Raw genomic sequence first — 57,671 nt, forward strand, 5'->3', positions numbered from 1 at the left:
CCACAAGTATGGTCCTGAAAATATGTAGTTTATTAATTATAGACAATTTGTCCTGTGACATTTAGTTGAACTTTTAAATTTCAACATCACTATGTGTATCATTATTCCATGGCAATCATAAAAAATGCGTGCTATAAAGTTGAATCAATGTATTCTAACTCTATATAGCACGCGTCTATTTATTCTGAAATGCTTTATTTTTTTAATTTTCGAGACAGTTTAATTTTGGCTTTTGTAAGTTTTGGTTTAATATTCTCGATAATTTGATATAAAGGTGCATTTAACACATAGTCGAATTCACCAATTTTTTCACTTAAATATGTGCCCCAAACTTTTTTAAATGTCCATAAACCATAATGGTCTGAATCTTTATCAGGATTATTATCAGTTCCACCAAAGTCGTATGACGTTGCACCATGTTCTCTTGCATATTGCATCATAGCAAATTGCATATGGTGGTTTGGTAAGAAGTTACGATACTCATTTGATGAAGCCCCATATAAGTAGTAAGATTTTTTACCAGCAAACATTAATAAAGCACCTGATAAATAAATGCCTTCTGGATGCGTTGATTCTAAAGTAACCATTTCATCAATGAGTTCTTGAGTTTTGGCTATTTTATTATCAGCATCATTTATTTTATTAAGTGTCTTCTTATCCTGCTTTTTATCTGCAAGTTTTGCTTTTTCATCTTCTAGTTCATGCAATTCTTGTCTTAAATCTTCTAAAACAGGTTTAGGTTCTAACTTCACTAAAAACAACTCAGCATCCCCATCAGGGTGTAATGCATCATATATATTTTCAAAATAACTAATATCTCTAGTTAAAAAACCATCTCTTTCGCCTGTTATTTGCATTAAATTAGCAAATGTTTTCAAACCTTCTCTATTTGAACGTTCAACTGTAGTACCACGTTTTAAAGCTAATCTCACTTTTGAACGATTTCTACGTTCAAAACTTTGAATTAATGCTTCATCCGTTTTTTCTATTGGTGTAATCATAGTCATTCTTGGTTGAATATAATCTTTAGATAAGCCCTCTTTAAACCCTTTATGTTTAAACCCAAGCGCTCTTAAATTAGACAAAGCGTCTGCACCTTTATCTACTTCAACATCTGGATCAATTTTAATAGCATATGCTTTTTCTTCTTTGGCAATTTGCATTGCAGCTTCAAGTAAAGTTTCTAATGCCAACTTGTTACTATAATCTGTTACAAATCCTCTTGAAATATAGCACAGTGTATAAGGTAGTTTAGGTACTTTTTTAAATAGTAGTTGCGCTACCCCTACAATTTCATCGTCTTCTCCAACTGCGATACGTCTTGAGTACCATCCAGTTAATGTTTTAGTTTCTGCCCACTGCGTTAATTGTAATAAGTCACCTTGTGGGTGTGCTTTAACAAATGCATCATGTGCTTGATCTGTAATATTCATTTTTTCCATAAAAACTGATGTCTCCTTTATCAATTCAATACTTTGGTATTATACAATGCTTTTAGCAAACTTTCACATAGAATTCACTCATTTGATATACTATAATAAATTTAGAAATGAGGTGTAACTATGCGTAGTATTATTATTGGATTGTTTTTAATTATTAATTTAGTTTTCGTTATTCAAGCTTTTATTGAACCACTGACAATTTCATATTTAAGTCTAAGAATTATTTTAGCAGCATTAACTTTTGTCATATCTATTTACTTACTGTTATTGCGTACTAATAAGTTTTCAACTTATTTAACTATTTTAACACTTATTATTTCATTGATACACATATTCATTATCGCTCATAGTGCTTATATTTACATTTATTAATCTGCCTCAAATATATAACTTAACCCTCTTATAATTAAAGTATATGGAGAAGTCGTTTTACTATCTTTAATTGTTATTGATTTATATCCTGAGTTAGGACCATCACTTATTTTAAATATCAAATCATCATGTTTTAATTTAAGTATTGTGACTTTCTCATCTTCACTAACTATGTCCATATCAAACCAATGTTGCCATTTTTTCACAGTATGTGCGCGTTCGGTACTATGCAAATTAATGGATTTAATCATAAATTCTTTTTGGCGAAGTGCTTCTAATTTTTCATTCCTTTTTTGCTCGTTCTCATCCCACTGTATAAAGAACGGTGGCTTCACTCTATAGTCTGGATCTGCAATATATAATAATTTCCAGGATGTCTTATCACCTTTAATGTTTTCTCTGTGCATTTCAATCGGACCGATAACATCTATACCTTTTTCTTCTAAATCTTCCTTAAGTTGATTGATGTCAGCCGTACTTAAAGCTAATGTCTTCATTCCTTGACTATATTGGTCTTGCACAATTTTAGATGGGAATGATACACGCCCTTCATCCGATTTCACTATTTTTTGCAAAACTTCCGGTTTATAAACATCCAACAATTCTACGTAAGCATTTTCTAAATAAGCTAATCTATTAAATGTACCAAAACGCTCATGTTGTCCACCTTGGTTCAAAGTTAATAAATGACCTGGAAATTTAAAGTTCTCTAACTGATGAATATAATGGATAATATGATCTAATTTCAAATATTGCATTAATTTCTCTCCCCTAAGCTTCCTTTAGCTTCATCATAACAAATTGCATACGACTTTACTTCTCATAACACATCCATACAACTTTCTTTCATATTAAACTCACCAAATGTCGGCGCTTATTGTCACTTTTCCTCAACTATTTATACATTGACTCAATTACAAATGTGAGAAATGACAAATTTTCTGAAATTCCCACCAGCTTGCCCTCATTTCAATCACTATTTCTTCATTTATTATCAATGCATGATTTTTTATGTTCGCTTAAGTCTTTTTAACATCAAACAGGTTATAACTTGATTTTAAAAATAAAATACTATTGCTTTATCCTACAAAAAGGTTTACAATATTGTTTGTTGCTAAATAGGTTAGCCTAGCTAACTATTAAGGAGGATCTTATGGACTCACAAAGTATATTCAATCATCTAACAGCTATTTATAGACCCTACACTAAATTTTTCCAACCGGTATTTGAGGAATTTGATGTTTATCCCGCACAATGGTTGGTATTAAAAGATATTGCTCAAAACGCACCAACGACACTCGTTCAAATTTCAAAGCGTCGAGCAATTGAAAAACCAACTACAAGAAAGATTTTAAAAGTACTTTCTGATAAATCATTACTTACGATTGAACCTGGAGAAGATAAAAGAGAAAAATTATTATCTTTTTCTGAAAAAGGACAGCAACTTTATGGTGCAATCAATACACGTATATGTGATGTACAGGATAAAATTATTGAAAATACTGGTTTATCAGATGATGAACTTAACTATGCAATACAAGTCATTCAAAAGATCCATGAACAAATTATCAATATGGAGGAATAGTCAAATGAATCAATCCACTTCTCTGAAATCACCGATTTGGACAAAAAGTTTTAACATTAACTTTTTTACTAATTTTTTAATTAATCTATGTATGTATCTACTGATTGTTATTATTGCTAGTTATACAAAATCAGAGTACCACGCCTCAGATAGTGTTGCTGGACTAGTTACAGGGCTATTTATTATCGGCTCATTAATAGGTAGATTTACGACTGGTAAATATGTTAATAAAATTGGGCCTAAACGTATATTACTCATTGGTTTAGGCTTTTTATTAGTTACACAATTATTTTATTTTATAGAAGGTTCTTTAGCTTTCTTAATGGTAACTAGACTCGTTAATGGTATTGCTACAGGTATTACTACAACTGCTACAGGAACAATTGCAGCTTATGTCACACCAAATGACAGAAAGAGTGAAGGCATTAGCTTATTCTCCTTAAGTTTGGTCATAGGTGCAGCAATCGGACCATTCTTCGGTTTATTACTAATCAATAGCTTCCCTATTAAATTATTATTCACAATCTGCTTACTCTGTGGCATTATCAGCTTTATTATTTCTTTCTTTATTAAATTACAATTTGAAGTAGAAAGTAACACAGAGTCTAAAAAGCAAACGACTCAATCTAAAAAATTCAATATTAACAATTATATTGCAAAAGAGGCTGTACCCGTTGCAATTATCATGTTGATTTCCGGTTTAACCTATTCATCAATTCTTACATTTCTACAATTTTTTGCCCAAGAAATTAATCTTGTAACAATATCAAGTTACTTCTTTATATTCTATGCAATTGCTTCACTTATTACACGCCCAGTTGCTGGTCGATTAATGGATCAAAAAAACGAAAATGTAGTAGCTTATCCAGCATTCATATTCTTAATCATTACTTTCCTTACTTTAAGTATTACAAACAATGGTTGGTTACTCATAATTGCTGGTTTATGCTTAGGTGCTGGTTACGGCAATATTTCATCTTGTATGCAAGCCATTGCGATTAAAGTCTCACCGCCAGCTAAATATGGTATTGCGACTTCTACTTACTTTATTGGTCTTGATTTAGGTTTAGGATTTGGACCTTATGTATTAGGGTTCTTTACATCAACTGTGAGCTACGCACAACTTTATGCAATAATGGCAATCATCGTTTTAATCACAGCGATCATTTACTACTTTGTACACGGCAGAAAAGTTAAAAATTTAAGTTCATTTTAATTAAAAAATTAGAGTCTGAGACACCGCTTGATGTCTCAGACTCTTTTTAGTTCGACAGTAAATAACTATAAAGTATATTCCCCTACGATATTAAGTTAGTAGATTTTCTGGATCAGTTAAGGTAATCCACTCCTAGCCATTCCTTATCGAATATAAACCTACAGAACTTTTATGGATATTTGATTGTAATCCTATCTGATTGTTTTAATTTATGTATATCACACTATTGTGCTATTTGAATTTTTTCAATTTCATTGATAATGTCATCTAATAATTTACTCTGTATATCATTATAATAATAAAAAACTTGTCTTTCATCCGTTTCTGAACGCACTTTAGAAATGAGCTCTTTTTTATAAATTTTTCTAATAATAACGTCAATTTTACTCGTATCCCAAAGCATTTCAAAATGCAAGGCATCTCTTAACTCTTTACCGCTCATTTTCTTTGCTTCATACACTTTATACAATATGACAAATTCTTCTATTGATAAGCGATGTACAGATTTTAACCAATGCTTTAATTGACTTAATGCTCTTTCAGAATTTATAAAATATGATACTTTACTTTCCATAAAAAATGGCCTCCTTATTGACTACTCTCGTTGTGTTCTATGGCTTTATTTAATGAATAAGCTTCAAAAGTATTATATAACACTTTCTTCATTTAATCTATTATTTTTATTGAAACAGATAAATATTATCTTCAATTGAATATAATTTATATAATCTCAAATGAACATCTTAAAAAATTTGTATTACTCAATATCTTTAGACATAAATTAACAAATTTTATCTATTTTATATTTTGCGAAATTAAATATCATTAAAGGTTAAGCATCCTATCATTTTGACCTTGAAATTTATTAAAAGGCAATTAAAAATAGGCATCTTTCCATTTTCAATTCAGTCATCTACTGCCTAAATGAAAAAAATCTGAGACATCTATTTTGTCCCAGACTCATTTCATTTTTTATTATCCACCTATATAATTCATGTTTATTTTTTTACGTTTTCTATTTGCAACTGTTTGTTCAGTTCGTTCATCAGAATAGCGGTCATCTCTGATATTCCATAATGCTTTAAATTGTTCGAATAATTCATTATCAGTTGCGCCATTGCGCATAAATGACTTAACATTAAATCCATCTACAGTACTAAATAAACATCCATAAAACTTACCATCTGATGAAAGACGTGCACGTGTACAAGTAGAACAGAATGACTGAGAAACACTTGTTATCAAACCAAATTGTGCTTTATTATCTTTATGCTGATAATATTTTGCAACTTCACCATAATATTTCGGTGCCACTGGCTCAATATCAAAATTCTGCTCTATCATTTCAAGCATTTCGTCTTTTGACACAACTTTACTAAAGTCCCAACCATTATCATTACCAACGTCCATAAATTCAATAAATCGAATTTGTACATCTTTATCTTTAAAGTATTGCACCATAGGTACGATCTGGTCATCATTTACACCTTTTTGTACCACTACATTTACTTTCACTTGAAATCCTATAGCAACTGCATAATCAATTTGTTGTAAAATCGTAGAAGCCTTAATATTTCTATTGTTTATGGCTTGGAACACAGCATCGTCTATTGCATCTAGGCTGACATTGATACGTCTCAAGCCAGCATCGTATAATTTTTGACCGTGTTTTTTTAATAATAAACCATTTGTCGTTAAACCAATATCTTCTACACCTTCTAATTGATTTAACTGGTATATCAATTTATCTAAATCACGTCTTAGTAATGGTTCCCCACCTGTAATTCTTATTTTTTTCACACCTAATTGCGTGTATACCTGTGCAATACGTACCATTTCATCAAAGGTAAGCAACTCATCTTTAGGTAAGAATACAAAGTCATCACCAAATATTTCTTTCGGCATGCAATAATCACAACGGAAATTGCAACGATCTGTAACTGACAGTCTTAAATCACGAATCGGACGTCCAAGTTTATCAGTTATTTGCTCTACCATAACATTAGGTCCCCTTATCTATTTAATATATCTTGTTGTAAAGAGTCCAAATCTTGTTGATAATTAATATTTTTGTACCAATAATCTGGTGATTCAATTAAATTTACATCTAACCAATCACTTTTCACTTTATTATAAACACTTTTCAAACTATAATCGTTTGAATTTAATGCATCATCAATATATGGCAATGTGTGCGGACTATAAAAAGCAATAGTCGGTATGGGTCTGCCCTTTTCCTTAAACCCAGCGATATCTAATTGGTCTTCTATAAGGTGTTCTACCATGAATTGATATAGTTTACTCACAGCTTTTTGAGAAATCATAGGTGTATCAACCGACACAACAAAGAACAGTTCCTCACTTTCATAATGCTGAATGACTGACTGAATACCTGCCAAAGGACCTTTATCCTTATTTTGATCTTCATCAATAATAATATCAGAATGATCAAATTGAGATGCTAATGTCTCATTTGTACTGATAATAATTTGATTAAACATATTTGTACCCTCTAAAACGTCAATAATACGCTTATAAAATGGTTGCGCATTTATTTGAGCAAAAGCCTTTGGTTCGCCGAATCTTTCTGATTGTCCTCCGGCAAGTATAATTGCTTTCATGTCTTTTTACCCTCCGCTAACTGGTGGAATTAATGCCACTGTATCATCTTGATGTACGATGTCATCACTTTTGACGAATTCTTCATTTACTGCAATTTGAAATTGCTTATCCTTGATTTGAGGATAACGTTCAAATAAATCTTTAGTAAAATCATCTACCGTAATATCATAACTTAAATCAATTGTTTCAGTCTGTTTAGCTAAAATTTCTTTTAATTCTGCAAAGTATAGTATTTTCATAATTACTATTCCCCCTCAACTGCATCATTGTGATTCCCATGTTGATGCCCTTGCCATTGAGCGCCATCTTCCCATATTTCCTTTTTCCATATAGGCACGATTGCTTTGATTCGTTCAATAGCATATTCATTTGCGCGATATGCATCCTTTCGATGTGGCGAGGAAACACTGATAATTACAGCAATATCAGATATATTCAGTGGTCCAATTCTATGAACAATTGCTGTTTTTGTTCCAGGCCATTTCTGTGATATTTCGTCTCCAATTTGAGCGAGTTTCTTCTCAGCCATAGGAATATATGCTTCATATTCTAAGTATTCTGTTTTAACACCTTTCGTCCACTCTCTTACATGACCTGTAAAAACAACTACCGCGCCTTGATTTTCATCTAGGACATAATCTCTATATGGCTCAGTTTGTATCGGGTCACACTTCACTTCGAATTGCTTCATTTAATGCATTCCTTCTATTTTAAAATAATGAAATAGCCATTGATTATAAAGCGTCAATGCATCTGTATCGGCCAAATTCACATAGTATTTTACATTCGTTAGATGGCTTAGACTTTGACGTTCTTTCTCATCTTGATAAACAACTACTTTATCAAATGGTGCAGATTTAAAGCCTTCTACGAGTATCACGTTACAATCTATTGTAACAGATTCGCTGATGATTTCCTCAAGACTTTGATTTTCTTTTCTTGTTACCGACTGTTGATAAGACTTACCTTGTACAATACTTTGATCAGCACCTGCATTAAAATGTTTCATATGGTCAACTTGATCATTTTGTAATGTGATATCCGCTTCTTGATTAACTAATTGGTTAAATCCGTGATGTTTAACAGTTGCCACTGTTAACAAATGTGATTTTAAAAATTGGATTGTATGTGACATTAACGTCGTTTTTCCAGCGTTTTTATAACCCACAATTTGTAGAATCATATAAAACATGTCTTTTCGTATGCTTGTGATTCCGTCAATATGACGTTAACCGTATGTCCTTGACTATAACCTCTCGTTCCACCTGGAAGCATAATCATAGCATTACTATGGGCTATCGCAACTACAGCGCCTGATTTATTAAACCCTGATGGTACTACCGTCATTTCTTTTCCATTCAACGTCGCTGTGGCACGTATAAATCTTGTGAATGGGTTCGCCTTTTTAAAATCTTCCATTAATGTCGCTTGTATTACTTGAGGATATATTGCATTAGCACCCATCATATGAAGTGCTGCCGGTTTAACATATAACTCAAAACCAGTATAGCAAGCCGATGGATTCCCAGATAATCCAAATAGATAGGTTTCATTTGCAACTGCTACAGTCGTAACACTACCTGGTCGCATCGCTATTTTATTGAATAGTACTTCTGCGTTTAATGCTTCATATATTTGTGGCAGATAATCGAAATCACCCACCGACACGCCACCAGTCGTAATGACAATATCATGTTTAGCCATTGCTTCTTTTACGACTTGAATACTACTGTCCAAATCATCTTCTTGAATTTGATATGCAATAGCACTTAACCCTAATTTTTGCGATAAGGCTGTAATCATAGGACCATTTGAATTCCTAATTTTTCCTGGTTCTAAAGCATCATTCACATCCAATAACTCACTACCAGTAGCTATAACACCTACACTTGGCTTTTTATTTACTTTTACTTGTGTATAACCGTAAGTTGCTAATACAGCAATGGCACCGGAATTAATTAATTGCCCCTTTTCCAGTACGATATCTCCTATCTCTGTTTCCTCACCCTTTAAAGAAACATTTTCATTTGGCTCAAAGGTTTTTCTCAAAGTAAAACTATGTCCGTTTTCAACAGTTTGTTCTAACATAACCACTGCATCTGCACCTTCTGGTAGAGCAGCCCCTGTCATAATCCGAACCGCCTCGAAAGCGCCTACCGTTTTATCAGAAACAGATCCTGCTCCAATATGATCAATCACATTAAAGCTTACACGTTGTTCACCACTAGCACCTACCGTATCCTTACTGCGAATAGCAAAGCCATCATAGGGGGATTTATTAAACCGTGGAATTTCATATGTCGCAATGATATCTTCGGCTAAAATATGATGGATACTCTCATTTAATGGAACTTCTACTTGTTGCGTATAAATCGATTGATTGACTACACGTTCAATTGCTTCACTTACAGGAATTGGCGTTCTTTTTTCTACTGGCATTTTAAATCTACTCCTTACATAAATTAATTTCGTGATATACTAAGAAACGATTAGGAGGGATATTTTGTCTGAATTTACGCATATAAATCACCAAGGCAATGCTAAAATGGTAGATGTTTCAGAAAAAAACATTTCTAAACGTACTGCAATTGCACATTCAAGTATCACAGTTAACTCGGAAATTTATAAACAAATTGTCGAACATACAAATCAAAAAGGGAATGTTTTAAATACTGCTCAAATTGCGGGTATAATGGCCGCTAAAAATACTGCAGATATTATTCCTATGTGTCACCCATTACCACTAACTGGCATAGATGTAACATTTGATTGGCAAGAAAATGAACAATCATACACACTTAATATACAGACGATTGTCTCTACAACAGGTAAAACTGGCGTTGAAATGGAAGCACTAACCGCTGCTACTGCTGTTGCCCTTACCGTATATGATATGACAAAAGCATTAGATAAAAGTATGGTAATCGGTGAAACCTATCTGTTATCCAAATCAGGTGGGAAATCAGGCGACTATCAGCGCCAAGATAATTAAAGATAGTGACTCCTTGAATTACCCAAAGTAAACTGAAGTCATGACCATCATTTTTTAGCAGCAACTATATAAACTAAGCGCGAAGTGTCGCAATTCTGTTAAATAAATCAGAATTCAAGTTACACTTGGCGCTTTTATTATTTAGTTATTTCTTTCACTAGGTGATTTAATTCTGGTTTTATCAACTTGTTCAACGCTAATTTAACAGCGCCTGTTGAACCAGGAATACTAAATATCAACTTATCTCCAACTGCACCTGCAATCGCTCTTGATAAAAGTGCACGTGTTCCAACGTCTTCGGTATAACTCAAATATCTAAATAATTCACCAAAACCCTCAATTTCTTTTGTGATTAGTGCTGATACAGCTTCTATTGTAACGTCCCTCTGAGCAATCCCTGTACCACCAGTTGTAATAATGACATCTATATCTTCCTTTAACCATTCTCGTAATTGTTTTTGAATTAAGTCTTGTTCATCTTTAACAATTCGATAATGCTCACTAGCAATACTTACATTCAATTCTGAAAGTAGTGATTGAGCCAATTGCCCCCCCTTATCCGTTTCATAATCTCTTGTATCAGAAACGGTTAAAATAGCACATTTTATATCTTTGTCTAATTGCACATTTGTATGCACGATGCCCACCTCATTTATCCAAATAATTGATTTATTAATTTAATTGCTTCTTGTGGTTGCTTCATGCCATGTATCAGCATACGTCCACCTTTAAAACTGACGATACGATAACCTTTATATTGAAATTGAATGATATAAGGGTTACGTTTAAATGCGATTTTGTGTTGATTTAAAAATACACCTAGCATTTCCTGGGAAATATTAGGGTTTTCATATTGCACCGTATCTCTTCCACACAAACTAACATACTGACGTTTGGTTTCATTTAAATGGGGATATGTTGGATTTTGACCACAAGTTGGACAATTTGTTCTATATAATTTACTAAATCCAAAGCTAAAATGTGTACCTTCCCATAAATCACCATAAGTCAATTTAGTATCAGGCGTATGTTCTATCAATAGTTTCAATGCATCGCGTATTTGTAAACTTGTCGTCATCGTTACAGCGGGTTGTATAACACCTACCGTATCACACGTCATATTGATGGTTGGCAATTGTGGTACCATGCAATTAAAGCACGGTGTTGTGCCAGGTATAAATGCAGCTTCTATATAAGTACTTTGCACTACACCACCATAAATCCACGGTATATTCTGTTGATACGCATAGTCATTAATTAATTGCCGCGTTTCAAAATTATCTGTAGCATCTAAAATCAAAGAAATATTTGTAGCATGCGCTTCTAAAAATTGACGATCAACATGTGCGATATGACTGTGTATGACGACATCTTTACGAATTGCTAATAATTTTGTTTCTGCAGCAATGACCTTAGGCAATGCTGCATCTGCATCCGCTTCTGAAAATAATGTTTGCCTTTGAAGATTACTGTATTCAATATAATCTCTATCCACAATCGTAAGTTCACCTATGCCAGAGCGCACTAAACCCTCTGCAAGATGTGTACCTAAAGCACCCATACCAACAATAAGTACATGCTGTCTCTTAATTTTATCCTGTCCGTCTGATCCAATATGTTTAAATAACATTTGTCTTGAATATCGATCCTGTGTCACACGAATAACCCTCTCTTCACATCATTATTTCTATTATAAATCTTGGTCTCCAATGTAACAACGGTTTAAAATTAATATTGTTATAAAGTAGTGTTTCCCCTTATCTTTATTCAGCTCTAATACGTGTTTTTATTTTATCTTTCATTAATATAGACAAGTATTTTCAACATTCTGAACATATCCTATTATCTTAACTTCATGGTACAATGAATCAAATATTATTTTGAGGTGAATTCATGGCGCGATCAAAAAACTTTGAACAACTATTAGAAGAAGCGAAAGATATCGTAATTAACTCTATTGGAGAAACAATGGATCTTTACGGTGTCAATCGGAGCGTAGGTAATCTTTATGGCACGATGGTTTTCGAACAAAAAAGCATGACATTAGATGAAATGCGTTATGAGTTACAAATGAGTAAACCAAGTATGAGTGCCGGTGTTAAACGACTACAAGAATTTGATGGTGTAAAGCAACAATTTATTAGAGGTAGCAGAAAACAACACTTTACAGCAGAAAAAGATTTCTTTACGTTTTTCGGTAATTTTTTCTCGCAAAAATGGAATCGTGAAATCAAATTAAATTTAGAAGCCATTCAACGAGCAGAAAAATTACTCTTCCCTATTATTGATTCTGAAGATGCAGAACCAGAATGGATTGAAGATGCCAATAAAATGTTAGAACAAATTGAACATTCCAAAGTCTATTACGCTTGGCTATCTACACTTTCCGAAGCACTACATTCCGGAGAAATTTTTGATTATTTTCCTATTCCAAATCAAACTAGCGCTTCACAAAGCTGATCAATATTTAACTAAAAAAGTACCCTTCTCCATTTCACTTTGTTGTGTCGGCTTTGAAGGGTACTTTATTAATGGTTGTTGCCATATTTATTCTATTGTAATTTGTAAACCATCGTAAGCAATGGTAGTCAACAATCCTTCCTCTTTTAATTGCTGTTCTAATTGTTCAATGTGTGTTTCATTTAAGTTTTCCGTTGCTTCTATGTGTGTAAAGTAAGTGTGTGTTGCATTGATTTCACGCGCGATAGTCACACTTTCTTGAAAAGTAATTTCACCTAACGCTGCTAGCATACCATTTTCGTGAATTCGTTCTTCGGTAACTGGATTAACTTCATTACTACCAAATGGTAAAATCGCAACATCAACGTTCTTCAATTTTTCTATTGGGTGATAACCTTTAATTTCATCCGGGATAATTAAAATGCGTAATGTGGATGTCGTAATATAAAATCCAAATGCAATGTCTTCTGCTAGCTGAATCCACTCTATAGTCGTTTCACCTATCTTTATTTGACCATTGTTAGGAATAATCTCTTTTTCAATTACACCTAAATCGCCTAGATAGTTTAAATGATCCCAATGACCAAAATATTTTTTAAAATCATTTACATGTTGCTCTGTAAGGATTATTTTCGATTTTTTGGATTGTGGTACTTTATTTATAAAATCAAAATTTAATGTTTCCCAAATTCTTATACCCATCGTATGATCAGGATGCCAATGCGAATATATGCCATATTTTATATCATAAATTTCTGAACGGCGTAATTGATAAAATATATCCTCAGAAGTATCAATTAATAATTGGAGGTCATGTATATAAATAGCTGGTCCAGTTCTATGTATTGCTTGTGAATGTTGCGAATGGGACTTATAAAGTGACGGAAACCCACCTGCTGTTCCTAAAAATTCTATCTTCATATATACACCCCTTCTAAAATAAAATGATGCTTATTATCATTTAAATTGATCAAAAAATACATTCATATTATAGATATTTGTCTTATACTTTTAAAAAAACCTGTATAACTATTATCTATGTCATACAGGTTTTTAAGTATTGAAGTTTATATTTGGAAAATGATTTTAGCCAATAGTGATGATTTCATGCGCTAGTGAGGTGGCCTCATAATTTGAATGTGTAACAAATATAATAGGAATTTGCCACTTTTCAAATATACGTTGCACAAGTTGGATACTTTCATGCTTAGTCGAATCGTCTAGACTTGAAAATGGTTCATCTAACAGAATCAAGTCTGGCTTTGTACTCAGTGTTCTAGCTAAAGCCACGCGTTGTGCTTCTCCACCTGATAAACGCATAGGATATTGATCTTTTAGGTGATCAATATTTAGTTGTTTCATCAATTTATCAATATGATCAGAAGGTTGTGCCATGAAAGTAATATTTTGATAGACATTCATGTTAGGAAAAAGTTGGTAATCTTGGAAAAGATAGCCAATATTTCTTTTTTGAATTTTCTCATAAATCGCATGCGCTGAATCTGAAATAATACGTTTATTCAATTGTATAAATGCGCTGTCAGGTTGTCTTAAACCCGCTATCATATTCAATATTGTCGTCTTGCCAATACCGGATGGTCCTTTAATTGCATATATCTTTGGTTTATCATCATTAATTTGTATGCTTAATGGTGTTGCTTTAAGCTGATGTTTCAGATGTATATGTAACAATTAATCAACCTCCCGATAACGATCTTTATTTAACAAATTAATTGTACCTATAACAGTTATCGCAAATGCTACCAATACAATTACCCATAACCATGCTTGATTTTCCTTACCTTGTTCAACCAAGAAATAAATCTCTAAAGGTAATGTATTCGTCTTGTTTGGAATATAGCCAGCCACCATAAGCGTAGCGCCAAATTCACCGATTGCTCTCGCAAAGCTCATCATTACCCCAGATAAGATTGCCCGTTTAGATAGCGGTAGAATTAATTTAAAAAATATTTTACTTTCACTGGCTCCCATTGTCCTAGCTGTATTTAGCATCTTATGATCTATACTGCGGAAGCCTTGTACAGTATGTTGGTACATCAATGGAAAACTGACGATCACAGAGGCAATGACTGCACCAGTCAATGTAAACACTACGGGTAAGTGTAATACATTAGCAAAAAATGCCCCAATATAGCTTCTTGGTGAAAACACAATGAGCAAGATGAACCCCATCACAGTCGGCGGTAAAACAATAGGTAAGACTATGATACTTTCTAAGATTCTAGCAATGATACCACGACGTCTATATAACCATTTTGAAATGAGTACGCCAATTAAAGTTACTATGATAGTACTTATAACGGCTACTTTAAGTGATATCCAAAATGGTGTAATATCTGGCATTGCTAAATCCTCCTATGCATCAAATTGATATTTTTTCAAAATATCTTTGGCCTTATCTGTTTTTAAGAAATCTATCCATTCTTTCGCTAACTTTTTATCCGTTGTAGTAGCTGCTTTATAAGTAATTGGTTTTTTCAAATCGGCTGTATTGATTTCTTTCACTTTACTACTACCATTTTGTTGTGATTGATATAAATCTGTTTTATACACATAACCTAATTGTGCATTACCTTTTTCAACATAGTTTAATACTTGACGCACATCTTTGGCATAAACTAAATTTGGTTTCACTTTATCGAATAAATGATTATCTTTTAAATATTGCTCAGCATATTTACCTGCAGGTACTGATTTCGCTTCACCGATGGCTAGCTTATCATCGCCTTGTATATCAGCCACTGAATGATAGTTACTATCTTTTTCACCAATTAATACTAATTGATTTTTAGCATACTCATATGTATTTTGCGCTTTGTCTTTATCAACTAGCCCATCCACATCTTTCGTATTTGCAGACATAAATACATCTACTGGTGCACCTTTTTCTATTTGTTGTCTTAAAGCACCTGAACCACCATAATTAAAAGAAACGTCTACATCTTTATGATCTTTTTTAAAAGCTTTTTCTAAGTCCTTAGTGACATCCGTTAGACTTGCTGCTGCAGAAACATGCAATTCTTGCTTAGCTTTTTCATCGCTTTTCGTTTTACTATCATCCTTATTATCACCGTTTGAACATCCTGCTAACATAAGGCATAAAGCAATCAATGAAATAATTAAATATTTAAATCTAATTTTCAAAATAATCATCCTTTTTCATTTTATTATATGCTTGTAATCAAGAAAATAAAAGAGCGGAGTGAAGAAATCAATGAGTCCAGTTTGATTTCTTCACTCCGCCTTGAGATAAAAATATTTTCAGTTTATAACATGTCATAAAATATAGCGCGTTTTTAAACATAGCCTAATCAATTCGACATGCGCTGCTTTTATTATAAATGTTTGATAAAGCGTTTAAATGCTTGGCGTCCAGTATCGGTGTTTTTAAAAACACCTGCATCTTCTAACACACGTTTAAATTTATAACCGACTTCTTTATCAACGATGTCGTCAACATTTTGTTTATTGATATCATAAGTGCGCTTCATATTTTCAGCCCATTGCTGGTGTATACCTAAATCAAATTGGTTATCACCCACAAGATACGTTTTTACTTGTTGTAATTCCTCTTTTAAGCGCCCTGGTAATATCGCCGTACCCATCACTTCTATTAAACCGATGTTCTCTTTTTTAATATGTTGTACATCCTCATGTGGATGGAATATCCCATCTGGAAATGCTTCGGAAGTTTGATTATCTCTTAAAACAATATCTAATTCATATTGTGATTGTCTATAACGTGCAATCGGTGTTACAGTATGATGTCTTTCACCATCTTTACTAAATGCCCTTACATCTATCGTTTCATCTGAGTATTGATTCCACGTATTCATGACATATGTTGCTGCATTAATGAGTTCATCGCGATTTTCGCTTTTTAATCGAATCACACTCATTGGCCAATTCAACGTACTCGCTGTTACCGATGAAAATTGATTCATTGTAAACCGCTCTATTTCTGCCGCATTATCCATAGGAAATACATGTTTGCCGGCCTGATAATGATTATGTGATAAAATCGATCCACCAACTAATGGAATGTCTGCATTAGATCCAATAAAATAATGTGGAAATTGTTCAATAAACGCTAACAAATTAACAAATGTTTGTTTATTAATTTCCATAGGCACATGGTGTTCAGATAACACAATGCTATGCTCTGGAAAATAAGCATATGGTGAATATTGGAATCCCCACGACTTTCCGTCTAATTTCAATCGTATAATACGATGATTCGTACGAGCTGCTTGTGTAACCGAGCCTTGGTAGCCTTCATTTTCAATACATAGTGCACATTTAGGATAATGTTTAGCTGGTTCAGCTTTAGCTTTCGCAATTTGCTTTGCATCTTTTTCAGGTTTAGATAAATTGATTGTAATTTCAATATCACCGTATTCTGTTTCTACTTCATAATTAATATTATTAGCAATGGCATCTTCTTTTACATAATGATTCCGTTTAGTTATTTCATAAAAATAATTAGTAGCTGTTTCCGGTGATTTTTTATAGGCTTCTACAAAATTTCGATTAATAACTGAAGGTCGAGGTGTTATTAAATCTAATATTTGTGCTTCAACGATTTCTTTTTTATATAATGCATCTTCTAGGCAGTTTTCATTAACTGCTTGTTCAATCCAATACTGAGCAATCGCATTTGCAGTGGCATCTTGGTTTAGTGGTGATTCATTATCAACATCAATACCTATTGCATTTAAAATTCGGAGCAGTTGATTTTGAATATAAATGTTATCTTCTTGTTCATAATCACCAAATGCAATTGCCTGTGTGACAAATTGCTGTACTAATTGTTGATTTAATAACATGCCTTATACCTCCGTATCTTCTTGATAACCGTTTGGATGTTGATTATGCCAGCGCCAAGCTGAATCAATAATGTCATGTATATTATCATGTTTTGGTTTCCAACCAAGTATTGATTGTGCTTTATCACTTGATGCAACTAATTTACTAGGGTCTCCAGCTCTTCTAGGTCCAACCTTCGCTTCAATTGGTTTGTTTGTCACCTTTCGAGCCGCTTCTAATATCTCAAATACTGAGTACCCTTGACTACTTCCTAAATTAAATGCGCCAGATTCCCCACCATTTTGTAAATGTTGGTAAGCTAAAATATGTGCATCTATTAAGTCGACAACGTGAAGGTAGTCACGAATACATGAACCATCTTCCGTATCATAGTCATCACCAAATATCGTTAATGCTTCTCTTTGTCCCAATGCAACTTGTAATACAATTGGCACTAAATGCGTCTCTGGACGGTGGTCTTCACCTATAGTGCCCTCTTCTTTTGCACCCGCTACATTAAAGTAACGCAAGGCTGCATAATTAACACCGTAAGCATTGTGACTCCAATGCATCATTTTTTCCATCATTAACTTACTTTCACCATAAGGACTCGTCGGTGTTTTAGAATCTGCTTCAGTAATAGGCACTGTATCTGGTTCTCCATATACTGCTGCAGTTGAGGAAAAGATAATATGTTTTACTTGATGATCATACATGACTTCTAATAACACTTGTAAACCATTCACATTATTGTTGAAATACGCTAACGGCTTCTCAACAGATTCACCTACTAACGAATATGCACAGAAATGGAAGACACCTTCTATTGTTTCAGTTGTAAACACCTGATCTAAAAATGGCTTATCACGTATATCGCCTTCATAAAATCGTGCATCTTTATTTACAGCTGCACGATGACCTGTCCCTAAATTATCTACAACAACGACGTCGTAACCTCTACTTATTAATTGATCCACCGCATGACTACCAATATATCCAGCGCCACCTAATACTAAAACAGACATATTCAAAATCCTTTCTTTTAATCATTTTGTATTGCTTACAAAGCCTTAACGCCATCACTTATACCCACATGATAAAACGAAGGTGCATAACCAATTTTATCAATATATGCTTTTGATACTTCATCTTCTAACTTCTGTATACTATTTTTATCCACTAAAGCAATGGCACATCCTGCAAAACCAGCACCTGTCATTCTTGCGCCTAATACACCCTCTACTTGCTGAGCTGTTTCAGCTAAGGTATCTAATTCAATACCTGTAACTTCGTAGTCTTCTTTTAATGATTTGTGTGATGCATTGAGTAATTGCCCAAATTGTTCAAAGTTATTATCAGCCAATGCTTTATGTGCAAGCTTCGTTCTCTCATTTTCTGAAATCGCGTGTTTGGCACGTCTACATACGACCTCATCAGTAATAAGTGATTGGTACTTCTCAAATTGCGCTAAAGATAATTCACCTAAAGATGTGATTTCTAATTGCTGCTGTAATTGTGAGAGTGCGTTTTCACACTCAGATCTACGTTCATTATATTTACTTTCAGTTAGTGAACGTCTTTTATTTGTATTCATAATTGAGATGACATAATCTCCAAATTTAGCAGGTACATAGTCAAAATCAAGTGTAGCGGTGTCTAATAATATGGCATGCTCTGCTTTACCCATACCAATAATAAATTGGTCCATTATACCTGAATTCACACCCATAAATTTATTTTCAACGACTTGTCCTAATTTAATTAGTTGTAAGCGCTCTAAATGCAAATTAAATAATTGTTTAATTAGCCAGCCAGTTAGTAATTCAATAGAAGCTGATGACGATAAACTCGCACCATTCGGTATATTTCCTTCAACTAAAATATTGAATCCTTGATTGATATCATTAAATTCTTCTTTTAAATATTTAACGACACCCTTAGGGTAGTTTGCCCAATCGTGTTGCTCGTTAAATTCAAGTTCATCTAATGTAAAAGATACAATACCTGCATCTTCAAAATTATTTGAATATAATTGAATGATACGATCCGTTCTTTTAGATGCTAAACCATATGTCCCCAGTTCTATTGCAGCTGGAAATACATAACCACCGTTATAATCAGTATGTTCCCCAATTAGATTAATTCGTCCTGGTGCAAACGCCCTCACATCTGCTTTTACATCAAATAAAGATTCAAACTTTTTGTGCATTTCCTGTAACATAAGCTTGCCACTCCTTTTTCTAAACCATCTCACATACCTATCGGCCCTTTAGTAAACACAATTAAAGTTTACTTGTTTACTAAATGTTTTGTCAATAAAGTTAACTATACTTTAAATGTGTTTCTTGCTTTGAGTTGCGCTTCTACAACAACATGAATTGCGATTTGCCTTGTGTTATTGATACGTTCTTCTGCCATTCTGACAGCAGTTCTCCCAAATTCATCGACAGGAATATGCACGCTACTAATAGAAGGCACTGCATATTGAATCACTTCTAAATCATTAAAACTAATTAATTTCACTTCTTCAGGGATTGCTTTTTTATTTAGTTGCAATTGTTGTAAAATACCGATTGCAATCATATCGTTGCCAGCAATAAATACTTGAGGAAACGCATGATCACTTTCTAAATAAACTTTCACTGCATCCTCTCCCTGTGTTTTTCCCCATCCATTGAGTAACACTATTTCTTCGACGTCATGTTTTTCACACCATGATTGATATGCTTGGTATCTAACATCTGCTGCGTTAGTAGTTGTTATACCATTCAACTCTCGTATTGTATGGTGCCCACCAATATATGCAATTTTCGTTAGACCTTTATCTAAAATGCGATTAAGCAGTTCTGTCATTGCATCATCCAAATCAGAATACACAGCATCAATAGATTTAGGTGTATTTGGATTATTAATGACCACCATGTTAGCGTTGTGCGTTTTCAATTTGTTCAATGCATCTACAGAAAAATTCCCAATTACAATAATGGCGCCTGCATTTTCAATTTTGTTTAAATCGATATGATCTTGTTGCCCATCAATTCTAATTGTGCGCTTAAGGGATAAGTTTAATCTTTTAACTTCTGCTTCTATCGCTAATCGGATTTCTCTATAATATGGATCCGACATTTCTTTCTCTCGAGAAGCGTATGTAATAATTTGGATACGTTTATTTTTTCTAGTAACTTTTTCGTATTGTAACGCTTGTGCGATTTGATGTATGCGTGTCCGCGTTTCTTTAGCAACGGATAAAGTTGGATCATTGTTTAAAACACGTGAAACAGTACCTGGACTTACTTCAGCTTGACGTGCAATATCCCTAATACTTGCCATTCATGTATCACCTCTATTAGTATTGTTTACCTTAAGTTTACTTCTCACTTTATGTTAAATCAATTGTGACGTAACTAAATCTGATTAATCGTTAAAAGCAACTTATAAACAGAATCGTGTAATGATAATACCTTTATAAACCTAATCATTTTTTTACAACTAAAAATAAGCTAAAATAATAATAGAATATGAAATGAGGTGCTTGTATGCATGAAGATGTTTTGACAAATCAAACAATTGTACGCTTTGAAGATGGTAAACTGATAGAAAAAAAAGATCACTATGTTACTGAATTTCCATTAACTATTATGGTAAATGGTGAAGAATTTGCTACAGTTATTTGTAGTCCAAATCATATGGAAGAACTTACACTTGGTTTTTTAGCTTCTGAAGGTGCTATATTAAGAAGCGATGATTTAAAGTCTATTCAAATAGATGATAGTAAGGGGTTTGCGCACGTTGAGTTAACAAAATCCTTAGGAGAACGCTTCGAGTATTCTACTAAACGCATGATTGCATCCTGTTGTGGTAAAAGTAGAGAATTTTATTTTCAAAATGATGCAGCAGTAGCAAAGACGTCAATGTCAAATATTGAATTAAATCCTCAACAAGTACTGAATATGATGACACGTTTACAAAGCGCTAGTGAAGTATTCAAACAAACAGGTGGTTTACACAATGCAGCCATTAGTGATGGAGATACGTTTTTCGAACATCGTCAAGATATCGGACGCCACAACGCACTGGATAAACTTTATGGTTACTGTATCGAAAGACATATACCAGTACGTAATAAAGTACTTATATTTAGTGGTAGAATCTCTTCTGAAATATTAATTAAAGCCGCTAAAATCGGTGTGGGCGTTATTCTTTCTAAATCCGCGCCAACCACGCTAGCCATAACACTCGCACAAGATTTAAATATTACAGCCATTGGTTTTATTAGAGACGGAAATTTTAATATTTATAGTCATCCTGAACGCATAAAAATAGCGGAGACGTAATTAGTTGATAAATCAACAAACTACGTCTCCGCTTTACTACTATTATAATAGTATCGTTTGATATTATTTTAAATATGCTCTTTTAGTATTTGATAACAGTAGCTAATAAAGATATAACCTTGCTTTATATACATATCTTTCGCGCTATCCTCACCATCAGCTATCAATATTATCGTTTTGTCTTTCGCAATCTGTGCTACAAATGATTGCATCACACTGCCTATGCCTTGCCTTTGATATTCATCCAACACGCCAAATCCATCTATTTCCATCGCCGATGCGGACACAATTAAATCTAATATACCTACTGGGAGTTCACCCTTATATGCTAATATTCTCAATTTATTTTCTTGTGGAAATTGATTACGAATCATCTGTATACTTTCTTGTGCATATGCTAGCCCATAGGGTTCAGCAAACCTACGATAAATAGCTATATAATCTTCAAGTGTTTCATCGTTCACGATTGTAACATCTATTTCTGAGTTTATAGCTTGATGGATATGCTGAGGTTCGATAGCGTAAAGCTCCATAATCCCTAACTCAAATTCTAATGCTTTTATTTCATCCAACCATTGTTGATCTAGGTTCTCATTTTCAGGAAAAGTAAATGCAAGGTGGGAAGATCCTTGTTGTTTATGCATAAATTGTTGGTAAGCCATATCTAATTTCCAAGAATTAAGCGTAGGCATTCGCTTATATACCCATTTGTTTGTATCATATACTAATGGTTCCTCAGGTGTTAAATAAATGGTTTTACTATTATCATCTTGATAAACCGTGCCTTGTTGAAAAATATCATTCATAGAAATGACCAATTTATACACCTTCCCTCTATGTTTTTACTTCATTAATTGTTTGAATTGACTATGGTTTAACATTGTATTGCCTATTAAACTCGCAATAATCGCTTTTAATAAATCTCCAGGCATAAAGACGAATGAAAGCATTACTGACTTAGATATTGGTAAATGTGTTATCCACCCCATAATGATAGTGCCTACAATATCCAACAGTAATACACCGAACACAATTGTTGTACCTAATAATACAACAAAATTCATTTTATTAAAATATAAATCTCTCACTAAACCAATCAGGTATGTAATCACTGGATACATAAATAAAAAACCTGCTGAAGGTCCTGCAAATACACCAATACCGCCACGGCCGCCAGATAATAATGGTAGACCTGTTGCTACTAGTAATAGTAAAACAATGACACTTAAAGTACCATATTTACGTCCAAGAAGTATCGCTGCTAGAAATATACCTATATTTTGTAAAACAATGGGTACTGGCATTACCGGCAATGGTATCGCAGGCACAAAGCCTAGTACCGCTATCATTGCTGTCATCAATGCTGTATATACTAATCTTTTTGTTGTCATAGTTATTCCTCCTCGATGAAGAAATTATATCACGAATGTAAACTTTAAAAAATAAAAAGTTTACATTAGGTTGCGTTTTTTAGTATTTTTACCATTAAATCATCACAAGCATAAGACCACATAAACCCCTTTAATAAAATAAATATATTGCACCCATTTTATAACATGTTGATGTTTAATATCATATGATGAATGAAAAACTACATATCTATACCTTACCCTTAGCATATACATGCAGCGCCTTCCTCTTTGAAACTATAAAAAATAGCTATGAAAAAATCTATTGTAAAGATTTCTTCATAGCTAATCTTAGAATGTTTTAAAAATGAGTCTTTCTGTCCTAAAGTACTTATTATTTACTACATACAATCAAATTGATTTAGCGTACTGATAATTTAGTTTAATTGTTTAAAAGTTTTTCTTTTAAATCTTTTCTCATAAATTCTAATGTGTATGGATCATTGTACCAATATGTCTCAGCTTGAACTTTAATTACATGATCTTGTTGTACCGCTGGAATATTATTCCATAAGTCTGTTTTTTCATAAGCAGGTGTTGATTTACCTTCACTTGTTGAAACAATATAGTCGCCGGCATAATCAGCAATTTTTTCTTGTTTAACTTCTGCCCATCCTTCTTTTTTAACTAAATCATTTAGTTTATCAGGTATCTTCAGACCAAATGCTTGATATAATACTTCGCCACCACGACCCCAGTTAGGACCATAGCTATATAGTTTTTTATCAAATTCATCAAAGATTGAAACAGTAGCATCTTCGCCTATTTTATCTTTTATTTCTTGTCCATCTTTTTTAGTTTGTGATTTCCATTTATCTTCCCAAGATTTCACTTCATCTTCTTTACCTAATAATTTCCCTAATTCTCTTTGTTGATCTAAATACTTATGTTTACCATAGTCATACACAACTGTAGGTGCAATTTTTTGATATTTTTTAATATTTTTATCTGTTGAATAAACAACGATTAAATCAGGTTTTGTTTTTGCAACCTTTTCTACATCATTTTCCCCAATTTTTTCTACACCTTTAAATTTATCTTTAAGTAATTTGCTGTTATCGACTTGTTCATTTACTGCCACAATCTTACCACCAAGATATTTAATACCACCGGCATATGTAGGCGCCACAACAGCAATACGCTCTGGATTTTTAGGAATATCGATACTTTTTCCACTATCTAATTTATATGATTTTGTTTCTTCCTTTTTGTCGCTATTTGAGTCACTATCTGATTTATTACCACATGCGGCTAAAATAAGCATTAAAGCAAGTAACGGAAATAATAATTTTTTCATAATTCTCCTCCATTGAAAATGATTATCAGTACCAATTGATTATATAATGACTCTAGTAATTTTACAATAGTAAAAAGTCAAATTTTTAGCTTTTTAAGTTATTAAAAAAATGCATTCAGACACTATGTCTAAATGCATTTTAATTACAACTATTAAATGAAACTTTCTCAAGTCTTTATATTTTCTAAAATCTATCTAATACACTTTTAGCAATATTAGTATATGCCATATCTTCCATTGGTGGATTGTGTAAACCTGCTCTCATATCTCGATAATAACGTTGTAACGGACGTTCCATTTCAAGGCTCTTAGCACCGACAATACGCATGGCAATATCAATTACTTCGAGTCCTTGATTCATGACTAACACCTTACTTGCAGATGTTTCATTCCATATAGCTTTATCTGAATGGGTATTTGAATATAATGATGCTGTACTCCATAAAAAGTGACGCGCAGATAATAGCAAGGATTCCATTTTGCCAATATTTTGCTGAACGGTTGTTATATCTCCTATCGTACCTTCTATACTATTAGGGCTATAAGTTTTAGCAAAGTCAACAGCATAATCTCTTGCTGCTTGCGCAATGCCTAAATAAGTACTTGGGATATGTAGAATCCAACCGTTTGGTTTTTTACCACCAGCGCCTCTAATTTCTACAAAATTCTGTTCTGGTATTTGAACATCATTTAATATTAAATCATGACTTTCTGTAGCTCTCATTCCTACCATATTCCAATTATCTGCAATTTCTACGCCTGGTGTATCCTTTTCTATAAGATAAAATCCTACTTGCTCAATCGTTTCATCATATGCACTCACAATAAAATGCGTGAGCCCCTTACTCATAGAAGTGAATGTTTTAACACCATTTAATATATAGCCATTTTCATTTTTAATTGCATTCGTAGCAGGTCTACCACCTCGTGTTGGACTCCCTGTTTCCGCTTCACTTACAGCTCTATTAACCAGTGCACCGTTTATGATAGATTCCGCAAATTGATTTAACATGTCTTCGTCCCACATCTTTTGTTCATATAATTGACCCACAACACTCAAATGCCAGCCAATTGAAAGTGCCGTTGCACCATCAATAGAGCCTAAATAGGTTTGAATAATAACCATATCTTCAACTGAGGCACCTTCGCCACCGTATGCTTTAGGTAAAGTTAATAATGTATAACCTTCATTGACTAACCACTCAATATTTTCATATGGAAACCTAGAATGTTGATCATTATAGACTGCATGTGATCTAAATTTATCTTTCACTGTATTCAATTTTGCTATCCACTTTTCTTGAATATCTGTATGTATTAATGCAGAATCTTTCATTTTTTCCACCTCGTCCATTATATTTCTTTCTATATAAGTATAAGTTTAACACTCGATATGGCTTAAATAAAGGTTTCTACCCCAAATCCTTACTTTACCGATAAGATTTATTATGATAATTTATAATTATTGCTATATTGGGGGGACACATATGATTACAGTTAATCATCTTATACATAAATACAATGAGAATACGATACTGAATGACGTCAGTTTCTCACAGGATAAAGGTACAGTCACAGCTATTATCGGACCCAGTGGTTCTGGTAAAACAACACTCTTACGCACACTAAATGCACTTGCTTTAGCGAAATCAGGGACTATTACTATTGGGGATACAAGCTTTGATGCTTCTAAACATAATAAAAAAGATATATTCAAATTACGTCAAAAATCCGCAATGGTTTTTCAAAATTATAATCTTTTTAAAAATAAAACAATACTAGAAAATATTACTGTCGGTTTAAAATATGGGAAAAATTATAGCCATGCTGAAGCCAATGACATCGCACTGTCTTATTTAAATAGAATTGATTTATTAGAACAAAAAGATAAATATCCGAGTCAATTATCTGGTGGGCAAAGTCAACGTATCGGAATCATTCGTGCACTTGCCTTAAATCCTGATGTACTACTGCTTGATGAACCAACCTCAGCCTTGGATCCAGAATCTATACAAAGCGTACTCTCTCTAATCAAATCGATTGCCCAAGAAGGTATGACAATGGTCTTAGTTACTCACGAAATACAATTTGCAAAAGCAATCGCTGACCAAGTGCTATTTATTGATGATGGACACATTATTCATCGTGGTACACCACATGAAGTATTGGAAAACACTGAGTCAAAAAGAATCCAGCGTTTTTTAAATCATGTTGGCACGGAGCGTGATGTTTAATGCTACGACACAAAAAATATTTCTTCATGATGTTATGCGTTTTATGTTTCTTATTGTCTGCTTGTAATGCTACTCATAATGATGATACTTCATCACACAAAAAGGAAATTAAAGTCGCATTGTCAGCAGAAGTTAATCCACCCTACTTATACACTACGAAAAACAACGAATTTATTGGACTCGATATGGAATATATGAAATTACTTGAAAAAAAATTACCACAATATGATTTCAAATATGAAGTAGGCGAAGAAGAATCCAACTTAGTAGGCATTGGTGCTGGAAAGTTTGATATGGGAATTAACTGGTTCTTCAAAACACCTGAACGTGAAAAACAATTTCTATATCAAGATGAGCCATATAGTTATGCTTTACCTTTACTCGTTGTTAACCGTGATAACAACGACATACATCATTTAGATGATTTACCAGGAAAAAATATTACACCAATGGCTCCTAGTGGTGGCTTGTATTCTATCTTATCTGAATATAATAAAAATCATACAGATAAGATTCAAGTCAATACGATACAAGAACCTTCGAATGGCGATAATTTAAAAATGGTTAGTCAGCAACGTCGAGACGCCATGCTTTTGAATTGGAACACTTATAAAGCCATACAATCTCAAGTCAAAGAAGATGTGAAAATCGGTGGTATTGTTAAAAAAGAACCATTACACATCGTTTACAATAAAAAGCATCAACAATTACATGATGACATTGACCAGGCTACGATTGAATTGAAGAAAGAAGGCAAACTACAAGCGCTTTCAAAAAAATATTTTGATATTAATGTCTTTGAAGATTTAGATGATATTAATAAGAAAAAATCACAATTGGAGGTGCATCGCTAATGCAATCAGTAAATTGGTTGGATTTATTATATCAAGTCTTGCAACAGTTACCTTTGACATTATTGATGATTGTTTTATCGCTCATTTTTGCACTGATACTCGGTTTTATTTTAGCAACCATACGACTACAAAAAATTAAATTATTGTCACCTGTCGTCAAAGTCTATATTTCTTTTATTCGTAGCACACCTTTACTATTACAACTTTTCTTAGTTTATTTTGCTTTACCTCAGTTGTTGTTGTTTGTACATATTGATATCAATCATTTCAGTAGATTATTTTTTGTGATTTTAGCTTTCACATTACATACTGGTGCTTATTTATCTGAAATTATTCGCGCAGGTTACCAATCTGTAGACTACCGACAAATTGAAGCAGGTTTATCCATAGGTTTAACATACCCTAGAATATTAAAAGAGATCATCTTACCACAAGCGCTGCGCAACAGTATTCCAAATTTAACAACACAAATCATCGAACTTGTAAAAGATACTTCTTTGGCTTTTACTATCGGAATCATCGACATGATGGGACAAGTCAAATTAATTATTGGTAATAATTATGGTTTAGGTATGTTAGAAGTATATATTGTCATTTCTGTTGTTTATTGGCTCATCGCTTTAATTATCCAAGGCGTATTTACAATCATTGATAAACGTGCCCAAAAACCATACCAAATTTAAGGAGGACAGACCTATGTCATTTATTTTTTATACTATATTTGAAGTACTCAAAGGCGTGCCAAATACAATCATGATTTCACTTGTTGCCATTATCATCGGTCTGTTCATTGGATTAATTTTCGCAATGATTCGCTTAAAACGTATACCTGTATTATCTCAGTTCATTATAATATACAATTCTTTTTTCAGAAGTACACCGCTGATTGTTCAGTTATTCATTGTCTATTATGGCTTACCAGCCTTTATTTTATTCTTAAACGAACATTTGCAATGGCATATAAACCCTGATATTTTTTCTCCATTAATCATTGCATTTATTGTATTTTCATTACATGCTGTTGCCTACCTTTCAGAATCTATTAAAAGCGGATTGCAATCTGTCGATTATGAACAAATAGAAGCTGCACAATCTGTAGGGCTTACGAGATTTCATATATATAAAGAAATCGTGCTACCTCAAGCATTTGCTTATGCGTTACCTAATATTGAAAATCAATTCATCATGTTAATCAAAGGAACTTCCCTAGCGTTTGCAGTTCAAGTCACTGAAATTATGGCAGTCAGTCACATTATTGCCAATGAAGGATACCGTTTCATAACAGTCTACACTGTTGCTGCAATGTTTTATTGGTTATTAGCAATGATTTTAGAATATATATTTAATAAAATGGAAACAAGCTCATTACGTTATATGCAAACGAATGCGTCATAAAATTTTTATTCCAGAAGTTATATTAAAACGCGCCAGTTGAAATTCGAACATTCAACCGGCGCGTTTTTATTTTATAAGTATACATAACAAATGCTAGATTTTCGTCAATAATTATCTACTACTTGTTACAGATGAATGATTACTAGTTAAATAGGAAGAAACTAGATTTTTTTGTCCTTCAACAATAATTATAGAAGATCAATTTTTTATGAATCATGACAGACCCATAGGGCATCGTCTCATTTTTCTATAATAATTTCGTGATTTCAATCCCTGTTTTATTATGCTAAGCTTTCTGCACATTGTTTTTTTAATTTATAATATTGTTTAACTTTTTTGGGCATTGTACCATTTTGCAATTCGTACTTTGTAATAATTGGATAGTTTTTAAATACGAGTGACCCTAAATAACCACAAATTGCACTGCTTAACGCACACATCAATGCCACTGTAATCACAGTAAGTGCATTGTTAAACCCAAACATTACCATCAGTCCTGCAATTGGCGTAGCTGTTCCAGTTGCTTCATTCACCAAACCAAATGAAGCAATGATTACGCCTGATATTGCGCCACCAACAAAATTTGTAATATAAACAGGTACTGGGTTTGCAGTTACGATATCTGCTTGTGACAAAGGTTCAATTGCAACTGAAATGGTTGTTTTGCGATCACCAAACTTCATTCTTTTGAATAATACAAAATTCATGAATGACGAACCAAACACTGCTAATGCTCCGATAGCCATAGGTGTACCAGTTAATCCAAGTAAAGCAGTTAATGCCATTGAACTTAATGGTGCAGTAGCTACAACCGTGATAATACCACCTAATACCACACCCATTAGTATTGGACTCGAAGTTGTAGACTCTTTAATGATATTACCGATTTGCATTAAAGAAGCATCTACAACTGGCGTCATACCAGTTGCAATCAATCTTGTAATAGGTGCGATGACAATGATTGCCGTTATTAAATCAAGCCCATCAGGTAACTTTTCTTCCATCCATTTCATACCAAAACTTGCAATATAAGCCGCAACAAAACCTGGTAACAAGTCCATATTGCCACATGAAACTGCAATAACAAATGCATAAACAGGAGACACACCCATAGCTAGTGCTACTAACCCTGCTGCTGCAACACCACCAAGCCCACCTGCCGCTTCACCAAGTTGACCTAAAAAAGGTAACCCAATTAAATCACCGCCGACATATTTGTGAAATGCTTCAACTAAAAATGATGCAATGGCAGCATTTGCAAGTGCCCCCATCGCTTTACTACCATTTGGTGCTTTGCTTGTAAATAATGTAAATAAGCATAACACGATGCCCAAGAATATAATCCCTATAAGTAAATTCATAATAACACCTTTCCCGCTTTTATGTATGCGCTTTCATTAAACAAATATAAGTATACCACAGTTAATTTGTTTTCAAAAACATATTATAGTGAAATATATAACTAATAATATAAAATTGCATTTTCAGAATATTAGTCTTGTTATGGCTTACGCAAAATTTTTCATTTTATAGGGATTCTATCGTGATTATAATGAGCGTTGTAATGCTTCAATCATTTCATTAATGCTATTCCGTTGTTGCTCATTCACATAAACTACAACTGTTCTTTCGTCTATTTCACTTCTTTTTTTACTTAAGAAATTCATTTTTATTAATTTTTGCAATGCTTTCGTTAAATAATACGGTTGTAGTTCTGAGTGTTTTGCAATATCTTTTGCAGTAATTTCATTATCTTCACAATTATAAATATAATTTAAGATAAATATTTCTTCATAATTTAATTTATACTCTCGTTTACTGAACTTAAAAAATTTTTTCCCCTGTTGATACGTAGATATAAGCTCATTTAATGATTTAAATGTTTGTGAATTCATACAACCACTCCTTATGTTTTTTCATGATGTTAATATCTGTTTTAGTGATGCTTAACAATATTAATACATTAATTTTATCCCATTTTCTAAAACGAATTCAATATGACCAACTATGTGAAATATTAAAATTTCATACTATTTTTTTAATATTTACTTTTCATTTTCAAATTTTATTAAGCTATTCATTCTTTTTATTACTAAAAAAAGAATGTGTTATCCATTGTAAATATCAAATCTTCTAACTTACAAAATGCATAGTGTTTTTGTATGAAAAATTTTCAATAAAAAAGGGCTATTTACTTTTCGTTAAAAACGCAAATAGCCATTAGCATATAGATAAAAACAACAAATAAATTTGTAGTGAATTTGCCTATTTTTATATTTTTCTTTATATGCATGTGTCATCAATAAACGATCTAAAAAATTTTTCTGTAATACTCAATATGCTTAACTCAAATTATAATTTATTAGCGACATAGTAATGATGCGCTAAATGACTGAATCGCTTTTTAATTTATCAAGCATCCTATTTTTCATATCCTATCGACAGCAATTTAGATTGAATCCAGTGAGAAAAGCATTAGCCGAAGACTGTTGGCTAAGACCGTACCTTCGGAAAATGTGCATAAAAAAACTGCCAACAAGGTCAGAGACTTTGTTGGCAGTCTTAGGTTACTTATCTTTCATTAAAAAAGTAAATAACTTCTAGTATCTAAATATACCAATGTATGGTTACATCCTTCACTTTATAGTCAAAAATGAAGCAACTTATTTTTTCTTACAGTCAAATGTGTCTAAGAAGCTTAATGCTGCTAATCCAGTTAAATCTAAAGCATGTTTAGCGCCTGCTTTACCATGACCTGCTTCAAAGTGTTTATATGCTGCTACACCTAATACTGCGATTGTTAGCAATGAACCAAGACGTGATAATCTTTTACTTGCAAAACTTAATACAAAGAATACTGCACTTAACGCTTCAACAGCACCTGCTAATGGTACTGCATTTGCTGGTAAGTTGAATACTTCAACAAACGTATCTTTCATAGATTGGTCACCTTTTATTTTAGGTTTTGCCGCACCATATAATTCTTTAGCTAATTTTAAATTTGTTAAATAACGTAATATCATTACAAAATCTCCTTTTATTTGTTTTCAAAATATTTATCTACAATAGGTTTTACACGTTCAGCCAATAATTTAATCGTATTGATTGTTCTTTCATGAGGAATAGATCCCACTGGGGTATGCAACATAAAACGTGTAATGCCTAATGCTTCAACCGTTTCAATGATTTTATTTGCTACAGTTTCTGGACTGCCAACATACAATGCACCTTGTGATCCAGCCTCACGTTCAAAACTATTTTCATCATACATTGGCCAACCACGTTCTTTTGCCAATATATCATGACTTGCCTTTACTGATGGGAAGAATTCACGTTTAGCTTGTTCATCGGTTTCAGCAATATAACCCCATGAATGTGTTGCAATAGGTAAAGCTTTAATATCATGTCCATAAGATTCTGCTATAGATTTATACATATCTATATTTCTTTTGAACCTTTTTGGATCACCACCAATTATAGCATAAGTTATTGGTAAACCTAACGCTCCTGCTTTTAATGAAGATTCTGGTGTACCACCTGTTGCTATTGTAATTGGTAGGGGTCGATGTTCTGCCCTTGGATAAACACCTAGATTTTCTATAGACGGTCGGATTTGTCCTTCCCAATTAACAATTTCATTACGATTAATGTGCATTAATAAATCAATCTTCTCATTAAAGAGCTGTTCATAATCTTTCAAATTATAACCAAATAATGGAAAAGACTCTATAAATGAACCTCTACCTACCATTATTTCAGCACGTCCATTAGAAACTGCATCTAATGTAGAAAAACGTTCATATACACGTACTGGGTCATCTGATGACAATACAGTTACAGCACTACTCAGTTTAATATGATGTGTACTTGTTGCAGCAGCTGCTAACACAGTAACTGGATCTGATACAGCGTAATCTGGTCTATGATGCTCTCCTAAGCCATAAACATCAAGTCCATATTGATCAGCGGTTTCAACTTCTTCTATTATGTTACGAATTCTTTGCGCATTTGATATACCAGGTTGAGTACCTACTTCTGTGTGCAAATCTATATTATCTGCAAAAGAAGTTAAACCTAATTCTATTTTCATTCATTCACCTCTCAAACGAGTATAATTTTTATACTCAATATCATAATTTCTTCTCCATTAAGTGTCAATATCATTGCTCAAACAAAACTAAAACATTTATTTAGTTACAAATTACATTTAACTTAATATAATTAGTAAATCATAAAATGGTCGCAAAGTAATTTTTTGTTATTTTAAATATATAAATAGTCTCATATTTTCCCATTTGTAATTTTCTGTTATTTTACAGCTTTGTAATATAATAAAGTGCTATTTTACACTTTATTATACTAAAACATGATACCATCGGTCTTTAGTCCTATGTCACACCTCGACTTATTTGTTACATAAAGGGGTTAATTATTATAACTAAATTACAAAATGATAACAACGCACACAAATCACTTATTTTTTGGTAAAGTAATTCTTGTCGTTGAAACAGCGAATAAAAATTATAAAAATTGTCGTTTAGAGACTGGGATAAAATTAAAACTAAATTTTAAATTATTTACTATTCTTAGGAGGATATTTAACAATGAAAAAAATCGCTACAGCTACTATCGCTACTGCAGGAATCGCTACTTTTGCTTTTGCACAACATGATGCAGATGCAGCAGAAAACAACAATAGTGGGTACAACCCAAATGACCCAAGTTCATATAGCTATTCATATACTATAGATCAACAAGGTCAATACCACTACACTTGGCAAGGTAACTGGAACCCAAGCAACAGTGACCAAGGTCACACTAGCAACGGTTACAGCAATGCTAACTCAACTAACAATAATGCAACTCAATCATATACAACTAATAACCAAGGTACTGGTGGTAAAGGTGCAGTTTCTCACTCTACTTCAAACAGCAATGTTAAAGTAAGTACAACTAGCGCGCCATCAAATTCAAATGGTTCAAACTCAATTTCTAATACTTCAGGTTCTTCAAACAACTTATACACAGCTGGACAATGTACATATTATGTATATGACAAAGTTGGTGGTAAAATTGGTTCAACTTGGGGTAACGCTAACAACTGGGCAAGCGCAGCTGCTGCTTCAGGTTACACAGTAAACAACTCACCTGCTTCAGGTTCAGTCTTACAATCAACTGCTGGTGGATATGGCCACGTAGCATACGTTGAAAATGTAAACAGTGACGGTTCAATCAACGTTTCTGAAATGAACTATGGTCAAGGTGCTGGAGTTGTTACTTCACGTACAATCTCTGCAAGCGAAGCTTCAGGTTACAACTACATTCACTAATTTTAGTGTCATCAAAAAGACAATCCGTATGGATTGTCTTTTTTTGTTATCCATTAAACCTTGAACTTTGATTGTTTTTTATCTCAACCACATTCAACAGTACTTTTTTAATATAAAGTGAACAGAAATCAAATCTTCTAATAAAGATTTCGTAGTCCTACCTGCCCCTCAAGAATGACTAGGATTGAAAAAGAGTCTGAAACATCTATTTATGTCCCAGACTCTCGTTTTCATTATATTTTATTCAAGTCTTTATGTTGACGCAATTGCCATCATATTTATAATAAATTAAAACTATATTTTCTATAATCATCAATCTATATTAACTAAATTTGAAATTAGGATTTCTAAACTAGAAACTTAAATATATGGTCGCGTTAATAAATCGGTTCTATAATGTAATATCGCTACAATATACAGAACAAAACCGATTATAAAATAGATAATAGAAGGATATTTAAAATCTTTATCTACATTAGTAGGATTAACGATGCCCTTTGTATATAAGTAATATAGCTACAATGATTACTATGTACAATTCGGACTCATCTCATCCTTATTTATGTATAGCCTAATTATATATTTTTAAACCTCTTATTTAAGATTCATATAAATAATTGTTCATGTTTTATTAAAAGCTGTCTTTTTATACCCTTCATTAATTTTTAATTAAGTAACTTTATTTAAAAGTTATTACTTTCATACAACAAGTATCATATGGCTACTCATTTATAATAAAAAACAGCTCGATGACTCACAATATGACATCGAACTGCTTTAAATCATTGCATTTTAATTACCACACTCGTATTACATTATTCATTTGGCTGTGCTTTTTTAATTCCAATTCCACTAAATCCATAGAATATCGCAAATACGATACATAGATAACATGGTACTGTCCATATAAAGAATTGATCAACTGTAACACCTAATTGTTGGGTATAATAAATACCTGATGTTCCCCATGGAATTAAGGGTATAATCATTGTACCTGAGTCCTCTAATGTTCTAGATAAATTAGATCTATCAAGTCCCATTTTATTATACATTTCCATCATTAATACACCGACCATGATAATCACTACAGATGCTACACCTGCAGCAAGTACCATCATAAGTCCACCTAAAACAGTTGCAAGCACTAATTGGCCGACTGTATTAATATTTTTAGATATTTTTTGTAAAATGACATCTAAACAACCTGCCCTTTCGACAATACCAGCAAATGCATAACCACAAAATATGGTAACGATAATTTCGGTCATACTCATAATGCCGCCTTGCTCTATTAAACTCACTGCACTATTCGTTAAGTCCCCACTATTCACCGACACCATTTCTTTATTAAACCCATCAAATGTTGCTTTGAAACCGTCGACAATTTTAAATCCATTGTTAAAAGCACCAACAATGATGGCACTTAATGCTGAAATGAGCATGGCTGGTACAGTTGACATTTTCATCAGCAAACAAATAATGATTACAATTAATGGAATCCATACAAAGAAATTAATATTGTATATTTGTGCCAACTCTTTTAACAACGCGTTAACTTGAGCTGTGTTCGTATTACCTCCAAATTGTCTTCCAGCAAAGAACCATACGACAAGTCCTATAATAGAAGCTGGTACAGTTGTCCAAATCATGGCTCTTATATGAGAAAAGATATTTACTTTCGTAACTAAAGCTGCCAGATTGGTTGTATCAGATAAAGGCGACATTTTGTCACCGAATACTGCGCCAGCAATAATTGCACCAGCTGCCATACCGGGTGTGATATGTAATTGTGTTGCGATGGCCATCAATGCAATACCCGCAGTAGAGGCAGAACCCCATGCTGTCCCAGTCGCAACTGAAGTAACAGCGCAAATAATAAATGCTGAAACTAAAAAGTAGTTAGGATTTAAAAACTCTAGACCATAATAAATTAATGCCGGAACAGTGCCAGAATACATCCATGTACCAACAATAATACCCACTGCTAAGATAATGAATAATGCTGGCATTGCAGTAGATAAACGCTTCGTTATTCCTTCTTCTAAATCCTGCCATTTTAATCCTACTCTTCTAGCTATTAAAGCAGCATAAGCAGATGAAAGTATCAATAGTGCTTGTATCGGTATATCAAATACTACAAAACCTGTAATAACGATAATAATCATTACTAGTATCGTTGAAATTGATTCCAAAAATGTTGGTTGTCTTTTCATACGCAAGTCCCCTTTGTCAAATGATTCATTATTCAAACCCTAGTTTATCTTTACCTAATTCATCGATTGTTAGACCTTCTTCAAAAAAGTCACGCTCTAATATTGTTGATGCAAGCACAATGATCGCATCAATATTAGGTGTTGCAACGTCAATTTCACGCCCTAGGCTAGACCACAATACTAATCCAAATGCAATGTCTTCAGTTAAATAACGATTTTTCACATGATTTGGGCCTTTAATCTGTGAAAATACAGGACTCGTATTAAATAACCTATTCAATGGTTCGTCTTCATCTTGTCTTTCTAGATAACCTCTTTCAATACGTGCCTCTTTTGCAGTAGATAATTCAAAACCTAGCTTACGCCCTAAAGTTAGTCTTTCTAATTCAACTGCATGTAATAATCTAACCGTATGCTTCGTAATACCTTCTTCATATAAAGCAAAACTATCCGCATAATCGATGCGACCAACATTTAATAAAGTTGGTCCCGGATGTACCTCTGGGTTACCATTCTCTAAATTTGTTTTCCATAAACTTTCTTCTTTAACGATATTTGGATATAATTTTTCAATTTTATCGAAACACTCACTCAAATACTCTTTATCATAGGTTGAAAAATGTACTTTTCTAACATTTAGCGATAAAGCTACACGGGCTTCTTCAAAATTAACTCGCGTACCATAAGTTAATGTATTTACCTCTGCAAAATGAGGTAACACGTCTATATGCATATCTTCAAGTACATTCATAAATCGAATAGATCCCATAGAAGCTGCAATATTAAAGAAAATAAGTTGTTCTTTTTTAACAAAAGGTGCCATTGTTTGTGCATAGTGTTCAATGAATGAAGATGGAATCACAATTTGGATCACTTCAGCATCCTGAAGGACATATTCCATATCATCACTAATATCCGTAAATTCAACAAAGCTCTCTTCACCTTCATTATTAAAAGTGAATCCACCCTGTTCAAATGCTTTATCAAATTTATTGATTGATTGGTTTCTACAATATAGCTTAACTTCATGTCCCTTACTAATCATATCTAATGCAGCCGTCACTGCACCATTACCTGAACCCACGATAGCTATTTTCATAATTTACCTTCTTTCTTTTTATTTTTGAATACTGTCCATTTTAGTCATTACTTACAACTATAGCCTATAAGGAAATTTAATAAACACTGGTTTACAATTTAAATTTCCGGTTATAGTTAAATAAGGATGCGATAAATCACATTATCATATTTTAACAAGTATACACATTGCGTTACAGTCATATTTAAAATTAAATGAAAAACTCAAGCGATATACTATTATTTTTCAAAATTTGATATAGTTAATCTATCTATAAGTCTTAGGATAAAGGAGGTTTAACTAATATGGCAGAAACAGATTATAATCAACAAACTTATACAAATGTAAACCAAGAGCCTAATTCAGATGCGAGATTAATGGCAACATTAATTTATGTATTAAGTTTCTTTACTTCTTTAATCGCACCATTAATTATTTGGTTAATTAAACGCGAGGATTCACCGTTTGTCGATAGAGCAGGTAAAAATTATTTCAACTTCTTACTTTCATACGTTATTTGGTCAATAATTGGAACTATCACGATGTTGATATTAATAGGCTTTGTATTACTACCAATTATTGTAATACTGAACTTTATTTTTACAATTGTAGCTGCAGTAAAAGCGTATAATGGAGAAGATTATTTACCGCCACTATCTATAAGATTCTTTAAATAATCTAAACACAATTTTGTGATTCTTTATAGCTACTGTAATAATGATAGCTTTTTGAAATACAAAAAATTTGTAAAAACCTTATATTAACGCGTTTTATTTCGTATTACGACTTGATACGATTCTGTAACCTTACATCTCGTTTATTACAACGATATGTGAGGTTTTTTTAATTGTTTTACAAAAGCGTAACAATCCACACAAAGCTTGCTTCATCTGTTAGAGTATTACTTGTCGTTGAAAGCAAACCGCAAAATTAATCAACATTCAAATTCAACACAAATGAATTGAATCACATATAACTATTTATAATCTTTGGGAGGATTTTTTAATTATGAAAAAATTAGTAACAGCAACAACTTTAACAGCAGGTATTGGCGCAGCAATCGTAGGTTTAGATCACGGAAATGAAGCAGACGCAGCAGAACAAACACAACCAACTAACCAAAGCACAACACAATCTACTTCAGGTTCAAGTGCTAACTTATATACAGCTGGTCAATGTACTTGGTACGTATACGATAAAGTAGGCGGAAACATTGGTTCAACTTGGGGCAATGCGAACAACTGGGCTTCAGCAGCATCTTCAGCAGGTTACACTGTAAACAACTCACCTGAAGCTGGTTCAATTTTACAATCTACTGCTGGTGGTTATGGTCACGTAGCATACGTTGAAAATGTAAATAGCGACGGTTCTGTAGAAGTTTCAGAAATGAACTACAACGGTGGACCATTCTCAGTTAGTGAACGTACTATTTCTGCTGGTGAAGCAAGTTCTTACAACTATATCCACTTAAACTAAGTCTTTGAATGACTTTAAAATATAATATTGTAATGATGTAAGAGCCCGGGACATTTTGTTTTGGGCTCTTATTTTAGTATTGCGGATAAATGCGTCAATTCAAAAATTATATTTTTTCTAATAATATGATTGTAATACAATTCCGCTTTCACATCTTATAACATTGAACTCTATCCAAATATTTGAGAAAATATAATAGTTTAGTGATTATAAGGAGGCACATCAAATGCAGTGGTTCAAAGTGATCTTAGCCGGACTCATTGAAATTGTATGGGTGACTGGTTTAAATACTGCCGACTCATTACTTAGTTGGACAGGAACGTTTATTGTAATTATTATCAGTTTCTTTCTTGTTATATCTGCTTGTAAATACTTACCCGTTGGTACCGTATACGCTGTATTCGTTGGTATCGGTGCAGTAGGTACAGTACTTGTAGACATGATCTTTTTTGGTGATCCATTCGATTTAGTAAAAATCAGCTTAATTATCATATTAATTATTGGCATCATAGGGTTGAAATTAACTACAGAGGAGGCTGATGGCTAATGGCATGGATTATTTTATTAATCGCCGGACTATTAGAAGTTGTTGGCGTAGTTATATTAAATGAAATTTCACGCACCAAAAAGAAATGGCTTGTCATTCTATTAGCAGTTGCATTTATCTGTAGTTTCAGTACTTTGAAGCTTGCTATGAATGATATACCTATGGGCACCGCTTATGCTACTTGGAGCGGCATTGGTACTGGTGGCGGTACTTTGGTAGGGATGTTTTTATATAATGAGTCAAAAAACGCAAAAAGAATCTTCTTTATTGCTTTAATCATCCTATCTATTGTCGGTTTAAAAATCGTTAGTTAAATCTTTCAACAACCGTGGTATAGCACTATTCTCAGTCCTGTACAATTTGACAGTTTTTAACTATTTAGAGTGGTAAGTTAAGGTCTAATTATATTTTAGTCCTAACTGCCACTCTTTTTTATTTATTAAAATGTACTTTAACACCCCTATTATTAAGCGATTTTTTCTATTTAAAGTCGACTTTTTTATAATTCACAATATTATTATTTGTTTGCACAATAGAATTTTACTATACTTGAGTGTAAAGGAAGTGATTATACATGGTAAAAGTTTATATAGCAGGTCCAATACCTGAAGTGGGTCTTAACTTATTGAAAGACCAAGGCTTTGAGGTAGATATGTATGAAGGAACAGGTATCATTGATAAAGAAACACTTAAACAAGGTGTTAAAGATGCTGACGCATTAATTAGCTTGCTGTCTACTTCTGTAGACAAAGAAGTGATTGATGCAGCTAACAACCTAAAAATCATCACAAATTATGGTGCGGGTTTCAATAATGTTGATATTGATTATGCACGACAACAAAATATCGATGTTACCAATACACCTAAAGCATCTACCAATTCTACAGCCGAGTTAACTTTTGCACTTGTACTCGCAGTGGCAAGAAGAATTCCAGAAGGCGACAAGTTATGTCGAACAACTGGTTTTGATGGATGGGCGCCACTATTTTTCCGCGGTAGAGAAGTTTCTGGAAAAACAATTGGTATCATCGGTCTAGGTGAAATAGGTAGTGCTGTTGCTAGACGTGCCAAAGCTTTCGACATGAACATTTTATATACTGGACCACATCAAAAAGTTGATAAAGAACGAGAGATTGGTGCTAAATATGTTGATTTAGAAACATTATTAAAAAATGCAGACTTTGTTACAATTAATGCTGCTTACAATCCAAGTCTTCATCACCAAATTGACAAAGCGCAATTTGAAATGATGAAACCAACGAGTTACCTAATTAATGCTTCAAGAGGACCTATTGTTCACGAAAAAGCTTTAGTACAAGCATTGAAAGATAAAGAAATTGAAGGTGCCGCTTTAGATGTCTTCGAATTCGAACCGGAGATTAATGATGAACTTAAAACATTAGATAATGTCGTTATCACTCCGCACATAGGTAATGCTACATTTGAATCACGTGATATGATGTCTAAAATCGTAGCCAATGATACAATTAGTAAATTGAACAATGACCAACCTAAATTTATTGTGAACTAAAATACTTCAATCACAAAAAACCTCGAAACAACAGTCAAACTGTGTTTCGAGGTTTTATTTTTATTTGTTTTTCGATTTGTATATAAACTTAGTTTGCGCTGCAACAAGACGATTAGGCATGATTTTAGCTATGCTATTTCTTAATGAAATAACGATTTTATTGCTTCTTTGAGCTAATTTGCCAATTTTTCTAGATCGCTTAATGACTTTTTTGGTATGATCCACACGGATTTTATCGTATCTTTGTAATGCTGCTTCAAATGGATAAGCTTGTAAACAATTAGCTAGTACGATAGCATCTTCCATTGCTTGACCAGCGCCTTGTCCCATATTTGGCGTTGTTGCATGTGCCGCATCGCCTAATAAAATCACGCGCTGATAGACGAAAGTTTTTAGTGGTTGTAAATCATAAATATCATGTAATAGAATATCTGTTTCACTTTGTTTATCTAACACTTTTCTAACTTCATTTGGAAAATGATTAAATCTAGCTTGTAAATGTGGCTTACCATAGGATTGCATTGTCGCATCATTTTCTTTCGCATTGATTGAAATAAACCAATAAGCTTGATTATTTAATAACGGTACGACACCTACTCTACCTTTTGCAGACCAATACTCTTTTGCAACATTATCAGACTTAATATCTATATCTTCTACAAGACCTCTAAACACCGTATATCCTTGATACTGTGTTTTACTATTAGGTGCTACAGTATGTCTTATGTTCGAATGAAGTCCATCAGCACCAATACATAAATCAAATGCTTCTGCTTCTTGTGCTTCAAAATGCATCACAACTTTTAAAGCATTATTATCAACATGCGTAACATGGTGATTAGTATAAATAGCAGATTCAGAAACGTATGATTTAATTACATCAATTAAACTTTGACGCGTCATTGTTAAATTCACTGTGTTTTTCTTCAATTTTGCTTTACTTAACACATTATCTTTATCATCTAATATTTCCATAACATTGATAACTTGACCTATGTTTTTAATACCTTTTGCTAAATCATGTTTCCCAAGTTTGTCAATGACATTACCACCGATACCAATGCCTGCACCGACTTCTGTAATAGTGCTATTTTTTTCAAAAACTTTAACTTCGTGTCCTTGTTCACATAATAATGCTGCAGCTGTTAATCCACCGATTCCAGCACCCACTATAGCTATTTTCATCTTTTAATTCACTCCAAATTTCCCAATTTCTTCATTATTAATATGACTCTCTTTCAAATGTTTTGTTATATCTTCATTTATAGATAGTAGTCTTTATTAATATGATCTTTTTTTATACCTAGTTGATGATAATAATGTTTCATAAACGTAGCAATGTTCTCATCCCATTCAATATCACTTGCATATTGATGTTCTCCTGGTGACTTAGGATTCCAGCGCATTTGGTACAAGGAGAGTTGATTATTTTCAAAGTAGTTACCTCTCACAAAGCGCGCACCACCCATAATTGCCTTTTCAGGTGATGTCCATTTTTGTTTTTTTGCAAAACTGCTACCTGTATGAACTGCATTCTCATCAAAAGCACCAATGCCGTAAAAATTAAAATATGTTTTACCATCAACTTCTATGCCCTTAGCAAGCTCTGATTTGCCATTTCCTGTCTCAACAAGTGCGTGACTTACAAGGTACAGGACATTCACTTCATATTTATCTTGAGCATCTAAAAATGCTTGCCCTTTATTTTTTAAAATACCTTTATCTTTTAAAATACTATTGAGTTCTTCTTCAGACATGGACACTTTTTCAGAAATATCCATATGATTTAAGTTATCTTTGTCACTATTTACATCCATTGCTTTTTCTACATCTTTTTTAGACGCTTCAACAAATCGCCCATTTTTCTCTGTCATATTTAATGTACCAGCACCTACTTGTTTTTCAACAGCTTCATCAAAAGTATGTGTTTTTTCGTCATCAAATAAATGGGTTTCATTAACAATAAATAAGATTGCAAAAACAACTAATATTAAAATTATAATAAACATAGGTATTTTACGCTTTATGTTGTCATTCATTTCGTGAAAAACTCCTCATCTTGCACTTATTTTGTTAATGTAACATAAGCAAATATAATAGCAATTAAAACTATTACAAATGAAATATTGATTATAATTTTCATCGCTGTTCGCTCTCTAAATAATGTATTAAATATGGTTAAGCTTATTGCAAGAGACGCAACAAACATGGTTATTGCCATTGCTATATTTAAAGTGATCAAAAATACTATACCAATCACTAATAATACATTTGAAATAATAGCTAAGATTTTTACCATTTTCGGGCTGATAAGACTTCCACTCCTTGCTATAAATAATTGATTAAAATTAATACCGACATTAGAAATTGTATCACATTTAGCTTTGTTTCAATATGTCATTTTATAAAACACAAAAAAGGAACGTGCTAGAAACCAAAATGATTATTTGATCTCTTATGCACATTCCTCGTTATTGAACTTATGAATTGTAACGCTCATTAAATATCTAATGAATTATGCCTTACAAGGCCCATGGTTAATCTCTAGACATACCTCTTAACATATTTAACATATACGTTAAACTACGGTTCATTTCATCGTCTTTCAAGATACCCATCAATCCAGTAATTGACGTTTTTTGATTTGGATTTGCCTTATTAGCAACACTTAATCCTTTGTTTACTTTATTTAACATTGTTGTTAAATCATCCACATTTAAATCACCAAGTAAAAATACAAGTGATGCCATGTTTGAAATTAAACCAGTGTATTGCTCTTTATTTAATTCTACAGCGAATTTATTGGCAATCACACCTCTACTCTTAACCGCACCAGACATTGCATCTAATAGCTTAGCATCGTCTAGTGTACTAATGATATTGATTGCTTTTAAAATGCTATCCTTATTAGCAACAATTGCATCTGTCACTTCAGTTAAACTTTCTTCCTTGAGTTCTGCTTCTGATTTTTGCATGCGTTTAATCTGTGTGATTCTCTCAGCCATTATCTATCCACCTGACTTCCTGGGAAAGTATAATCTTCACGCTTCCATTTATCTTGAACACGAACACTATATTGCGGTTGACGTTGCTTATTAACACGGAAGTTCGTAGGATTCAATGGTGATTTACCTCTACGTGTCTTCACTTCCATGCGACAACTTGTACGTTTATATGATGGTGTATCTGTATCTTTATCAACATCACTATTAGTTAATAGATTAATCGCACCATGATCACCATGTGCCATTGCATTGTTATTTAACGGAATATAAATTTCTTTGCCTTTTACTCTATCTGTGACATGTGCTACAAGCTCAACTTCACCCGTTTCAGAAATCAATTTAATTTCTGCACCTTCATGGATACCTCTATCCTCTGCAAGCTCTGGTGAGACTTCAACGAAAGCATTAGGTACTTTATATTCAAGTCCAGGTACTTTATAAGTCATATTACCTTCATGGAAATGTTCTAATAATCTACCATTATTTACATGCAAATCATATTCTTCATTCACTTTAAAGAAATTATCAAATGTTAATGGATAGAAATTAGCTTTCTTATCTTCAAAATTAAACCCTTCAAGATAAAGTATTGGCTCATCCGTACCATCTTCAGCTACTGGCCATTGTAAACTATTGTATCCTTCTAATCTATCATAATTCACACCAGAATAAAGTGGTGTTAGACGTGCAATCTCGTCCATGATTTGACTTGGATGTGTATAATTCCAATCATATCCCATTGCCTTAGCAACTGCTTGTATAATTTGCCAATCTGGTTTTGAATCACCTTTTGGTTCTAGTGCTTGGAACAAACGTTGGATACGACGTTCCGTATTCGTAAAAGTACCTGTTTTTTCTAATGATGGGCTTGCTGGTAACACGACATCTGCATAAGTAGCAGTGAATGTAAAGAACTCATCTTGTACAACTAGGAAACCAACTTTCTCTAAAGCAGCTTGTACAAAGTTAATATTAGAATCAACAATACCCGTATCTTCACCATATAAATATAATGAATCAATTTCGCCATTGTGGATACCTTCCATCATTTGATGGTTATCTTTTCCTACTTGTTTTGGTAATGTTTCACCATATTCACGTTCGAATTTGGCTCTAATTTCATCATCAGTCACTTTTTGATAGCCAGGGAATTGGTCTGGCATGCTTCCCATATCACTACATCCTTGTACGTTATTATGTCCACGTAAAGGATACGCGCCTGAACCTGGTTTTCTGTAGTTACCTGTCGCTAATAACAAGTTAGAAATCGCAGTCGATGTATCACTACCGATATCTTGTTGTGTAACACCCATAGCCCATGCTATAGAGACAGATTTAGCATCTGCAACTTGATGTGCAAAATCAATTAACGCATCTTTAGAGATACCTGTTGTTTCTTCCGCAAATTCCATTGTGTATGGCACTAATGATTTGTAATATTCATCAAAATGATTTACCCATTCATTAATGAATGCTTTGTCATGTAAATCTTCATCGATAATATATTTTGTCACTGCTGATAACCATACTAAGTCTGTACCTGGTTTTGGTTGATAGAAATTATCAGCACGTTCCGCCATTTCATGCTTACGAATATCAAATACATTTAATGTATTATTATAAAGTTTATGACCACGTTTAATTCGTGACGCGATAACTGGATGTGCTTCAGCTGTATTTGTACCTATCAAGACAACCATATCAGCTATTTCAAGATCTTCAATTGAACCAGAGTCACCACCATGACCGACTGTTCTAAATAAACCTTTAGTAGCAGGCGCTTGGCAATAACGTGAACAGTTATCCACATTATTCGTACCAATGACTTGTCTAGCTAATTTTTGCATTAAATATGACTCTTCGTTCGTTGCTTTGGATGATGAAATAAATGCTAAACCATCTGAACCATGAGTTCCTTTTACTTTATTAAAGTTTTCAGCTACTACTGAGAGTGCTTCTTCCCATTCCACTTCTTCAAACTGACCATTTTTACGCACTAATGGCTTTGTTAAACGTTCATCAGAATCAACATAATCCCAACCAAATTTACCTTTAACACAAGAAGAGATTTTATTTGCTGGTGATTCATGTTGTGGTTGCACTTTTAATACTTCACGATTTTTTGTCCAAACATCGAAAGAACAACCTACACCGCAATATGTACATACAGTTTTAGTTTTTTCGATGCGTTCCTCACGCATTGCCGCTTCTGAATCTGAAACAGCAAATAATGGACCGTATCCTGGTTCTGCTTTTTTCGTTAAATCAATCATTGCCGCTAATGAACCAGGTTCTAGGTCAGTCATATAACCTGCATTACCTTCCATATTAACTTCCAACATCGCGTTACATGGACAAACTGTTGCACATTGTCCACATCCCACGCAAGAAGAATCATTTATAGAAGTATCGTTATCCCATATAACGCGCGGTTGTTGACGTTCCCAGTCAATTGTTAAAGTCTCATTTACTTGTACGTCTTGACATACTTCCACACAACGTCCACACAGGATACATTGATTTGGATCATAACGGTAGAATGGGCCATAATCTTTTTCGTATGGCTTCTCTTTATATTCATATGTTTGATGTTCAAGACCCCATTGGTCCATCGTATTATGAATTTCACAATCACCATTGTTGTAATCACACACCGTACAATAAAGCATATGTTTTTCTAAAATGCGATCTAACGCTTCTTTTTGGCTGGCTTGTACTTTGTCATTTTGCGTATTAACAATCATTGGTCTATCAATTGTGGTACTACAAGCACGTTCCATTTTACCGTCGATTTCTACAGTACAGGTATCACATGTTTGGATAGGACCTAATGATTCGTTGTAACATATTGAAGGCACAAATGTATCTTGTGATTTAATAAACTGTAGTAAATTGGTTCCAGGTTCAACAAGATAATCTTTGCCGTCTAACGAGACAATCAAATGTTCTTGCATAGTCTTCACCCCTATTATATATTTTCGCCCATGTATTTAACTTCATAAGATGTTTTGTAACATTACATCTAAAAGCCCCACACTTTTTAAAATAATGTTAATACTATTGTATAGGTATTTTTCTCAATTGTTAAGTTATTTCATTATATTCTTTATTTTTTTATTAAATAGCACAATGTTTAACAGCGCTATGCATCAGATTCTATTCAATCTACAATCTCATTGATTATTAAAATAGCTTTTTTGTACTCAATTAAAAACGCGTGAAAAACCAATCTAATTTTTAAATCAGATTTGATTTCTCACGCGCTATTCTTATATTAAATACCTAAATTATCTTTTACGTTTGTCTCAATTTCATTTAATGAATTTTCACTAGGTACAAAGTAATATAGTCCGTCATCTTGAATGCCACCTTGGCCTTCTAATTGATGTCTATTTACATTGTCATTTGCATCTTTATAATTACTTCTTACTTTATTTAATTCACCGACTGATAAATCTGTCTTCACATTATCTTCAACATGATTCATTAAAGAATTAAAATGCGTAATAGAACTCACACTTGTAAGTTTATTGGCAAGGCCTTGAATAACAAGTTGTTGACGTTCTTGACGTCCAAAATCGCCACCAGCTCCATCTTCTTTACGACTTCTGATAAACGCCATGGCTTCTTTACCATCCATTTTAGACCGTTCACCTTCAGTAAATTGATAACCGTCATAAGAGAAAGTTGCGTTACTTGTTACTGTAATACCACCAACAGTGTCAATCATATCTTGCATACCATCCATATCAATTGTTGCGTAATGGTCAGTCGGTACATTTAATAATTTTTCTAGAGACTTCACTGCCATGTCAGGCCCACCATATGCATATGCGTGGTTAATTTTTTCAGTTGTCCCTTTACCAACAATATCTGCTTGTGTATCTCTAGGTATACTAACGATTTCAGTTGTTTTCTTTTCTGGATTAACGGATAGTACCATAATCGTGTCACTACGTTGTCCACCGCCGTTAGCATTTCTTTCGGCATTAGAATCTACGCCAAATAATGCAATAGTAAATGGATCTCCATCATCCAAATTCACACTTTTATCTCTTAATGATGATTTATCTCTATCAAGAGGGTTATGGATAGATCCTCCAACAGAAAATATTTTATAGCCAAGATATATGACTGCAATTAATGCTAGCAGCACTAATATGCCTATAAACCACAAGAAAACTTTTGTCGGTAAGCCCATTTTTTTATTTTTTTCAGAACGATTCACTCTTATCATTCTCCATTTCTATGTCAATTTTCTACTCTATTTAATAATACATTATATAGTAATATAATAAATAAGACATAGTTCTTTAGACCTATTATTTATTTAATAAATAATAAAACTAAAACATTTTTTGTGATTTCCTAATTTTTATATCCATTACCTGAATTAAGTACATCTAACATATGTGTATGACAAGCTTTATTACTAATAATAAACGGACCTGCTGTTGAAAAATCTAACTTTGTATTATCCAATGTGGTCATTTTCAAGCCAAGTTCACTTGCAAATAAAAATTGTGCTGCTATGTCCCATGGCTTCGGATTCGTGTTGACATGTGCACCAAACTGACCTTTAATTACACGTATTGAATCTAGTCCACATGAGCCAATACAACGGTATCCAAATGATGCCTCGTTCAAATCTTGAATCGTTTCATCATTAATTACTAATGGATTATAAGAAATAATCGCATCTTTTAACTCGATATCTTCTGGCGATGATAATGGCTCGCCATTTACATAAGCTCCGAATCCTCTGACTGCTTTATAAAGTTTGCCATGTGGATAATCATAAATATATGACAGCATAGGCTCACCTTCTACAAAATACCCTAAGATAATACAATAATCTTCTTGTTGCTTAACTAAGTTGGTTGTACCATCGATTGGATCCATAATCCAAACATGACCTTCTTTAGCATTGATTTCACTATTAGACTTCTCTTCTGCAAATAACTGATGACTAGGATAATGTTCTTTTAAAAATGACTCGAACTTTTGTTGAATGGATTTATCTACATTGGTCACTAAATCAAACCTGTTTTTTTTAGTACTTGTAACCATATCATTGATTAACTTTGGAATAATGTCATCTAACGTATTAAACCAAGCATGAATTGAATCATCTATTTTAATAAGTTGTTCTTTTTCCATATGAGATACACCTCTTCATTTAAATAATATAAACCGAACCTATATACGCTATATAATTGTTTTATTTTATCACAGAATCCGCATTGAAATACATGTTATTTGGCTACGATTAAAATACAGTTAATCAAAATACCATTTATATACTCAATAATTACAAAATAAAACCGACTAGCGTCGCTAGCCGGTTAAATAGAAAGGAAAGTAAGTAATAAATATTGAAGATGTTTGATTAGTAACTCGAACAAATAGATATTAACAAAACTATATGTAATAGCCTACCCCTTTGCCATCTATTCGCTACCCCTTTGTTACTAGTTATATACTAACATAACCTCCTCATAAATGTAAGCGTTTTCTTTAAATTTCTCGAAAAAATTTTTCTAAATGTCATCATTGTCACTTTTGTGATATAATAAATGTAATATGTAATCATTTGGGAGGTAACTTTCTAATGAATAAACGCGAAAGACAAAATAAACTTGTTCTAGCTATTCAAGAGAATAGACAGATTACTGCTTCAGAATTAGCGACGGATTTAAATGTATCCAAAAGGACGATTTTAAGAGACATTCAAGATTTAGAAGATCAAGGTGTTAAGATTTTGGCAAAACATGGTAAGTTGGGTGGTTACCAATTGCAAGAAACACCAAATAGTTATGAAATTGAGCTAACTGAAAACCAATTATCTGCTTTATTCCTAGTTTTGAATGAAAGTCAATCTTATTCAACACTGCCTTATAAAGAAGAAATAAATGCAATTATTAAAAAATGCTTAAATTTACCTTATACAAAAATGAGACGTTATTTAAAAAAATTAGATCGTTATATTAAATTTGATCATAGTGAACATCTCAATTTACCCCCTATATTCTCAGAGGTACTCATCTACTGTACAGAAAGAAATGTGATGGCCGTGGAATATAATAATCGTACTGATATTGTAACTGAAAATGTTATTTTCATTGGATTACTTTGTGATGAAGGACTTTGGAAGGCTGTCATTTTTGAAATTGGACTTGGTAAAACAAATGAAATCCCCATTGTTGATATTCATGATATTTCGTATTCTTTTGGCAAAACAATCAAAACACAAGATATTACCGTCAATAATTATCAACAATTTTTAAATCCAACTGAGTCCTAATGTTCAGTTGGATTTTCTTTATCCATATATTTAATAAAATATAATTATCTATACCTCCACTACTCAGTTAATTCTGTACTCTACTTCTTCTAATTAACCTACTTTTAGACACTACTAAAAACTTCATCTATAATTCTGCCATTGCATTGTAAAATTTTAAAAACCCTTCGCTTATTTATTGTTTATTATGCCACAATTTAACGAAAGGATGATTCTATGTATCACCTAGAATTTCACAACTTAGAAAAACGTATAACCAAGTTACTCAATTTAATCGAGATATATAAATTTGCTTATGTTACCAATCATAAAAAGAAACTTCAATATAAACAGGATGTTCATGATTTTATAGAGCAAGAATATACTGAATTTAAACAAGATGCTTTGTATCAATTATCCCTTTTTCATTATAATTACTTTACTTTTTTAAGCAATCAAATGGAACAACCGCTCGACGAATTAACGATCGGCAATACCACGAAACATATCGAACTTATCCAACAACGTTTAATGCATATCCATCAAGTACTTTCCTATTATTTGTAATAAAATTTCATTTTAAATAAAAATAGAAATTCAAATTGTAATACTTTTTCATATGTTGTACAATGAAACCGATTACAGCATTAAAGGAGTGGTAAAAATGCATGGTTTTTCTATTTATCTTGGTCAATCCATCGATAAATCATATATAAGACGCATGGTTGAGTTAGGATACACGACTATTTTCACTTCAGTTCAAATTCCTGAAGACAATGAGAATACTAAATATCGCTATTTGGGAGAACTTTTAGACTATCTATCAAACGATCAGCTGACTTATATGATTGATATCAATCCTTCATTGCTGAATCAATCTTTCTATCAATTCTTGAAGCAATATCAGCAGGCGCATTTTATTATTCGCGTAGATCATAGTACTTCTATTGATATTGTCAATGAAATTATTGAAAATGGATTCCAATGTTGTCTCAATGCCAGTATTGTATCCGAACAATTGTTGCAACAGTTATATACTCAGTTAAATGATTTTAGTTATATATGCTATTGTCATAACTATTATCCTCGTCCAGATACTGGATTAACGACAGATTTTGTTAACGCTCAAAATAAATTAATTTTGAAATTTAATCCTAATGCCAATATCTATGGCTTTATAGTTGGAACTACAAAACGTGGCCCACTTTATAGAGGATTACCAACACTCGAATGCTCGAGATATATGCACCCCCTTAAAAGTGCTCAACTATTACTAGATCAATCAGTAAACCATATCATGGTTGGCGATACACAAATAACACAACGATACGCTCATAAACTCATATCACTTTTAACACAAAGACATTTCACTTTATCTATCACATTAAAAGACTTACAAGTTAAATCCATATTATCAAAACGACATAGCGTCCGTATCGATAACCCAGCAAATGTACTGCGCTCACAAGAAGCACGTCATTATTGTCAATCAGATATAAAACCTCAATTTAATCATATCCGAAAAACAGGCGCTATTACCGTAGACAACCAACTCAATGGTCGCTATCAAGGAGAACTGCAAATTATCAAGACAGATTTACACCCTCACGAACATATAAATGTTGTTGGTCAAATTATTGACGATGATATACCGCTCATTGATTGCTTACGTCCTAATGATACCTTTGAATTTATTATACAAACAAGGAGCTGAAATTTATGAATAATTCTATGACTGAAGCAAGAAATGAAGCAACCATGCATTTAGATGAAATGTCCATTATACAAGCCTTAGAAACTATGAATGCTGAAGATCAAAAAGTACCCCAACAAATTCATGATATATTACCAAAATTAGCAGAAGTAATTAAAGTTACAACGGAACAATTTAAACAAGGTGGTCGCATCATTTATATCGGGGCTGGAACCAGTGGTCGTTTAGGTGTCCTCGATGCAGCAGAATGTGTACCGACTTTTAATACTTCAACTAATGAAGTTATTGGACTCATAGCTGGTGGACAACGTGCAATGACAGTAGCAGTTGAAGGTGCAGAAGATAGTGAGTCGCTTGCGCGTGAAGACTTAAAACATATACATCTAAATGAAAAAGATGTTGTTATTGGTATTGCAGCTAGCGGCAGCACGCCCTATGTTATGGGCGGACTCAAATGTGCTACAGAGATTGGAGCACACACAGTCGCTATATCTTGTAACACAAACACCAAAATAAGTGACCTAGCACAATATCCAATCGAAGTGAATGTAGGACCAGAAGTATTAACTGGCTCAACAAGATTGAAATCTGGAACAGCGCAAAAGTTAATATTGAATATGATTTCCACAATTACAATGGTAGGTGTTGGTAAAGTTTACGATAACCTCATGGTAGATGTAAAAGCAACAAACCAAAAGTTAATAGATCGTTCCATACGGATTATTCAAGACATATGTGACATTTCATATAATCAAGCGCAATCACTTTATGAATCCGCTGATCAAAACTTAAAAGTAGCCGTCGTCATGCATCTCTGCGATATTAATAAATCTGAAGCCGTTACTCGACTTAACGATAATAATCATATCATTAAAAAAGCAATACAGAATTAATTCACCACGATATCACTAAGCAAATTTATTCAAGAATGATTACCTGTATTCAATATAAGAGGAGGTTATATTATGACAAAAGAGCAAATATTAGCAGAACATATCATTGACGCGGTTGGTGGCATCGATAATATGGATAATATCATTAATTGTATGACTCGCGTTAGAATTAAAGTACTCGATGAAGATAAAATTGATTACGAACAACTAAAATCAATTAAAGGTGTTATGGGCGTAGTTAAAGATGACCGTGTACAAGTCGTTGTAGGGCCAGGAACGGTTAATAAAGTGGCATCTCACATGTCCGAATTAAGCGGTGCCCCTTTAGGAGAAACAATCAAACATAAATCGAAAGACTACCGTGCAAATGCCGAAGCACAAGCCCAAGCAAATAAATCTGAATTCCAAAGTAAACAAAAACGTGGTAAATTCAATAAATTATTAAAGACCATAGCTAATATTTTCATACCTTTAATTCCTGCATTTATTGGTGCGGGTTTAATTGGCGGTATCGCCGCTGTATTAAGTAACTTATTAGCAGCAGGACAAATTTCTGGCGAGTGGGTAACTCAACTTGTTACGGTATTTAACGTTATCAAAGATGGTATGTTAGCCTACCTCGCTATCTTCACTGGCATCAATGCTGCAAAAGAATTTGGTGCTACACCTGGTTTAGGTGGCGTCATCGGTGGTACAACATTATTGACGGGATTAACAGACAAAAATATGATTACTAATATTTTTACTGGTGAACCCCTTCAACCTGGCCAAGGTGGTATTATTGGCGTAATCTTTGCAGTTTGGTTACTCAGTATTATAGAGAAACGTCTACATAAAATCGTCCCTAATTCAATCGACATTATTGTTACGCCTACAATCACTTTATTTATCATTGGTTTGTTAACAATCTTTATATTTATGCCTTTAGCTGGGTTCGTTTCTGACGGACTTGTTACTGTGATTAACGGCATCATCGATATTGGCGGCGTCTTTAGCGGCTTTATCATCGGTGCATTCTTCCTACCATTAGTTATGTTAGGATTACATCATATGTTTACGCCTATTCACATTGAAATGATTAATCAAACAGGTGCTACTTATTTACTTCCTATTGCAGCAATGGCAGGTGCTGGACAAGTTGGTGCAGCGCTTGCACTTTGGGTAAGATGTCGTAAAAATACAACCTTAAGAGACACACTGAAAGGTGCTTTGCCAGTAGGATTTTTAGGCATTGGAGAGCCATTAATTTATGGTGTGACATTACCACTAGGCAAGCCATTCATTACTGCTTGTATTGGTGGCGGTATTGGCGGTGCAGTCATAGGTGGTATTGGTCACATAGGCGCAACTGCAATTGGACCAAGTGGTATTTCTTTATTACCTTTGATTTCAGATCATATGTATTTAGGTTACATTGCAGGACTACTCGTAGCATATGCAGGTGGTTTCATATTCACCTATTTCTTTGGTACAACGAAAGCTATGCGAGAATCTGATACACTAGGTGATTAAAATGACCAACGTACTTTATAAAATTGATAGCAATTATAATCAATTAACTAAAAGCGAGAAAAAAATCGCTGACTTCATACTAATTACACCGCATAAAATGATAAATATGTCTGTCCAAGATTTATCAAATGAAATTGATACAAGTACTGCATCCATTGTTAGATTTAGTAAGAAAATAACTGGAAAAGGATTTCAAGAGCTTAAAATCGCTATATCTCGTTATTTACCTAATGATGCAATTAACAATAATCATCTAGAACTTGTAGATAATGAATCTGTAGATACACTTAAAAACAAAATGTTATCTCGTGTCACTGATACGATGAATTATGTATCTAATCATATTGATGACCAAATGATAGATCACATATGCGATACGATGAAGCGTGCACGTACAATCTTTCTATTTGGCTATGGTGCCTCTCTCGTGATAGTGACTGACCTTTTCCAAAAATTATCGCGCATAGGACTTAATGTTCGTCTACTTCAAGAGACGCATTTATTCATGTCGACGCTAGCTACCCATGATGAACGTGACTGTATTATTTTTGTTACGAATCAAGGTAGTCATAGCGAAATGCAATCCATGGCAAAAGTCGCTAAAGATTATACGATACCTATTATTACAATTTCTAGTTCAAATGATAATCCAGTTGCTAAAATATCAGATTACACCATTATTTATGGCCAAACAGATGAAAATGAATTGCGCATGGCTGCCACGACATCTCTATTCGCACAATTGTTTACTGTTGATATTTTATATTATCGCTATATTGCCTTAAATTACCAAAGTGCACTGGATTCAATTACACAATCTAAAATGGCTTTAGATAATTATCGTAAGCATTTATCTACCATTCGGTTTAAACACTAATTACTTTTTACAAAAAAAACACTTTCCCTAATGATCACATTGTATTGTGAACTTAGAGAAAGTGTTTTATTTGTTTTCTTAGTTATGAAATTGAATTAAGATGATTGATCATTTTTGAAAAAATCAAAGATGTTTTTGGCATTATCTGTATTATCAATGTTACCTTGGAATCGGTCACTACCTGGACCAAATGCATAAGTATTTACATCTTCACCAGTATGACCATACGTTGTCCATCCAGTATTAGACTTATCGTTAATTGGTTTTTGTACTGCATCTTGTAGTTTTTGTAATTGATCTTTATATTTTTCGTCATCTTCATCAAGATCTTTTAATTTTTTAGCTTCTTCATTAATTTTATCAATTTGACTTTGTTTTACATCAAATCCATAACCCTCTTTAATGACTTTCGCAGCGTCTTTACCACTAGCAATTTGCTTTGTCATATAAGAACCTGAATGTTTCATTGAGTGAATCGCATCTGGATTCCAAACGTAGTCTTTACCCTTAGCAATGGATAACCCACCTGTTGAATGGTCAGCAGTCGCAACGACTAGCGTATCTGGATTTGCTTTAGCGTATTGTGTTGCATAGTCAAATGCTTTTTCAAAACCTTGCATTTCAGACATTACGCCAGTAACATCATTAGGATGACCAGATTTATCAATTGAAGCACCCTCTACCATTAAGAAGAATCCTTTATCATTTTGTTTCAATTTATTAACAGCAGTATCTGTCATATCAACAAGTTTTGGATTTTGTTTTGGTGCATCAATTTGTAAAGGCATATCATTATCTGCAAATAAACCTAGTATTTGCTTGCTATTAGAGTTTTGCATTTGCGATTTATTCTTCACAATATCATAACCATCTTTTTTTAATTTATCTGTGAGGTTACCATTCTCTTTTCCGAAATATTCAGCACCGCCACCAAGTAGCACGTCCACTTTGTGTTGGCCATTTATTTTATCATTATAAAATTGTTGCGCAATTTCATCTTTTTTATCACGATCATCAACATGTGACGCATAAGCTGCTGGTGTAGCATCCGTAAGTTCAGCAGTAGACACAAGTCCAGTTGACTTACCATTTTCTTTAGCTTGTTCTAAAACAGTTTTAACATCCTTTTTATTTTCATCAACACCAATTGCACCATTATATGTTTTATGACCAGAACTAAAAGCAGTTGCCCCAGCAGCTGAATCCGTTACATTTTCTTTTGGATCATCTGGATTTGTACGTTGGTTACCTGCTAAATAATGATCAAATGCTGTTTTATCCATTTCTTTTGTTTCAGGATTATCTGCAAAATAACGGTATGCAGAGTTATATGAAGGTCCCATACCATCGCCCACAAGGAAAATCACATTTTTAGGATTTTTAGTATTTCCCATATATGAAACTTCATCATTTTGATTTGAATCTTGTCCTCCGCCTGATGCATAAGTTGGTTGTGCACTCCCCAATGCTGTACCAGCCACAATTGCACTTGCTACAGAAATAGTTGCTAACCTATTGAAGATTTTCATAAATTAATAACTCCTTTAATATGTATTATCGTGCTACACATTCAGTTTAAAACACTAGTTTTGAGTGAACATTTTAATATAGTTAATTTTCTGTAAATTAACTATATTATGAATATAAATAGCTTATTAAATAAATATGAAACCTTTTATGTTGAAATTATTTTAATAAAAAAACAAACAGAGCCTGAGACATCTATTTTTGTCTCAGACTCGTTATACTTCAATAAGCATTCAAGCTATTTCTAATATTTACTTTACTTATATCAGTTTGTCTTTACTCAATTTATGGTAGCCTTTTAAGAAAAAGAATAATGTCATAAATAATAAGAATATAATACCAATTACAACTGAAACGACGGTTTCTTTATTAAACAACATACCAATCAATACCATTATAAAGAATGCCATCGTAATATAGTTTGTTATAGCACCACCAGGCATCTTGAATGGGTGACCATCTAATTCGTCAGGATGATTTTTTCTAAATCTTAAATGACTAATTAAAATCATAAACCACGGTACCATACCAGGTAAGATTGACGCACTATATACGTAAACAAAGATACTGTCTGCACCTTTAATGAATAAAGGTAAGATAACATTTAATAATGCACCAATTAAAATACCAATTGCAATGGCAAGTA

General features: G+C 33.2%; 60 protein-coding genes (1 of these 60 only partly in view). 22 read left to right on the forward strand and 38 right to left on the reverse strand.

The annotated features are described in order from the left end of the window. Positions 1 to 194: 194 nt before the first annotated feature. On the reverse strand, positions 195 to 1,442 hold the full coding sequence (locus L987_RS09370) for a lipid II:glycine glycyltransferase FemX (protein WP_047504390.1): 1,248 nt from the start codon (positions 1,440 to 1,442) through the stop codon (positions 195 to 197). A gap of 120 nt (positions 1,443 to 1,562) precedes the next feature. Here L987_RS09370 and L987_RS09375 point away from each other — a divergent pair, with 120 nt between their 5' ends. Continuing rightward, on the forward strand, positions 1,563 to 1,814 hold the full coding sequence (locus L987_RS09375) for a hypothetical protein (protein ID WP_011302588.1): 252 nt from the start codon (positions 1,563 to 1,565) through the stop codon (positions 1,812 to 1,814). Here the strand turns inward: L987_RS09375 and L987_RS09380 are convergent. Continuing rightward, entirely contained in the window at positions 1,811 to 2,572 is a 762-nt protein-coding gene (locus L987_RS09380; protein ID WP_002482599.1) for a VOC family protein, read from the reverse strand. The two genes, L987_RS09375 and L987_RS09380, sit on opposite strands and share 4 nt — an antisense overlap. Positions 2,573 to 2,967: 395 nt before the next feature. Here L987_RS09380 and L987_RS09385 point away from each other — a divergent pair, with 395 nt between their 5' ends. Continuing rightward, positions 2,968 to 3,399, forward strand: a complete 432-nt coding sequence (locus L987_RS09385; RefSeq protein ID WP_011302586.1) for a MarR family winged helix-turn-helix transcriptional regulator — start codon at positions 2,968 to 2,970, stop codon at positions 3,397 to 3,399. A 4-nt stretch (positions 3,400 to 3,403) separates the two neighbouring features. After that, positions 3,404 to 4,615, forward strand: a complete 1,212-nt coding sequence (locus L987_RS09390) for an MFS transporter (RefSeq protein ID WP_047504393.1) — start codon at positions 3,404 to 3,406, stop codon at positions 4,613 to 4,615. A gap of 223 nt (positions 4,616 to 4,838) precedes the next feature. Here the strand turns inward: L987_RS09390 and L987_RS09395 are convergent, their stop codons facing one another. The 7 genes from L987_RS09395 to L987_RS09425 all read right to left on the reverse strand — a co-directional run bounded on the left by L987_RS09395 (position 4,839) and on the right by L987_RS09425 (position 9,676). After that, positions 4,839 to 5,189 (reverse strand): transcriptional regulator, SarA/Rot family, encoded by a 351-nt coding sequence (locus L987_RS09395; protein ID WP_047504397.1) that lies wholly within the window; start codon positions 5,187 to 5,189, stop codon positions 4,839 to 4,841. 401 nt (positions 5,190 to 5,590) lie between these two features. Next, positions 5,591 to 6,613 (reverse strand): GTP 3',8-cyclase MoaA, encoded by a 1,023-nt coding sequence (moaA, locus tag L987_RS09400; protein WP_011302584.1) that lies wholly within the window; start codon positions 6,611 to 6,613, stop codon positions 5,591 to 5,593. 14 nt (positions 6,614 to 6,627) lie between these two features. Next, complete coding sequence (gene mobA, locus L987_RS09405) at positions 6,628 to 7,236, reverse strand: molybdenum cofactor guanylyltransferase MobA (RefSeq protein ID WP_011302583.1); 609 nt, start codon at positions 7,234 to 7,236, stop codon at positions 6,628 to 6,630. 6 nt (positions 7,237 to 7,242) lie between these two features. Continuing rightward, positions 7,243 to 7,476, reverse strand: coding sequence for a molybdopterin converting factor subunit 1 (moaD, locus tag L987_RS09410; protein WP_002482593.1), 234 nt, complete (start codon positions 7,474 to 7,476; stop codon positions 7,243 to 7,245). 5 nt (positions 7,477 to 7,481) lie between these two features. Then, the gene (locus tag L987_RS09415) at positions 7,482 to 7,928 is read right to left on the reverse strand and encodes a molybdenum cofactor biosynthesis protein MoaE (protein ID WP_011302582.1); all 447 of its coding nucleotides are present in this window, start codon (positions 7,926 to 7,928) and stop codon (positions 7,482 to 7,484) included. Continuing rightward, on the reverse strand, positions 7,929 to 8,420 hold the full coding sequence (mobB, locus tag L987_RS09420; protein ID WP_011302581.1) for a molybdopterin-guanine dinucleotide biosynthesis protein B: 492 nt from the start codon (positions 8,418 to 8,420) through the stop codon (positions 7,929 to 7,931). It abuts the gene before it with no gap. Beyond that, positions 8,417 to 9,676 (reverse strand): molybdopterin molybdotransferase MoeA, encoded by a 1,260-nt coding sequence (locus tag L987_RS09425; RefSeq protein WP_011302580.1) that lies wholly within the window; start codon positions 9,674 to 9,676, stop codon positions 8,417 to 8,419. The genes mobB and L987_RS09425 overlap by 4 nt, the downstream gene beginning before the upstream one ends. Positions 9,677 to 9,740: 64 nt before the next feature. Here L987_RS09425 and moaC point away from each other — a divergent pair, with 64 nt between their 5' ends. Beyond that, a complete protein-coding gene (gene moaC, locus L987_RS09430; protein ID WP_037537903.1) occupies positions 9,741 to 10,229 on the forward strand; it encodes a cyclic pyranopterin monophosphate synthase MoaC in 489 nt (162 codons plus the stop codon). A 137-nt stretch (positions 10,230 to 10,366) separates the two neighbouring features. On the opposite strand, the gene L987_RS09435 is transcribed toward moaC, so the two are convergent. Beyond that, positions 10,367 to 10,867 carry a MogA/MoaB family molybdenum cofactor biosynthesis protein gene (locus L987_RS09435; RefSeq protein WP_011302578.1) on the reverse strand — a complete coding sequence of 167 codons (501 nt, stop codon included), beginning with the start codon at positions 10,865 to 10,867 and terminating at the stop codon, positions 10,367 to 10,369. A gap of 14 nt (positions 10,868 to 10,881) precedes the next feature. Further along, the gene (locus L987_RS09440) at positions 10,882 to 11,886 is read right to left on the reverse strand and encodes a ThiF family adenylyltransferase (RefSeq protein ID WP_011302577.1); all 1,005 of its coding nucleotides are present in this window, start codon (positions 11,884 to 11,886) and stop codon (positions 10,882 to 10,884) included. A 236-nt stretch (positions 11,887 to 12,122) separates the two neighbouring features. Here L987_RS09440 and cudC point away from each other — a divergent pair, with 236 nt between their 5' ends. Beyond that, complete coding sequence (gene cudC, locus L987_RS09445; protein ID WP_002482586.1) at positions 12,123 to 12,689, forward strand: choline uptake/conversion transcriptional regulator CudC; 567 nt, start codon at positions 12,123 to 12,125, stop codon at positions 12,687 to 12,689. 87 nt (positions 12,690 to 12,776) lie between these two features. Here cudC and L987_RS09450 read toward each other — a convergent pair whose 3' ends face one another. The 8 genes from L987_RS09450 to L987_RS09485 form a co-directional block, all read right to left on the reverse strand. Beyond that, entirely contained in the window at positions 12,777 to 13,610 is an 834-nt protein-coding gene (locus L987_RS09450) for an MBL fold metallo-hydrolase (RefSeq protein ID WP_011302575.1), read from the reverse strand. 165 nt (positions 13,611 to 13,775) lie between these two features. Further along, positions 13,776 to 14,381, reverse strand: coding sequence for an ATP-binding cassette domain-containing protein (locus tag L987_RS09455; protein WP_011302574.1), 606 nt, complete (start codon positions 14,379 to 14,381; stop codon positions 13,776 to 13,778). Further along, on the reverse strand, positions 14,382 to 15,053 hold the full coding sequence (gene modB / locus L987_RS09460; RefSeq protein ID WP_047504400.1) for a molybdate ABC transporter permease subunit: 672 nt from the start codon (positions 15,051 to 15,053) through the stop codon (positions 14,382 to 14,384). It lies immediately after the preceding gene. A gap of 12 nt (positions 15,054 to 15,065) precedes the next feature. After that, entirely contained in the window at positions 15,066 to 15,848 is a 783-nt protein-coding gene (gene modA, locus L987_RS09465) for a molybdate ABC transporter substrate-binding protein (RefSeq protein ID WP_047504893.1), read from the reverse strand. 197 nt (positions 15,849 to 16,045) lie between these two features. After that, entirely contained in the window at positions 16,046 to 17,536 is a 1,491-nt protein-coding gene (galT, locus tag L987_RS09470; RefSeq protein WP_047504403.1) for a UDP-glucose--hexose-1-phosphate uridylyltransferase, read from the reverse strand. A 3-nt stretch (positions 17,537 to 17,539) separates the two neighbouring features. Then, positions 17,540 to 18,541: a UDP-glucose 4-epimerase GalE gene (gene galE / locus L987_RS09475; protein ID WP_011302570.1), complete on the reverse strand. Its 1,002-nt coding sequence runs from the start codon at positions 18,539 to 18,541 to the stop codon at positions 17,540 to 17,542. A 35-nt stretch (positions 18,542 to 18,576) separates the two neighbouring features. Next, positions 18,577 to 19,737, reverse strand: coding sequence for a galactokinase (locus L987_RS09480; protein ID WP_047504406.1), 1,161 nt, complete (start codon positions 19,735 to 19,737; stop codon positions 18,577 to 18,579). Positions 19,738 to 19,841: 104 nt separating this feature from the next. Beyond that, positions 19,842 to 20,846, reverse strand: a complete 1,005-nt coding sequence (locus tag L987_RS09485; RefSeq protein WP_011302568.1) for a LacI family DNA-binding transcriptional regulator — start codon at positions 20,844 to 20,846, stop codon at positions 19,842 to 19,844. 206 nt (positions 20,847 to 21,052) lie between these two features. On the opposite strand from L987_RS09485, the gene fdhD reads away from it, so the two are divergent. Then, positions 21,053 to 21,850, forward strand: coding sequence for a formate dehydrogenase accessory sulfurtransferase FdhD (gene fdhD / locus L987_RS09490; RefSeq protein ID WP_047504409.1), 798 nt, complete (start codon positions 21,053 to 21,055; stop codon positions 21,848 to 21,850). A 68-nt stretch (positions 21,851 to 21,918) separates the two neighbouring features. On the opposite strand, the gene L987_RS09495 is transcribed toward fdhD, so the two are convergent. The 4 genes from L987_RS09495 to L987_RS09510 form a co-directional block, all read right to left on the reverse strand. Beyond that, positions 21,919 to 22,656: a GNAT family N-acetyltransferase gene (locus tag L987_RS09495; protein WP_041784894.1), complete on the reverse strand. Its 738-nt coding sequence runs from the start codon at positions 22,654 to 22,656 to the stop codon at positions 21,919 to 21,921. A gap of 36 nt (positions 22,657 to 22,692) precedes the next feature. After that, positions 22,693 to 23,241 carry a biotin transporter BioY gene (locus L987_RS09500; RefSeq protein WP_011302565.1) on the reverse strand — a complete coding sequence of 183 codons (549 nt, stop codon included), beginning with the start codon at positions 23,239 to 23,241 and terminating at the stop codon, positions 22,693 to 22,695. Between the two features lie 400 nt (positions 23,242 to 23,641). Next, a complete protein-coding gene (locus tag L987_RS09505) occupies positions 23,642 to 24,556 on the reverse strand; it encodes an ABC transporter substrate-binding protein (RefSeq protein ID WP_011302563.1) in 915 nt (304 codons plus the stop codon). 184 nt (positions 24,557 to 24,740) lie between these two features. Continuing rightward, a complete protein-coding gene (locus L987_RS09510) occupies positions 24,741 to 25,892 on the reverse strand; it encodes an acyl-CoA dehydrogenase family protein (RefSeq protein ID WP_011302562.1) in 1,152 nt (383 codons plus the stop codon). Between the two features lie 151 nt (positions 25,893 to 26,043). Here L987_RS09510 and L987_RS09515 point away from each other — a divergent pair, with 151 nt between their 5' ends. The 4 genes from L987_RS09515 to L987_RS09530 are packed head-to-tail and all read left to right on the forward strand — an operon-like array spanning position 26,044 to position 29,039. Beyond that, on the forward strand, positions 26,044 to 26,790 hold the full coding sequence (locus L987_RS09515) for an amino acid ABC transporter ATP-binding protein (RefSeq protein ID WP_011302561.1): 747 nt from the start codon (positions 26,044 to 26,046) through the stop codon (positions 26,788 to 26,790). Then, on the forward strand, positions 26,790 to 27,644 hold the full coding sequence (locus L987_RS09520) for an amino acid ABC transporter substrate-binding protein (RefSeq protein WP_011302560.1): 855 nt from the start codon (positions 26,790 to 26,792) through the stop codon (positions 27,642 to 27,644). The genes L987_RS09515 and L987_RS09520 overlap by 1 nt, the downstream gene beginning before the upstream one ends. Next, positions 27,644 to 28,327 carry an amino acid ABC transporter permease gene (locus L987_RS09525; protein WP_011302559.1) on the forward strand — a complete coding sequence of 228 codons (684 nt, stop codon included), beginning with the start codon at positions 27,644 to 27,646 and terminating at the stop codon, positions 28,325 to 28,327. The genes L987_RS09520 and L987_RS09525 overlap by 1 nt, the downstream gene beginning before the upstream one ends. Before the next feature lie 13 nt (positions 28,328 to 28,340). Next, on the forward strand, positions 28,341 to 29,039 hold the full coding sequence (locus tag L987_RS09530; protein WP_002482569.1) for an amino acid ABC transporter permease: 699 nt from the start codon (positions 28,341 to 28,343) through the stop codon (positions 29,037 to 29,039). A 281-nt stretch (positions 29,040 to 29,320) separates the two neighbouring features. Here L987_RS09530 and L987_RS09535 read toward each other — a convergent pair whose 3' ends face one another. The 4 genes from L987_RS09535 to L987_RS09550 all read right to left on the reverse strand — a co-directional run bounded on the left by L987_RS09535 (position 29,321) and on the right by L987_RS09550 (position 33,129). Then, positions 29,321 to 30,400 (reverse strand): PTS sugar transporter subunit IIC, encoded by a 1,080-nt coding sequence (locus tag L987_RS09535; protein WP_047504412.1) that lies wholly within the window; start codon positions 30,398 to 30,400, stop codon positions 29,321 to 29,323. A gap of 186 nt (positions 30,401 to 30,586) precedes the next feature. Further along, a complete protein-coding gene (locus tag L987_RS09540; protein ID WP_011302557.1) occupies positions 30,587 to 30,934 on the reverse strand; it encodes a transcriptional regulator, SarA/Rot family in 348 nt (115 codons plus the stop codon). A gap of 768 nt (positions 30,935 to 31,702) precedes the next feature. Then, entirely contained in the window at positions 31,703 to 32,062 is a 360-nt protein-coding gene (locus L987_RS09545) for a hypothetical protein (RefSeq protein ID WP_011302556.1), read from the reverse strand. A gap of 14 nt (positions 32,063 to 32,076) precedes the next feature. After that, the gene (locus L987_RS09550) at positions 32,077 to 33,129 is read right to left on the reverse strand and encodes an LLM class flavin-dependent oxidoreductase (RefSeq protein ID WP_047504415.1); all 1,053 of its coding nucleotides are present in this window, start codon (positions 33,127 to 33,129) and stop codon (positions 32,077 to 32,079) included. A gap of 514 nt (positions 33,130 to 33,643) precedes the next feature. On the opposite strand from L987_RS09550, the gene L987_RS09555 reads away from it, so the two are divergent. Next, a complete protein-coding gene (locus tag L987_RS09555; RefSeq protein WP_011302554.1) occupies positions 33,644 to 34,369 on the forward strand; it encodes a CHAP domain-containing protein in 726 nt (241 codons plus the stop codon). 815 nt (positions 34,370 to 35,184) lie between these two features. On the opposite strand, the gene nhaC is transcribed toward L987_RS09555, so the two are convergent. Together nhaC and L987_RS09565 are read right to left on the reverse strand one after the other, a co-directional pair. Continuing rightward, positions 35,185 to 36,582, reverse strand: a complete 1,398-nt coding sequence (gene nhaC, locus L987_RS09560) for a Na+/H+ antiporter NhaC (protein ID WP_011302553.1) — start codon at positions 36,580 to 36,582, stop codon at positions 35,185 to 35,187. Between the two features lie 28 nt (positions 36,583 to 36,610). After that, positions 36,611 to 37,681 carry an NAD/NADP-dependent octopine/nopaline dehydrogenase family protein gene (locus L987_RS09565; protein WP_011302552.1) on the reverse strand — a complete coding sequence of 357 codons (1,071 nt, stop codon included), beginning with the start codon at positions 37,679 to 37,681 and terminating at the stop codon, positions 36,611 to 36,613. A gap of 284 nt (positions 37,682 to 37,965) precedes the next feature. Between L987_RS09565 and L987_RS09570 the strand changes: the two genes are divergently transcribed. From L987_RS09570 to L987_RS09590, 5 genes are all read left to right on the forward strand, one after another. Beyond that, positions 37,966 to 38,337, forward strand: coding sequence for a DUF4870 domain-containing protein (locus L987_RS09570; protein WP_002482560.1), 372 nt, complete (start codon positions 37,966 to 37,968; stop codon positions 38,335 to 38,337). Positions 38,338 to 38,668: 331 nt separating this feature from the next. Beyond that, positions 38,669 to 39,136, forward strand: coding sequence for a CHAP domain-containing protein (locus L987_RS09575; RefSeq protein ID WP_002482559.1), 468 nt, complete (start codon positions 38,669 to 38,671; stop codon positions 39,134 to 39,136). Between the two features lie 226 nt (positions 39,137 to 39,362). Further along, entirely contained in the window at positions 39,363 to 39,683 is a 321-nt protein-coding gene (locus L987_RS09580; RefSeq protein ID WP_011302551.1) for a DMT family transporter, read from the forward strand. Next, complete coding sequence (locus tag L987_RS09585; protein ID WP_011302550.1) at positions 39,683 to 39,997, forward strand: DMT family transporter; 315 nt, start codon at positions 39,683 to 39,685, stop codon at positions 39,995 to 39,997. Before L987_RS09580 ends, L987_RS09585 begins: the two co-directional genes overlap by 1 nt. A 260-nt stretch (positions 39,998 to 40,257) precedes the next feature. After that, complete coding sequence (locus L987_RS09590; protein ID WP_002482556.1) at positions 40,258 to 41,214, forward strand: 2-hydroxyacid dehydrogenase family protein; 957 nt, start codon at positions 40,258 to 40,260, stop codon at positions 41,212 to 41,214. A gap of 60 nt (positions 41,215 to 41,274) precedes the next feature. Here L987_RS09590 and L987_RS09595 read toward each other — a convergent pair whose 3' ends face one another. The 7 genes from L987_RS09595 to L987_RS09625 form a co-directional block, all read right to left on the reverse strand. Beyond that, positions 41,275 to 42,399, reverse strand: coding sequence for an FAD-dependent monooxygenase (locus L987_RS09595; RefSeq protein ID WP_011302549.1), 1,125 nt, complete (start codon positions 42,397 to 42,399; stop codon positions 41,275 to 41,277). Between the two features lie 77 nt (positions 42,400 to 42,476). Continuing rightward, positions 42,477 to 43,253: an N-acetylglucosaminidase gene (locus tag L987_RS09600; RefSeq protein WP_011302548.1), complete on the reverse strand. Its 777-nt coding sequence runs from the start codon at positions 43,251 to 43,253 to the stop codon at positions 42,477 to 42,479. A gap of 26 nt (positions 43,254 to 43,279) precedes the next feature. Next, positions 43,280 to 43,513 carry a hypothetical protein gene (locus L987_RS14180; RefSeq protein ID WP_011302547.1) on the reverse strand — a complete coding sequence of 78 codons (234 nt, stop codon included), beginning with the start codon at positions 43,511 to 43,513 and terminating at the stop codon, positions 43,280 to 43,282. A 238-nt stretch (positions 43,514 to 43,751) separates the two neighbouring features. After that, positions 43,752 to 44,219 (reverse strand): DUF1641 domain-containing protein, encoded by a 468-nt coding sequence (locus tag L987_RS09610; RefSeq protein ID WP_002482553.1) that lies wholly within the window; start codon positions 44,217 to 44,219, stop codon positions 43,752 to 43,754. Beyond that, on the reverse strand, positions 44,219 to 47,173 hold the full coding sequence (gene fdhF, locus L987_RS09615; RefSeq protein WP_047504419.1) for a formate dehydrogenase subunit alpha: 2,955 nt from the start codon (positions 47,171 to 47,173) through the stop codon (positions 44,219 to 44,221). The genes L987_RS09610 and fdhF overlap by 1 nt, the downstream gene beginning before the upstream one ends. A gap of 320 nt (positions 47,174 to 47,493) precedes the next feature. Then, positions 47,494 to 48,447, reverse strand: a complete 954-nt coding sequence (locus L987_RS09620) for an LCP family glycopolymer transferase (protein ID WP_047504422.1) — start codon at positions 48,445 to 48,447, stop codon at positions 47,494 to 47,496. A 140-nt stretch (positions 48,448 to 48,587) separates the two neighbouring features. Further along, positions 48,588 to 49,379, reverse strand: coding sequence for an inositol monophosphatase family protein (locus tag L987_RS09625; RefSeq protein WP_011302544.1), 792 nt, complete (start codon positions 49,377 to 49,379; stop codon positions 48,588 to 48,590). Positions 49,380 to 49,830: 451 nt separating this feature from the next. Here L987_RS09625 and L987_RS09630 point away from each other — a divergent pair, with 451 nt between their 5' ends. The 6 genes from L987_RS09630 to L987_RS09655 all read left to right on the forward strand — a co-directional run bounded on the left by L987_RS09630 (position 49,831) and on the right by L987_RS09655 (position 55,498). Continuing rightward, entirely contained in the window at positions 49,831 to 50,523 is a 693-nt protein-coding gene (locus tag L987_RS09630) for a helix-turn-helix transcriptional regulator (protein WP_011302543.1), read from the forward strand. Between the two features lie 216 nt (positions 50,524 to 50,739). Then, the gene (locus tag L987_RS09635; RefSeq protein WP_011302542.1) at positions 50,740 to 51,069 is read left to right on the forward strand and encodes a hypothetical protein; all 330 of its coding nucleotides are present in this window, start codon (positions 50,740 to 50,742) and stop codon (positions 51,067 to 51,069) included. Positions 51,070 to 51,166: 97 nt separating this feature from the next. Beyond that, the gene (locus tag L987_RS09640) at positions 51,167 to 52,216 is read left to right on the forward strand and encodes a MupG family TIM beta-alpha barrel fold protein (protein WP_047504427.1); all 1,050 of its coding nucleotides are present in this window, start codon (positions 51,167 to 51,169) and stop codon (positions 52,214 to 52,216) included. 5 nt (positions 52,217 to 52,221) lie between these two features. Beyond that, positions 52,222 to 53,109 carry an N-acetylmuramic acid 6-phosphate etherase gene (murQ, locus tag L987_RS09645; RefSeq protein ID WP_011302540.1) on the forward strand — a complete coding sequence of 296 codons (888 nt, stop codon included), beginning with the start codon at positions 52,222 to 52,224 and terminating at the stop codon, positions 53,107 to 53,109. Between the two features lie 72 nt (positions 53,110 to 53,181). Further along, positions 53,182 to 54,621: a PTS transporter subunit EIIC gene (locus tag L987_RS09650; protein ID WP_011302539.1), complete on the forward strand. Its 1,440-nt coding sequence runs from the start codon at positions 53,182 to 53,184 to the stop codon at positions 54,619 to 54,621. A gap of 1 nt (position 54,622) precedes the next feature. Further along, entirely contained in the window at positions 54,623 to 55,498 is an 876-nt protein-coding gene (locus L987_RS09655) for a MurR/RpiR family transcriptional regulator (RefSeq protein WP_047504431.1), read from the forward strand. A 95-nt stretch (positions 55,499 to 55,593) separates the two neighbouring features. On the opposite strand, the gene L987_RS09660 is transcribed toward L987_RS09655, so the two are convergent. Both L987_RS09660 and L987_RS09665 read right to left on the reverse strand, forming a co-directional pair. Next, positions 55,594 to 57,027: an alkaline phosphatase gene (locus L987_RS09660; protein ID WP_011302537.1), complete on the reverse strand. Its 1,434-nt coding sequence runs from the start codon at positions 57,025 to 57,027 to the stop codon at positions 55,594 to 55,596. A 258-nt stretch (positions 57,028 to 57,285) separates the two neighbouring features. Next, on the reverse strand, positions 57,286 to 57,671 hold the final stretch of the coding sequence (locus L987_RS09665) for an amino acid permease (RefSeq protein ID WP_047504436.1). The gene runs 1,003 nt beyond the window's last position; only the last 386 of its 1,389 coding nucleotides appear in the window; its start codon lies beyond the right edge, outside the window; its stop codon occupies positions 57,286 to 57,288.

Origin of the sequence: Staphylococcus sp. ZWU0021, assembly GCF_000798895.1 — a bacterium.
GTDB classification, from domain to species: Bacteria; Bacillota; Bacilli; order Staphylococcales; family Staphylococcaceae; genus Staphylococcus; species Staphylococcus saprophyticus.

Coding starts and splice junctions, on each gene's coding strand:
- L987_RS09370 (WP_047504390.1), bottom strand. CDS start 1,442: ATGGAAAAAATGAATATTACAGATCAAGCACATGATGCATTTGTTAAA.
- L987_RS09375 (WP_011302588.1), top strand. CDS start 1,563: ATGCGTAGTATTATTATTGGATTGTTTTTAATTATTAATTTAGTTTTC.
- L987_RS09380 (WP_002482599.1), bottom strand. CDS start 2,572: ATGCAATATTTGAAATTAGATCATATTATCCATTATATTCATCAGTTA.
- L987_RS09385 (WP_011302586.1), top strand. CDS start 2,968: ATGGACTCACAAAGTATATTCAATCATCTAACAGCTATTTATAGACCC.
- L987_RS09390 (WP_047504393.1), top strand. CDS start 3,404: ATGAATCAATCCACTTCTCTGAAATCACCGATTTGGACAAAAAGTTTT.
- L987_RS09395 (WP_047504397.1), bottom strand. CDS start 5,189: ATGGAAAGTAAAGTATCATATTTTATAAATTCTGAAAGAGCATTAAGT.
- moaA (WP_011302584.1), bottom strand. CDS start 6,613: ATGGTAGAGCAAATAACTGATAAACTTGGACGTCCGATTCGTGATTTA.
- mobA (WP_011302583.1), bottom strand. CDS start 7,236: ATGAAAGCAATTATACTTGCCGGAGGACAATCAGAAAGATTCGGCGAA.
- moaD (WP_002482593.1), bottom strand. CDS start 7,476: ATGAAAATACTATACTTTGCAGAATTAAAAGAAATTTTAGCTAAACAG.
- L987_RS09415 (WP_011302582.1), bottom strand. CDS start 7,928: ATGAAGCAATTCGAAGTGAAGTGTGACCCGATACAAACTGAGCCATAT.
- mobB (WP_011302581.1), bottom strand. CDS start 8,420: ATGATTCTACAAATTGTGGGTTATAAAAACGCTGGAAAAACGACGTTA.
- L987_RS09425 (WP_011302580.1), bottom strand. CDS start 9,676: ATGCCAGTAGAAAAAAGAACGCCAATTCCTGTAAGTGAAGCAATTGAA.
- cudC (WP_002482586.1), top strand. CDS start 12,123: ATGGCGCGATCAAAAAACTTTGAACAACTATTAGAAGAAGCGAAAGAT.
- L987_RS09450 (WP_011302575.1), bottom strand. CDS start 13,610: ATGAAGATAGAATTTTTAGGAACAGCAGGTGGGTTTCCGTCACTTTAT.
- modB (WP_047504400.1), bottom strand. CDS start 15,053: ATGCCAGATATTACACCATTTTGGATATCACTTAAAGTAGCCGTTATA.
- galT (WP_047504403.1), bottom strand. CDS start 17,536: ATGTTATTAAATCAACAATTAGTACAGCAATTTGTCACACAGGCAATT.
- galE (WP_011302570.1), bottom strand. CDS start 18,541: ATGTCTGTTTTAGTATTAGGTGGCGCTGGATATATTGGTAGTCATGCG.
- L987_RS09480 (WP_047504406.1), bottom strand. CDS start 19,737: ATGTTACAGGAAATGCACAAAAAGTTTGAATCTTTATTTGATGTAAAA.
- L987_RS09485 (WP_011302568.1), bottom strand. CDS start 20,846: ATGGCAAGTATTAGGGATATTGCACGTCAAGCTGAAGTAAGTCCAGGT.
- fdhD (WP_047504409.1), top strand. CDS start 21,053: ATGCATGAAGATGTTTTGACAAATCAAACAATTGTACGCTTTGAAGAT.
- L987_RS09495 (WP_041784894.1), bottom strand. CDS start 22,656: ATGAATGATATTTTTCAACAAGGCACGGTTTATCAAGATGATAATAGT.
- L987_RS09500 (WP_011302565.1), bottom strand. CDS start 23,241: ATGACAACAAAAAGATTAGTATATACAGCATTGATGACAGCAATGATA.
- L987_RS09505 (WP_011302563.1), bottom strand. CDS start 24,556: ATGAAAAAATTATTATTTCCGTTACTTGCTTTAATGCTTATTTTAGCC.
- L987_RS09510 (WP_011302562.1), bottom strand. CDS start 25,892: ATGAAAGATTCTGCATTAATACATACAGATATTCAAGAAAAGTGGATA.
- L987_RS09515 (WP_011302561.1), top strand. CDS start 26,044: ATGATTACAGTTAATCATCTTATACATAAATACAATGAGAATACGATA.
- L987_RS09520 (WP_011302560.1), top strand. CDS start 26,790: ATGCTACGACACAAAAAATATTTCTTCATGATGTTATGCGTTTTATGT.
- L987_RS09525 (WP_011302559.1), top strand. CDS start 27,644: ATGCAATCAGTAAATTGGTTGGATTTATTATATCAAGTCTTGCAACAG.
- L987_RS09530 (WP_002482569.1), top strand. CDS start 28,341: ATGTCATTTATTTTTTATACTATATTTGAAGTACTCAAAGGCGTGCCA.
- L987_RS09535 (WP_047504412.1), bottom strand. CDS start 30,400: ATGAATTTACTTATAGGGATTATATTCTTGGGCATCGTGTTATGCTTA.
- L987_RS09540 (WP_011302557.1), bottom strand. CDS start 30,934: ATGAATTCACAAACATTTAAATCATTAAATGAGCTTATATCTACGTAT.
- L987_RS09545 (WP_011302556.1), bottom strand. CDS start 32,062: ATGATATTACGTTATTTAACAAATTTAAAATTAGCTAAAGAATTATAT.
- L987_RS09550 (WP_047504415.1), bottom strand. CDS start 33,129: ATGAAAATAGAATTAGGTTTAACTTCTTTTGCAGATAATATAGATTTG.
- L987_RS09555 (WP_011302554.1), top strand. CDS start 33,644: ATGAAAAAAATCGCTACAGCTACTATCGCTACTGCAGGAATCGCTACT.
- nhaC (WP_011302553.1), bottom strand. CDS start 36,582: ATGAAAAGACAACCAACATTTTTGGAATCAATTTCAACGATACTAGTA.
- L987_RS09565 (WP_011302552.1), bottom strand. CDS start 37,681: ATGAAAATAGCTATCGTGGGTTCAGGTAATGGTGCAGTGACGGCTGCA.
- L987_RS09570 (WP_002482560.1), top strand. CDS start 37,966: ATGGCAGAAACAGATTATAATCAACAAACTTATACAAATGTAAACCAA.
- L987_RS09575 (WP_002482559.1), top strand. CDS start 38,669: ATGAAAAAATTAGTAACAGCAACAACTTTAACAGCAGGTATTGGCGCA.
- L987_RS09580 (WP_011302551.1), top strand. CDS start 39,363: ATGCAGTGGTTCAAAGTGATCTTAGCCGGACTCATTGAAATTGTATGG.
- L987_RS09585 (WP_011302550.1), top strand. CDS start 39,683: ATGGCATGGATTATTTTATTAATCGCCGGACTATTAGAAGTTGTTGGC.
- L987_RS09590 (WP_002482556.1), top strand. CDS start 40,258: ATGGTAAAAGTTTATATAGCAGGTCCAATACCTGAAGTGGGTCTTAAC.
- L987_RS09595 (WP_011302549.1), bottom strand. CDS start 42,399: ATGAAAATAGCTATAGTGGGTGCTGGAATCGGTGGATTAACAGCTGCA.
- L987_RS09600 (WP_011302548.1), bottom strand. CDS start 43,253: ATGAATGACAACATAAAGCGTAAAATACCTATGTTTATTATAATTTTA.
- L987_RS14180 (WP_011302547.1), bottom strand. CDS start 43,513: ATGGTAAAAATCTTAGCTATTATTTCAAATGTATTATTAGTGATTGGT.
- L987_RS09610 (WP_002482553.1), bottom strand. CDS start 44,219: ATGGCTGAGAGAATCACACAGATTAAACGCATGCAAAAATCAGAAGCA.
- fdhF (WP_047504419.1), bottom strand. CDS start 47,173: ATGCAAGAACATTTGATTGTCTCGTTAGACGGCAAAGATTATCTTGTT.
- L987_RS09625 (WP_011302544.1), bottom strand. CDS start 49,379: ATGGAAAAAGAACAACTTATTAAAATAGATGATTCAATTCATGCTTGG.
- L987_RS09630 (WP_011302543.1), top strand. CDS start 49,831: ATGAATAAACGCGAAAGACAAAATAAACTTGTTCTAGCTATTCAAGAG.
- L987_RS09635 (WP_011302542.1), top strand. CDS start 50,740: ATGTATCACCTAGAATTTCACAACTTAGAAAAACGTATAACCAAGTTA.
- L987_RS09640 (WP_047504427.1), top strand. CDS start 51,167: ATGCATGGTTTTTCTATTTATCTTGGTCAATCCATCGATAAATCATAT.
- murQ (WP_011302540.1), top strand. CDS start 52,222: ATGAATAATTCTATGACTGAAGCAAGAAATGAAGCAACCATGCATTTA.
- L987_RS09650 (WP_011302539.1), top strand. CDS start 53,182: ATGACAAAAGAGCAAATATTAGCAGAACATATCATTGACGCGGTTGGT.
- L987_RS09655 (WP_047504431.1), top strand. CDS start 54,623: ATGACCAACGTACTTTATAAAATTGATAGCAATTATAATCAATTAACT.
- L987_RS09660 (WP_011302537.1), bottom strand. CDS start 57,027: ATGAAAATCTTCAATAGGTTAGCAACTATTTCTGTAGCAAGTGCAATT.